Source organism: Qiania dongpingensis (assembly GCF_014337195.1).
Lineage (GTDB): Bacteria > Bacillota > Clostridia > Lachnospirales > Lachnospiraceae > Lientehia > Lientehia dongpingensis.
This window is the reverse complement of the sequence record NZ_CP060634.1, coordinates 2,190,902-2,248,324: the sequence shown is the minus strand read 5'-3', so window position 1 is coordinate 2,248,324 and position 57,423 is coordinate 2,190,902. Positions and strand designations below refer to the sequence as shown.

At 50.1% G+C, this 57,423-nt stretch carries 52 protein-coding genes (1 of these 52 running past the window's edge); 9 read left to right on the top strand and 43 right to left on the bottom strand.

The genetic code is table 11. The annotated features are described in order from the left end of the window. Positions 1-452: 452 nt before the first annotated feature. Entirely contained in the window at positions 453-1,319 is an 867-nt protein-coding gene (locus H9Q78_RS10400; protein WP_249301582.1) for a class I SAM-dependent methyltransferase, read from the top strand. 16 nt (positions 1,320-1,335) lie between these two features. On the opposite strand, the gene H9Q78_RS10395 is transcribed toward H9Q78_RS10400, so the two are convergent. Continuing rightward, entirely contained in the window at positions 1,336-2,430 is a 1,095-nt protein-coding gene (locus H9Q78_RS10395) for a DUF2804 domain-containing protein (RefSeq protein ID WP_249301581.1), read from the bottom strand. Between the two features lie 200 nt (positions 2,431-2,630). Then, complete coding sequence (gene trxB, locus H9Q78_RS10390; RefSeq protein WP_249301580.1) at positions 2,631-3,557, bottom strand: thioredoxin-disulfide reductase; 927 nt, start codon at positions 3,555-3,557, stop codon at positions 2,631-2,633. Positions 3,558-3,680: 123 nt separating this feature from the next. Here trxB and ymfI point away from each other — a divergent pair, with 123 nt between their 5' ends. Next, positions 3,681-4,427 carry an elongation factor P 5-aminopentanone reductase gene (ymfI, locus tag H9Q78_RS10385; protein WP_249301578.1) on the top strand — a complete coding sequence of 249 codons (747 nt, stop codon included), beginning with the start codon at positions 3,681-3,683 and terminating at the stop codon, positions 4,425-4,427. Between the two features lie 32 nt (positions 4,428-4,459). Here the strand turns inward: ymfI and H9Q78_RS10380 are convergent, their stop codons facing one another. Next, a complete protein-coding gene (locus H9Q78_RS10380) occupies positions 4,460-5,116 on the bottom strand; it encodes a YigZ family protein (protein ID WP_249301574.1) in 657 nt (218 codons plus the stop codon). A 192-nt stretch (positions 5,117-5,308) separates the two neighbouring features. Here H9Q78_RS10380 and H9Q78_RS10375 point away from each other — a divergent pair, with 192 nt between their 5' ends. Together H9Q78_RS10375 and H9Q78_RS10370 are read left to right on the top strand one after the other, a co-directional pair. Then, positions 5,309-8,041, top strand: coding sequence for a transglycosylase domain-containing protein (locus tag H9Q78_RS10375; protein ID WP_249301572.1), 2,733 nt, complete (start codon positions 5,309-5,311; stop codon positions 8,039-8,041). Between the two features lie 98 nt (positions 8,042-8,139). Then, positions 8,140-8,496 (top strand): SpoVA/SpoVAEb family sporulation membrane protein, encoded by a 357-nt coding sequence (locus tag H9Q78_RS10370; protein WP_147595194.1) that lies wholly within the window; start codon positions 8,140-8,142, stop codon positions 8,494-8,496. A gap of 77 nt (positions 8,497-8,573) precedes the next feature. Here the strand turns inward: H9Q78_RS10370 and H9Q78_RS10365 are convergent, their stop codons facing one another. The 5 genes from H9Q78_RS10365 to H9Q78_RS10345 all read right to left on the bottom strand — a co-directional run bounded on the left by H9Q78_RS10365 (position 8,574) and on the right by H9Q78_RS10345 (position 12,770). Continuing rightward, a complete protein-coding gene (locus H9Q78_RS10365) occupies positions 8,574-9,122 on the bottom strand; it encodes a DUF6144 family protein (RefSeq protein ID WP_249301569.1) in 549 nt (182 codons plus the stop codon). An 84-nt stretch (positions 9,123-9,206) separates the two neighbouring features. Continuing rightward, entirely contained in the window at positions 9,207-10,040 is an 834-nt protein-coding gene (locus H9Q78_RS10360) for an AraC family transcriptional regulator (protein WP_249301566.1), read from the bottom strand. 14 nt (positions 10,041-10,054) lie between these two features. Continuing rightward, positions 10,055-10,777 carry a DUF5131 family protein gene (locus tag H9Q78_RS10355; protein WP_249301564.1) on the bottom strand — a complete coding sequence of 241 codons (723 nt, stop codon included), beginning with the start codon at positions 10,775-10,777 and terminating at the stop codon, positions 10,055-10,057. Between the two features lie 81 nt (positions 10,778-10,858). Further along, a complete protein-coding gene (locus H9Q78_RS10350) occupies positions 10,859-12,220 on the bottom strand; it encodes a cell wall hydrolase (protein WP_249301562.1) in 1,362 nt (453 codons plus the stop codon). A 211-nt stretch (positions 12,221-12,431) separates the two neighbouring features. After that, positions 12,432-12,770: a DUF6465 family protein gene (locus tag H9Q78_RS10345; protein WP_249301561.1), complete on the bottom strand. Its 339-nt coding sequence runs from the start codon at positions 12,768-12,770 to the stop codon at positions 12,432-12,434. Positions 12,771-13,054: 284 nt separating this feature from the next. On the opposite strand from H9Q78_RS10345, the gene H9Q78_RS10340 reads away from it, so the two are divergent. Beyond that, positions 13,055-13,684, top strand: coding sequence for a sugar O-acetyltransferase (locus H9Q78_RS10340; protein WP_249301560.1), 630 nt, complete (start codon positions 13,055-13,057; stop codon positions 13,682-13,684). Between the two features lie 53 nt (positions 13,685-13,737). On the opposite strand, the gene H9Q78_RS10335 is transcribed toward H9Q78_RS10340, so the two are convergent. The 7 genes from H9Q78_RS10335 to H9Q78_RS10305 all read right to left on the bottom strand — a co-directional run bounded on the left by H9Q78_RS10335 (position 13,738) and on the right by H9Q78_RS10305 (position 18,983). Then, positions 13,738-15,102: an FAD-dependent oxidoreductase gene (locus H9Q78_RS10335; protein WP_249301558.1), complete on the bottom strand. Its 1,365-nt coding sequence runs from the start codon at positions 15,100-15,102 to the stop codon at positions 13,738-13,740. A gap of 25 nt (positions 15,103-15,127) precedes the next feature. Then, entirely contained in the window at positions 15,128-15,550 is a 423-nt protein-coding gene (locus H9Q78_RS10330; protein WP_249301557.1) for an RrF2 family transcriptional regulator, read from the bottom strand. After that, positions 15,540-16,433: a 4Fe-4S binding protein gene (locus tag H9Q78_RS10325; protein ID WP_249304814.1), complete on the bottom strand. Its 894-nt coding sequence runs from the start codon at positions 16,431-16,433 to the stop codon at positions 15,540-15,542. Before H9Q78_RS10325 ends, H9Q78_RS10330 begins: the two co-directional genes overlap by 11 nt. Before the next feature lies 1 nt (position 16,434). Then, positions 16,435-16,581 (bottom strand): CD1871A family CXXC motif-containing protein, encoded by a 147-nt coding sequence (locus H9Q78_RS10320; protein ID WP_249301555.1) that lies wholly within the window; start codon positions 16,579-16,581, stop codon positions 16,435-16,437. After that, a complete protein-coding gene (locus H9Q78_RS10315) occupies positions 16,571-17,197 on the bottom strand; it encodes a TlpA family protein disulfide reductase (protein WP_249301553.1) in 627 nt (208 codons plus the stop codon). Before H9Q78_RS10315 ends, H9Q78_RS10320 begins: the two co-directional genes overlap by 11 nt. A 169-nt stretch (positions 17,198-17,366) precedes the next feature. Further along, a complete protein-coding gene (locus H9Q78_RS10310; protein WP_249301550.1) occupies positions 17,367-18,656 on the bottom strand; it encodes an amidohydrolase family protein in 1,290 nt (429 codons plus the stop codon). 117 nt (positions 18,657-18,773) lie between these two features. Then, complete coding sequence (locus H9Q78_RS10305; protein ID WP_249301548.1) at positions 18,774-18,983, bottom strand: hypothetical protein; 210 nt, start codon at positions 18,981-18,983, stop codon at positions 18,774-18,776. A 683-nt stretch (positions 18,984-19,666) separates the two neighbouring features. Between H9Q78_RS10305 and H9Q78_RS10300 the strand changes: the two genes are divergently transcribed. Both H9Q78_RS10300 and H9Q78_RS10295 read left to right on the top strand, forming a co-directional pair. Then, positions 19,667-20,074 carry a helix-turn-helix transcriptional regulator gene (locus tag H9Q78_RS10300; protein WP_249301546.1) on the top strand — a complete coding sequence of 136 codons (408 nt, stop codon included), beginning with the start codon at positions 19,667-19,669 and terminating at the stop codon, positions 20,072-20,074. A gap of 11 nt (positions 20,075-20,085) precedes the next feature. Further along, positions 20,086-20,415 carry a hypothetical protein gene (locus H9Q78_RS10295; protein ID WP_249301544.1) on the top strand — a complete coding sequence of 110 codons (330 nt, stop codon included), beginning with the start codon at positions 20,086-20,088 and terminating at the stop codon, positions 20,413-20,415. A 19-nt stretch (positions 20,416-20,434) separates the two neighbouring features. On the opposite strand, the gene H9Q78_RS10290 is transcribed toward H9Q78_RS10295, so the two are convergent. From H9Q78_RS10290 to H9Q78_RS10255, 8 genes are all read right to left on the bottom strand, one after another. Further along, complete coding sequence (locus tag H9Q78_RS10290; protein WP_249301542.1) at positions 20,435-21,838, bottom strand: alpha/beta hydrolase; 1,404 nt, start codon at positions 21,836-21,838, stop codon at positions 20,435-20,437. Positions 21,839-22,187: 349 nt separating this feature from the next. Continuing rightward, the gene (ppdK, locus tag H9Q78_RS10285; protein WP_249301539.1) at positions 22,188-24,812 is read right to left on the bottom strand and encodes a pyruvate, phosphate dikinase; all 2,625 of its coding nucleotides are present in this window, start codon (positions 24,810-24,812) and stop codon (positions 22,188-22,190) included. 156 nt (positions 24,813-24,968) lie between these two features. Beyond that, positions 24,969-25,847 (bottom strand): Hsp33 family molecular chaperone HslO, encoded by an 879-nt coding sequence (gene hslO, locus H9Q78_RS10280; protein ID WP_249304813.1) that lies wholly within the window; start codon positions 25,845-25,847, stop codon positions 24,969-24,971. Between the two features lie 83 nt (positions 25,848-25,930). Then, the gene (locus H9Q78_RS10275) at positions 25,931-26,722 is read right to left on the bottom strand and encodes a class I SAM-dependent DNA methyltransferase (protein WP_249301538.1); all 792 of its coding nucleotides are present in this window, start codon (positions 26,720-26,722) and stop codon (positions 25,931-25,933) included. 316 nt (positions 26,723-27,038) lie between these two features. After that, positions 27,039-27,914, bottom strand: coding sequence for an aldo/keto reductase (locus H9Q78_RS10270; RefSeq protein ID WP_249301535.1), 876 nt, complete (start codon positions 27,912-27,914; stop codon positions 27,039-27,041). Then, positions 27,904-28,383, bottom strand: a complete 480-nt coding sequence (locus H9Q78_RS10265) for an RpiB/LacA/LacB family sugar-phosphate isomerase (protein ID WP_249301533.1) — start codon at positions 28,381-28,383, stop codon at positions 27,904-27,906. The genes H9Q78_RS10270 and H9Q78_RS10265 overlap by 11 nt, the downstream gene beginning before the upstream one ends. 16 nt (positions 28,384-28,399) lie before the next feature. Further along, positions 28,400-29,941, bottom strand: a complete 1,542-nt coding sequence (locus H9Q78_RS10260) for an FGGY-family carbohydrate kinase (RefSeq protein WP_249301531.1) — start codon at positions 29,939-29,941, stop codon at positions 28,400-28,402. A gap of 19 nt (positions 29,942-29,960) precedes the next feature. Beyond that, entirely contained in the window at positions 29,961-30,653 is a 693-nt protein-coding gene (locus H9Q78_RS10255) for a class II aldolase/adducin family protein (protein ID WP_330595144.1), read from the bottom strand. A 220-nt stretch (positions 30,654-30,873) separates the two neighbouring features. Between H9Q78_RS10255 and H9Q78_RS10250 the strand changes: the two genes are divergently transcribed. After that, positions 30,874-31,656, top strand: a complete 783-nt coding sequence (locus tag H9Q78_RS10250) for a DeoR/GlpR family DNA-binding transcription regulator (protein WP_249301528.1) — start codon at positions 30,874-30,876, stop codon at positions 31,654-31,656. A 66-nt stretch (positions 31,657-31,722) separates the two neighbouring features. On the opposite strand, the gene H9Q78_RS10245 is transcribed toward H9Q78_RS10250, so the two are convergent. The 14 genes from H9Q78_RS10245 to H9Q78_RS10180 all read right to left on the bottom strand — a co-directional run bounded on the left by H9Q78_RS10245 (position 31,723) and on the right by H9Q78_RS10180 (position 45,334). Beyond that, on the bottom strand, positions 31,723-32,655 hold the full coding sequence (locus H9Q78_RS10245; RefSeq protein WP_249301525.1) for a hypothetical protein: 933 nt from the start codon (positions 32,653-32,655) through the stop codon (positions 31,723-31,725). 88 nt (positions 32,656-32,743) lie between these two features. Beyond that, the gene (locus H9Q78_RS10240) at positions 32,744-33,364 is read right to left on the bottom strand and encodes a DUF3786 domain-containing protein (protein WP_249301524.1); all 621 of its coding nucleotides are present in this window, start codon (positions 33,362-33,364) and stop codon (positions 32,744-32,746) included. Next, entirely contained in the window at positions 33,361-34,233 is an 873-nt protein-coding gene (locus H9Q78_RS10235; protein ID WP_249301523.1) for a deoxyribonuclease IV, read from the bottom strand. The genes H9Q78_RS10240 and H9Q78_RS10235 overlap by 4 nt, the downstream gene beginning before the upstream one ends. Continuing rightward, positions 34,230-35,054 (bottom strand): tyrosine-protein phosphatase, encoded by an 825-nt coding sequence (locus H9Q78_RS10230; protein ID WP_249301520.1) that lies wholly within the window; start codon positions 35,052-35,054, stop codon positions 34,230-34,232. The genes H9Q78_RS10235 and H9Q78_RS10230 overlap by 4 nt, the downstream gene beginning before the upstream one ends. A 61-nt stretch (positions 35,055-35,115) precedes the next feature. Beyond that, positions 35,116-37,125: an FtsX-like permease family protein gene (locus H9Q78_RS10225; protein ID WP_249301518.1), complete on the bottom strand. Its 2,010-nt coding sequence runs from the start codon at positions 37,123-37,125 to the stop codon at positions 35,116-35,118. Beyond that, positions 37,115-37,876: an ABC transporter ATP-binding protein gene (locus tag H9Q78_RS10220; protein ID WP_249301516.1), complete on the bottom strand. Its 762-nt coding sequence runs from the start codon at positions 37,874-37,876 to the stop codon at positions 37,115-37,117. Before H9Q78_RS10220 ends, H9Q78_RS10225 begins: the two co-directional genes overlap by 11 nt. 62 nt (positions 37,877-37,938) lie before the next feature. Then, a complete protein-coding gene (locus H9Q78_RS10215; protein ID WP_249301512.1) occupies positions 37,939-38,985 on the bottom strand; it encodes a sensor histidine kinase in 1,047 nt (348 codons plus the stop codon). Further along, on the bottom strand, positions 38,982-39,719 hold the full coding sequence (locus tag H9Q78_RS10210; protein ID WP_249301510.1) for a response regulator transcription factor: 738 nt from the start codon (positions 39,717-39,719) through the stop codon (positions 38,982-38,984). Before H9Q78_RS10210 ends, H9Q78_RS10215 begins: the two co-directional genes overlap by 4 nt. A 364-nt stretch (positions 39,720-40,083) precedes the next feature. Continuing rightward, positions 40,084-40,278, bottom strand: a complete 195-nt coding sequence (locus H9Q78_RS10205; RefSeq protein ID WP_249301508.1) for a hypothetical protein — start codon at positions 40,276-40,278, stop codon at positions 40,084-40,086. A gap of 552 nt (positions 40,279-40,830) precedes the next feature. Beyond that, entirely contained in the window at positions 40,831-41,475 is a 645-nt protein-coding gene (locus tag H9Q78_RS10200; protein ID WP_249301505.1) for a glycerol-3-phosphate acyltransferase, read from the bottom strand. 12 nt (positions 41,476-41,487) lie between these two features. Continuing rightward, the gene (locus H9Q78_RS10195; protein WP_249301503.1) at positions 41,488-42,606 is read right to left on the bottom strand and encodes an MGDG synthase family glycosyltransferase; all 1,119 of its coding nucleotides are present in this window, start codon (positions 42,604-42,606) and stop codon (positions 41,488-41,490) included. Then, complete coding sequence (locus H9Q78_RS10190) at positions 42,603-43,178, bottom strand: TetR/AcrR family transcriptional regulator C-terminal domain-containing protein (protein WP_249301501.1); 576 nt, start codon at positions 43,176-43,178, stop codon at positions 42,603-42,605. Before H9Q78_RS10190 ends, H9Q78_RS10195 begins: the two co-directional genes overlap by 4 nt. A gap of 127 nt (positions 43,179-43,305) precedes the next feature. Next, on the bottom strand, positions 43,306-44,718 hold the full coding sequence (locus H9Q78_RS10185; RefSeq protein WP_249301499.1) for a radical SAM protein: 1,413 nt from the start codon (positions 44,716-44,718) through the stop codon (positions 43,306-43,308). A 22-nt stretch (positions 44,719-44,740) separates the two neighbouring features. Beyond that, a complete protein-coding gene (locus H9Q78_RS10180) occupies positions 44,741-45,334 on the bottom strand; it encodes a manganese efflux pump MntP (protein WP_249301497.1) in 594 nt (197 codons plus the stop codon). A 215-nt stretch (positions 45,335-45,549) separates the two neighbouring features. Here H9Q78_RS10180 and H9Q78_RS10175 point away from each other — a divergent pair, with 215 nt between their 5' ends. Further along, positions 45,550-45,828, top strand: a complete 279-nt coding sequence (locus H9Q78_RS10175) for a hypothetical protein (protein WP_249301494.1) — start codon at positions 45,550-45,552, stop codon at positions 45,826-45,828. A 61-nt stretch (positions 45,829-45,889) separates the two neighbouring features. On the opposite strand, the gene H9Q78_RS10170 is transcribed toward H9Q78_RS10175, so the two are convergent. The 6 genes from H9Q78_RS10170 to H9Q78_RS10145 form a co-directional block, all read right to left on the bottom strand. Next, the gene (locus H9Q78_RS10170; RefSeq protein ID WP_249301492.1) at positions 45,890-47,020 is read right to left on the bottom strand and encodes a YibE/F family protein; all 1,131 of its coding nucleotides are present in this window, start codon (positions 47,018-47,020) and stop codon (positions 45,890-45,892) included. A gap of 20 nt (positions 47,021-47,040) precedes the next feature. After that, positions 47,041-48,615, bottom strand: a complete 1,575-nt coding sequence (locus H9Q78_RS10165; RefSeq protein ID WP_249301490.1) for an alkaline phosphatase — start codon at positions 48,613-48,615, stop codon at positions 47,041-47,043. Positions 48,616-48,801: 186 nt separating this feature from the next. Beyond that, the gene (locus H9Q78_RS10160; RefSeq protein ID WP_249301488.1) at positions 48,802-51,612 is read right to left on the bottom strand and encodes an ATP-binding protein; all 2,811 of its coding nucleotides are present in this window, start codon (positions 51,610-51,612) and stop codon (positions 48,802-48,804) included. A 59-nt stretch (positions 51,613-51,671) separates the two neighbouring features. After that, the gene (locus H9Q78_RS10155) at positions 51,672-53,072 is read right to left on the bottom strand and encodes a GntR family transcriptional regulator (protein WP_249301485.1); all 1,401 of its coding nucleotides are present in this window, start codon (positions 53,070-53,072) and stop codon (positions 51,672-51,674) included. 6 nt (positions 53,073-53,078) lie between these two features. Then, positions 53,079-56,438 (bottom strand): response regulator, encoded by a 3,360-nt coding sequence (locus tag H9Q78_RS10150; protein WP_249301483.1) that lies wholly within the window; start codon positions 56,436-56,438, stop codon positions 53,079-53,081. Continuing rightward, positions 56,438-57,423, bottom strand: the 3' portion of a protein-coding gene (locus H9Q78_RS10145) for an ABC transporter substrate-binding protein (RefSeq protein ID WP_249301480.1). 292 nt of this gene lie beyond the right edge of the window; only the last 986 of its 1,278 coding nucleotides appear in the window; the start codon falls outside the window, past its right edge; its stop codon occupies positions 56,438-56,440. Before H9Q78_RS10145 ends, H9Q78_RS10150 begins: the two co-directional genes overlap by 1 nt.

Below are 57,423 nucleotides of genomic sequence, written 5' to 3'. Positions count from 1 at the left end.
TTTTCTGTCAGCTTGTTAAGCTCCCCCGGGTCAGTATCAGTTGCTTACTCTATTAAGTCTCAGCTTGTTGCTGCTGCAGAAGTTCTGCTTACAGAAACGAATAATGAATCTCACAAAATCCCGTTGTTTGGATTTTCGTGAAGATTCCCATTGTGTTAAGATTATATAAAAGTTTTGTTAGTCTTGTGTTAAAATAAAGTTTATTTTCTCTAAAACTTTATAAAATTTCTTACTTCATTCTTAAATAATTATATCTTTCAGATTTCATTTCCTCTTCATTTGACATACTAAAGAAAAGTGTAAGTTTTGTGTTGCTGTCACAAATTCCCATTTTGCCGTATTTCGTGAATTTATTTCCGGCCGTTGACTGCCCCGGAAAAACCCGATATAATGGAGGTCAATGTCATATTAAAGAACGTGTTTTATCACGAATGAGAAAGGATCTGTCTTTCATGTGGACTGCCGATAATTGGAACGATTACGAGGTGATCGACACCTCAAAAGGAGAGAAACTAGAACGATGGGGCTGCTATCTGCTCGTCCGCCCGGACCCGCAGGTCATCTGGGACACCCCCCGCACCCACGGCGGCTGGAAACATAAAAACGGCCACTATCACCGCAGCAGCCGCGGAGGCGGGGAATGGGAATTTTTTAACCTGCCGGAGCAGTGGAGCATCCGTTATGAGCCTCTCGGCCTTACCTTCAACCTTAAGCCCTTCAGCTTCAAGCATACGGGGCTTTTTCCGGAGCAGGCTGTGAACTGGGACTGGTTTTCCGGCAAAATAAAAAAGGCCCATAGGCCTGTGAAGGTTCTGAACCTGTTCGCTTATACCGGCGGCGCCACTCTGGCGGCGGCTTCTGCCGGCGCTCAGGTGACCCACGTGGACGCTTCCAAGGGTATGGTGACATGGGCCAGAGAAAACGCAAGATCCTCCGGCCTTTCCGAGGCCCCCATACGATGGATCGTAGATGACTGCGTGAAATTTGTGGAAAGAGAAATCCGGCGCGGCAATGCCTACGACGGGATCATTATGGACCCGCCATCCTATGGAAGAGGGCCTAAAGGTGAGATATGGAAGATTGAAGACGCCATTTATCCTCTGGTAAAGCTGTGTACAAAGCTTTTGTCGGACGCTCCTCTGTTTTTCCTGATAAATTCTTATACCACCGGGCTCGCTCCCTCTGTCCTTTCCTATATGATGGGGATTCAGCTCTCCCGTTTTCAGGGCGCCATAACAGCCGACGAAGTAGGGCTCCCCGTGACAGAAAGCGGCCTTGTGCTTCCCTGCGGCGCTTCCGGACGATGGGAATCTCTCTGACAGCATATACCTGTGCTCACCATTTGTTCCGCACTTTCTCTGCAAATCCCATCAAATGACTTACCTGAATCTCCGTTCCGTCGTCTAAGACCGCGATGCCGTCAAAATGGCCGAATATCTGATGCTGATCACTCAGGATAAGTACTGCCGACGTACACGCGCTCCGGTTTAAAACCGGAGTAAACGTAAGCTTCAGCCGCCCGTCGGACGAAAATACATTCCACGGTTTCATGAACTCCGGCTTCCCCTCTTCTTCTCCCGGAATCTGGAATGTGACCGTTCCAAGCTTATGCGCTCTGCCGTTATAAAAGAGCATATTTTCCGTAGCCGCCGAGGTATCTCCGAACCCATAGCCAAGGTTAAAGCCAAACTCGCCGTCCCCGGCCCGGCCCATGGCGGCGCTCCAGTACCAGGTATTGTGATATGTCCAGACGCCCCTTCCCCAATCCAGGAGCCCGAAGCTGTCCTCCGGACGAAACTCGTAAATCTGTCCGCCAAATTCTGCCTGGCCTCTTGCTTTCATCCCTATGATCTTCTGATTATAATAAAATGCGGTCCTTTTCTCCGGAAACGGCGTGGCAATGACCATGCTGTCTTCCGGCTCCTCCGACAGCTCAAACCGAAGCCGTATCGGCAGACCCTTATGAAATTTATCCATCTCTCCTTCCAGAATCCTTTTCTCTCCCTCATGGCGGAAGGACATCCTTATATTTTTTCTTTCCAATGACACGTCCCCCTTTGCCGAGGAAGCCGGAAATCCAGTCCTTCCCATCGGAAAAGCGGTCATCGGACTGCTGGTATATTCTGTCTGTTTTTCAAAATCCAGAAGGGAAATGCTCGCCAGCCCCATATATGAATTGTCATCCAGCGTAAGGGCGGCTCCATACCTTTCATTGTAGATCAGATAATAATCCCACTCTTTGATCCGCATGGCTCCCGCCTTGATCCTGTTCCTGTCATAGGCTTTCACAAGAGATGTGGCATATCCCGCCTGGCTGAGCTCCCCCCGGCTGTTTAACAGAGGTCCCGGCTCCAGGCGCGCCTGTTTTTCCGGTCTTTCACAACTATCACTGTTCTTTCCCTTCGTCATGTTAATATAAGTTTTTTTCATGGCCGTCCTCCTTGGCCGGTTCATTTTTATATAACACAAAATACTTTTGGGAATCATTCTTAGTAAGCTCCGATCAAGCTCCGGTAAAACACCGGCAGAAGTTCCGGGCTGCCAGCGAGCCGCCTGGATGGAATCGGATTTCCTCCTGCTTTGCAATCGCACAAAGAAAGTTTGATTAAAAGATGTTCGAAGGTATGCTCTCAAACCTTCTGCAGATTCAGATACTGCTCTGCCGCCGTCACCGCATTGGCTCCGTCGGAAGCCGCCGTCACAATCTGGCGCAGTTTTTTCGTACGGATATCTCCCGCCGCGAAAATTCCCGGCACCGACGTAATCCCGTCTTCACCGGCCACAATATAGCCGGCCTTATCCATCTCCACAAGTCCCTTGTATGCTTCCGTCTCCGGCAAAATCCCAACAGCGATGAAAACTCCCTGAACGTCCTTCTCCTCGGTCTCGCCGGTTTTCACATTTTCCAGCACGATGCCGGAAACCGCATCTTCTCCGCGAATCTCTTTTACGACGGTATCCCAGATGACCTCCACATTATCAAGAGAAAACAATTTCTCCTGAAGGCTTTTGGCGCCTCTGAGCTCATCCCTTCTGTGGATCAGATAGACCTTTTCACAGATCCTGGCCAGAAAAATAGCATCTTCAATGGCTACATCGCCGCCGCCGACGACGGCTGTCGTTTTGCCTTTGTAAAAAGCCCCGTCGCAAGTGGCACAGTAGCTGACTCCCATTCCGGACAGCTCTTCTTCTCCCGGCACACCCAGAAGTCTGTGCTTTGCTCCTCCGGAAAGGATTACCGCCCTCGCTTCGTAGCTCCCGTTTTCGCATACCACAGTCTTGTAGGGAGAGCCGTCTTCTACCCGTACTACATTATCTTCTACAAATTTCGCTTCCTGCTTGTCTGCGTGCTCCCGCATCTTCATTCCCAGATCAAAGCCGTTGATTCCAGGCAGTCCCGGATAATTGTCCACCTCGTAGGTATTCAGCACCTGTCCGCCGCTCATCATGGCTTTCTCTATCACAAGTGTATGAAGCCTGGCCCTCTGGGCGTAAATAGCTGCCGCCAGTCCGGCCGGACCTGAACCGATGATGACCAGATCGTATTGTTTTTCCATAAGCAATCCCTCCTGAAACCATAATAGGCGATGAAAATACAGATGTCAAGGCAGAAGCCCTCGCAGAAACCGAAGCGGCATGCTATAATGATCACAAATACCATTTTGAAATCGGGGGTTCTAATGAGATCTATGGAACATAAAAAAGGCAAAACTGTTTTGGTCACCGGCGCTTCCCGCGGCATCGGGAGGTCCATTGCCCTGCGCTTTGCCAAAGCAGGATACCAGACCGCCATATGCGCCAGAGGAGAGCAGGCGCTCCTTCGTATAAAACAGGAGATTGAAGCTGCAGGCGTCCCCTGCCTCGCTGTCGCCGCAGATGTGGGAAAAGCAGGCGGCTGCCGAGAGATATTCGCCGCCGTTGAAAAAACGTTCGGCCATGCGGACATCCTCATAAACAACGCCGGAGTCTCCCATATCGGCCTTTTGCAGGACATGACGGAAGCCCAATGGGATGAGATCATGAGCATCAACCTCTCCTCCGTCTTTTACTGCTGCCGGCTGGCCATTCCTCCCATGGTCGCCGCAAAGCACGGAAAAATCCTAAACATCTCCTCCGTCTGGGGAAACACTGGCGCTTCCTGTGAAGTGGCTTACTCCGCCTCCAAGGGCGCCGTGAATTCTCTCACCAAAGCCCTGGCAAAGGAGCTGGCCCCTTCCGGCATCCAGGTAAACGCTCTGGCCTGCGGGGCCATCGACACGGAAATGAACCGTTTTCTCAGCCCGGAGGACCGGGCCTCCCTCATAGAAGAGATCCCCGCTGACCGGCTGGGCACGCCCGATGAAGCTGCGGAAATGGCTTTCCAGATCATATCTTCTCCTGCTTATCTGACAGGACAGGTCATCACCCTGGACGGCGGCTGGCAGTAACCTTCTCCGCTTTCGCCCCCGCCTTCCATGGCTCACTCCTCAAAAAGAAGGATTTCCCTGTCCTTTTCCGCAAAATAAGGGGTACCAAGAAGTTCCATCACCGCCCGGCCGTTTGTGGCTTCTGTCACCTTTTTCATGAACAGATCCGTCTGTTCCTCAGGTACAAGAATCCGAGACGTCACGATGTCCGTATAGCTGGTATCCAGAGTATGGACTCCCATCTGACCTGCTGTGTACTGGATTTTTCCGATTCCATTGTAATCGCATGTGACCAATATTTCCTGTCCCGGCTTTTTGTCCAGAATGACGCAGTCTGCAAGCCCTTCCTGGACGGCTCTGGAATAGGCCCTGACCAATCCTCCTGTTCCCAGCAGTGTGCCGCCGAAATACCGGGTCACAACAGCGCACACATTATGCACCTGTTCTCCCAGCAGCACATCCAGCATAGGCCTCCCGGCCGTCCCTCCCGGTTCTCCGTCGTCACTGCATCTCACCCGTTCATTCCGGACTCCGATGCTGTACGCCGTGCAGTTATGATTTGCATCCCAATATTTCTTTCTTGTCTCTTCCAAAACGGCGGCAGCCTCCGCCTCTGACTTCACCGGCCGGATTGTCGCAAGAAACCTGGACTTCTTCTCCACGATCTCTCCTTCGCCGCCCTCATATAGTTCCAAATAGCTCTGTCTCATACAGTCCTCCCACACGGTCTTCCGGCTTTTGTTTTCTGTAATATAATTGTAATATAGAAGAGTATTTCAGGCAACCGCCAATTGCGCCGCGGAATTACCCCTTTATTTGTACCTGCTTTTTTGCTATAATGTAGAAGCAAAACTTTATTTGCTTCCATGAAATGTTTATCCGAAACTCAGGAGGGTTTCTTTATGAATTATGGTAAAAATGGCCTGAAGGAACAGATTCGTTCCGCTTCAGCGAAATCCGGCAGGAAAAAGACGAGGGCGGCCGTCATTATGTTCAAGATCCTGCTGGCCGGCATCCTCAGCCTGTTTGTGATAGCTGTCTCCACCGGCGCCGGCATGTTCCGCGGCATACTCAAAAATGCCCCGGATCTGAACACCCTGGACATGTCCCCGGATGCGTCCGCAACTATCATCTATGACGCAGACGGCAAGGAAATTCAAACACTTGTGATGGCCGGCTCAAACCGCCAGCCTGTGGAATATTCAGAGATCCCCCAGAATCTGATCAACGCTTTTGTGGCCATCGAGGATTCCCGCTTCTGGACTCACAACGGCGTGGACGTAAAGGGCATGGCAAGAGCCGTGCTCTCAGGGCTGACCACCGGCGATTTTGACCAGGGGGCCAGCACCATTACCCAGCAGCTGATCAAAAATGTGGCCTTTAACGGCGGCGCGGAAAAATCTTTCGGGGCCAAGGTCAAACGAAAAATACAGGAGCAGTATCTCGCCATCCAGTTGGAGAAAACCATGGATAAAAAGATCATCCTGCAAAATTATCTGAACACGATCAACCTGGGGGCCAATACCCTGGGAGTGGAAGCCGCCTCGGAACGGTATTTCGGGAAAAGTGTCAGTGAGCTGAACTTATCGGAATGTGCCGTCATCGCGGCCATTACCCAGAATCCTACCAGATATAATCCCATCACCAATCCGGATGAAAATGTCAAGCGCCGCAACATCGTCCTGGAGGATATGTTCGAGCAAGGCTACATCACCCAGGAAGAGCTGCGTGCCGCGGAGACCGACGATGTCTATGTCCTGATCCAGGAGGTGGACGCGGCAAAGTCCAATGAATCCTCTGTTTACAGCTATTTTGTAGACGAGACTATCGTACAGGCCTTGTCTGATCTGCAGGAAAAAGCCGGTTATTCGGAAACAGAGGCCAGAAACCTGCTCTACAGCGGCGGGCTCAAGATCTACACCACCCAGGATTCTGATCTCCAGAAAATCGTGGATGAGGAAATCTCCGACCCTTCCAACTACAGCAGCGCCATCCAGTACAGCTTCTCATACCGCCTTTCCATCACGCATAAGGACGGTTCTACGGATAATTACTCCGAGGCGAATATAAAGTCTTACCTGCGGGAAAAGAACGGAGCGGCCGTAAAGCTGATCTTTGATACAGAAGACGAGATCCGGCAGTACGTCCAGGAATTCCGGAGCACAGTCGTAAGCCCGGAAGATATGGTCCAGGGAGAGCGCCTGGACATCACTCTCCAGCCTCAAGGCTCCTGTGTCCTGATGGAACAGAATACAGGCTATGTGAAGGCCATAAGCGGAGGACGGGGAGAAAAGACCACCAGCCTGAGCCTGAACCGAGCTACGGACAGCCTCCGGCAGCCCGGCTCCACCTTTAAAGTCCTGACTGCATTCGCACCGGCTCTTGACAGCTCCGGCGCCACTCTGGGCACGGTCTATTACGATTCTCCTTATACACTGGGAGACAAAACCTTTTCCAACTGGTGGCAGTCGGGCTATGTCGGCTACGCCAACATCCGTGACGGCATCACCTATTCCATGAATATCGTGGCCCTCAGGACCATGATGAACACGGTGACTCCACAGCTCGGATATCAATACGCCCTGGATTTTGGCATCACGTCGTTGGTGGAGAGCGAGAAAAATATAGACACCGGAGAGGTTTCCACCGATATCGGTCCCTCCCTCTGCCTGGGTGGCATCACCCATGGAGTCAGCAACCTTGAACTGACCTCCGCATACGCCGCCATCGCCAACAAGGGAGTGTATACCAAACCGGTTTATTACACGAAAATCCTGGACAGCAACGGAAAGATCCTCGTGGACAATGGACCGGAAACCCACACTGTGATCAAGGAATCCACGGCGTGGCTTCTGACCAGCGCCATGGAAGACGTATGCGAAACCTCCTATCTGTACGGAAGGACCGACATCCGTTCCAGCGCTCCCCAAGCCAAGGTAGAAGGTCTTCCCACCGCTGGAAAGAGCGGTACTACCACAGCAAGCAACGACGTCTGGTTTGTGGGATATACGCCGTATTACACGCTGGGGCTCTGGCAGGGATACGATGAAAACAGCCCCATGTCCACCGGAGAAGACGTGAAATATATGTGGCACAAGATTATGAGCAGAGCCTGCGAAGAGCTTCCCGAGAAATCCTTTCCTGATATGCCGGGAAACATCGAGCAGGTGACCATATGCCGGAAATCCGGCAAGCTGGCTGTGCCTGGTATCTGCGATCAGGATCCTGCGGGAGACATGACTTATACCGAATACTTCGCAAAGGGAACGGCTCCAACCGAGGTCTGCGATCACCATGTAAAGGTAACGGTCTGCTCCCTCAGCGGTTCGCTGGCGACGGAATTCTGCCCGGATTCCCTGAAGCAGACCAGAATCTACCGGGTCCTCACCGGAGACGCATCCGGAGTCACCGATGACAGCGCTTATCTGCTGCCGGACGCGCTGAAAAACAGCACCTGCTACATCCATACCGGACACGCCTTCCCCTTTATGAATGGAGAAAACGGGACGGACAACAGCCTTTTGGATCCAGGAAATGAACTGGACGATACTACTCCGGAAAGCAGCAGTTCCGAAGACAGCAGCGAATCCAATATCGGTCCCCCCGGCGTATTAAACAGTACTCTGGGGAATTGACCAAAGGCAGCCGTCATAAAAATTTAATATTATGTATAAAATAATCCATACTGCACAGACTTTTCCTAAGAAAAAGTTTACCGGAAAGGTCGTGCAGTATGGATTATTTAAAAGCATTCTTAATAGGAGGCGCGATCTGTGCCCTGGTGCAGATCCTCATGGACAAAACAAAGCTGATGCCTGGCCGCATCATGGTGCTTTTGGTGTGCTCCGGCGTAGTCCTTGGCTTTCTTGGCGTTTACGAGCCCTTCATCGAATGGGCCGGGTCAGGCGCTTCCGTTCCTCTCCTCGGCTTTGGCAATACTCTGTTCAAAGGTGTGAAAGAAAGCGTCAGTGAAGAAGGGCCTCTCGGCCTGTTTTTAGGCGGTCTGAAAGCCAGCGCGGCAGGCATCAGCGGCGCACTGATCTTCGGATATATCGGTTCTCTGATCTTCGAGCCTAAAATGAAGGATTGACGGCGCGCTCTCAATCAGGCCGCTGTCCATAAGGAATGGGCGTATCGTTTTAAAACGTACGCCCATTTTTTACTGTTTTATTTCCAATCAGGATCACAGAGGGTGATTTTCATCAGACATACCGAATCGCCCATCTTTATACTTTTAAACAATTCCACATCTGCCTTACATGCAAACGCCTTTTCAAAAAGCACTTTACTGTAGCCGGCCGTACACTGGCACCATGCTTTTGTCTCTAGTCTCTCCACCTCTGCAAGCATAGGGCACGGACAGAAATAAAATCGCAGGAAAAGTTCGCCATTTTCGCAAAAGAGCCCGGCAGCCTTTGCTTTCTCCGAATCCGCAAATTCTTCTATGGATTCTGCATTTGACTTTAATTCCTTTAAAAGCGAAAGTTTCTCTTCCATTCCATAGCCGCATTGACAGTTCATCCGTATTTTCTTTACCGACTCAGGAGCAAATCTGCTTTCTAAACGCCGCATCGCAGACTTCACCCAATCGGCGTCGTTTTCCGCATGATCCGTCCGCTCCTCGCCATACACGACTTCTTTGGCTGTATCCGCGTCACTTTCGGCCTTGACACATTCATAAATTACATTCTCTTGGATCTTCCTTATATCAAACATTACTTCCTCCGGTTCTTGAATTTATCGATGGAACAATTATGATTATAGAAAAAAATCCTCCTGCCGGCTTCTGAATTCTTGCTTTTATTGAATTGGGATGCATAGATCCATTACAACGCTATGGTTATCCCGGTCAATGCTGCGATAGATATTCAGTCCATACTGCCGTGCCATTTTGAAGCCACTCTGAGGCAGCCAGACGCTGAAAACCCCTTGCAGCGTCTCATAAATATCTCTGATCTCTCCACTGAAGTGATATACGATCCATTTGCCGCCTTTCATCCACATTACATTATTCAGTCCGCACTCCAGTTCTGCCGTCATACAAATGTCGCAGATACATTGGGATGAGTCCGTAATGGCCGGATCATTGAAAAATCGTTCTGCCAAGATTGTATTTTCCTTCAAGAATCCCTTATATTTATCCAAAAACTGATACCAGTTCTTTTCAATATCCGCATAGCTTCCTATAAATCTTTCATAGATCAAAAATAAATCATCTATCTTTTGAATCCCAATGTGGGCGGCATATTCCTCCTCGGTTTTAAATGGAACGACCCGTTTCGGAGTAAAAGGAACAGACATGCTGTGACTCATTATGGACTTCTTAAACACAGCCGGAGAAACATTATGGCGCTTTCTAAATACAGTGCTATAGTTGGAAGAGCTGTATCCATAATCCAAACCGATATCTGCAATTGATTTTGTTGGGTTTAACTTTATATCTACCGCACTTTGATCGACTCTGCAGCGCTTGATAAACGCATAAACGCTTTCACCCGTCTCTTCCTTGAATATACGGCTGAAATGAAATCTTGATACGTAGAACTGCGCGGCAACGATATCAAGCGACAGATCTTCATCCAAATGCTGCATAATATAGTCAATGCTTTGATTTACGAGTTTTTTCCTGTCCATATACTCCCATCCTGTTAAAACAGCCGTTTTCCATCTGAAATATCGATGCCAAGCTCTTTCGCCATGCCAGACTGCCTAAATGGATTAATCTTTTCTACGGCTCCGTCACGTTTAAAAAAAGTACCTGTGTTTTTGAACCAGAATGTGACGCCTGCATTTACACATTGCTCACGGATATTAAGTACCCATTCATAATCACATTCGCGGGCTTCCCGCCCCGTTTCGCCGCTAACAGTAACGTGGTCCGTCCCATGAAGATATGGCGTTAGGTCTATCGCCTCTAAAAGCGGCGCGCAGGCGATGAAGCGCCGTTTTATCGGATAGGATAAAAACAGGGGAAGGCGATAATCCGCCGTACTTTGATTTTCGACTGTACATCCAATGTTCACATTGTCATATCCTGCCCCCCAATCAGAAGGAAGCGATACAGGAAAACGGTCGATGCGCTTTGTCAAGATCAAAAAATCGATGTCCGTTCTTTCCTTGATAAAGGTCCAGACTTCTTTCCGCCATTCATCCGCCTCCGGAAGAAAAAAGTCCGTGGCAAAGCAGGTCGCAAGAATCTTGTTTCCTTTAATGTTATATTCCCCTTTTGCGTTTTTCCTTATGGGCCAATCAAATTTATCTGTTTTTTCAATCGTGTTCTGACCATAGCGTTTTGCGTGGGGCCCATAAAAATAGCAGTTCGTGCAGCCGTCACTCACCTTGCAGCATCCTGTCCAAGGTTCCCAGTTCATGGATTTCCTCCTTATAAAATGTAAAAACGGCATAGCAAAAACCATGCCGCTTTTGGAAATAGCTCTATGCCGTTTTAATATTCAATAAAAAACATGGCCGCCAATCTTAATTCCCTCGTATCCGGGGGCTATGGTGCGGAAGTGAAGCAGGTCCCCGATGTAGTTTTCCGTCCCGTTCATGGCCGCCTCCGCCGCCTGCCTGCAGGTTGCGTTCACCCCGTTCTTTAGGGCATTGATATACTTCGGATATCCCCATGGACTGAACTGATAGGGCTGGGACAGCACTCCCAGCATGGTGTTGGGATATCGGCTGCTCCGAATCCGGTTCATGATCACATTCCCCACAGCCACCTTGCCTTCCCAAGGTTCCATATTGGCCTCACGATAAATCATGGCGGCCATCAGCTCCAAGTCGGTATAGGCTGTATAATCGATTTCGTCTTCACCGGGATCAGGCGCCTGAGTCGGTGCTTCCGTCGGGGCTTCTGTCGGCGCCTCTGTCGGTGCTTCCGTCGGGGCCTGGGTGGGAGCTTCTGTCGGCGCCTGGGTGGGCGCCTCCGTGGGGGAATCGGAAGGCTTCACCGGAGTTTCTGTGCTTCCGTCTCCTTCGCTGGGTTTGTCGGCCGCCGCCGTACTCCCCCCGCCGTTCTCGTTTCCTCCCATCCCGTTGTTTCCGCTGCCGGAGCCGCCGTCCGCGACCTGGGTCCCGTCGTCTGTAAGCTCCGCCATCTGATTCTCCGCCTCCAGCTCCTTCTGCTGCAGCTCCGACCGGTACTGCGCCAGCTGTCCCTCGGTATCCTCCAGGTTTCCCGCGCAGGCCTCCATCTTCTCTGCCGTCTCCCCGATGGCCGCGAGCACCTCGTTCCTCTTCTGCTCCGTATCCCGCACAACCTGCTCCAGAGCATCCTGCTCCTCCAAAAGATCATTCTCCTTTTGAGCCACCAGCTCCTTCGTCTCTTTATATTCCGTCAGCATCCTTCTGTCATATCCGGCCATGTCCATGGCATATTCAGCCTTATTCATGATACCGGACAGGCTTTCTTCGGAAAATATCAATCCCACAAAGCCGGCATCGCGGTTTTCATACATATATTGAATCCGCTTTTTCATATCCTCATACTGCCTGGACTCCGTAGCCTTCGCTTCCTCCAGCTCCTCCTCCGTGGCGGACAGACGGCCGTTCAGCTCTTCCTTCTGTCTCGCCAGCTCCTCCATGTCGGAGGTCAGCTGGTCCAGCTGCGTGTTCAGTTCTTCCAGATAGCTTTCCAGGCGTTCTCCAGCTTCTTTCAAATCCTTTGCCTGCTCCTCGGCACTTTCCACCTTATCTCCGGCCCTCTGAAGGTCATCACCGGCTGCCGAAGAAGACAACGCGCCGGCTGCCGCAATCATAACGGAAAGGGATAGACAGATACGGCGAATCCTGTTTCCTGCATTTTTTTTCATATAATATCCTCTCGGTTCTGTGCTTCTCATTTCCTTTTTAGCTGCAGTTTTATCATTATACAACAAAATACGCCTTTTTTCAACACCGGGGAACGTACTTCCCCGGGAACTGAACAGAGCCGTTGGGTGTGTTCTGAAAAAGCCGCACCCATAAAGGAACTTTATATTCCTCCATGAATGCGGCCAATATGCTCTGACTCCCGAACTGAAATCAGATCGCCACGCTTCCGGTCTCTTCACCGTTGATGACATAATATACCATATTTTCTTCAACCTTCACGTACAGCTCCATTGTCTTGATCTCACTGACCTTACGCTTCTTAGCAGTCCAGTCCTTTTTGATCAATGCGATCATTTCCTTGTCAGAAATATCCTTGCCCATGTACTGTACCGAGACGCTCGTCTTCATCTCCGTTCTCTTTACGGGCTTTCTTCCGACAGGCTTTTTTACCTCCGCAGCCGCTTTTTTCTCAGGCGCCGCTGCTTTTTCATATGCCTCTGCCGTTTTTGTTTCCGTCTTCTCCGCTGCCTGAACTTTTTTTCTAGCCATAGCTTTCCTCCTCTTTTCCTCGAATACAAGTGTCAATAAAATATCCGCGCAAGCTTTGTCACTTTATCACTTTATCTTGGCAAAGAAAACCGGTGACGTTTTTATCATACTGCATACTGGAAATATTTTCAAGTTTTTCATAAAGTACAGACGGAAAATCTCTCTCCAGAGGCCTTTACACCTGCCTGTCCTTTTGCTACAATACTCTTCGTGGCAAATATATTCCACTATATTTATATCTCTGAGACCAGGATGTTAGACCATTTTACAAGAAAGGCATTTTCATGACTCCTAAAGAACGCATGTTGTCCGGCAGGCTTTATCATATGACTGCCGATGAAGAGCTTACAAAAGAGTACATCCGGTGCAAACAGCTTCTGACCGTCTTTAACCATATGACCGAATACGATACAGAAAAGCAGGACGCCATCATCCGTGAGCTTTTCGGAAAAATCGGAGCCGGCTTCCACGTGGAGCCGCCCTTCCGCTGTGACTACGGAAAACAGATCTTAGCAGGAGATCATCTGTATATCAACTGTGACTGCATCATCATTGATGTGTGCCCTGTGACCATAGGAAGCCATGTGCTCATCGGGCCCAGGGTGGGTATCTATACCGCCGCCCATCCCGTCGACGCGTCCGTAAGAAATACCGGATTGGAATACGGCCGCCCCATAGCCATCGGGGACAACGTATGGATCGGAGGAGGGGCAGTCCTTAATCCAGGCGTCACCATAGGAGAAAACTCCATAATTGGTTCTGGAAGCATCGTCACAAAAGATATTCCCCCAAATGTGATCGCAGCCGGGAACCCATGCCGGATCCTGCGTCCCGTTACGGAAGAAGACGCCGTTTATTGGAAAACACAGGAGCTTGATTATCTGCAGGATAAAGATGCCCCGCCCATTTCGTGAGCGGGGCATCTCCCTAAACGGCAGACTGCCTTTTTTTCAAGTTATGATGCGCTTTACTGACCGAACAAATCATTAAAGGCTTCACTCATGGTAGGATGTGTATAGATCTGTTTGCCCAAAAACCGATAATCAGCTTCCAGATCCATCGCAAGCTTTACGGTATTGATCATCTCATAGGACTCTTCGCAGAGGAGCATCGCACCCAGGATCCGGTTCGTCTTTTCATCAATCACGGCTTTCAGAAGTCCCTTGGGGTTCTTTAATACCTGGGCTTTCGGAATCGCCGCGGCCGGCATCTTCAGAATCTTGACCTGATATCCTGCCGCTCTTGCTTCTTCCTCGTTCAGTCCCACCCGTGAAAAGGACGGTGTGATAAATACACTGTACGGCACATTTTTTCTGTCTGCTCTTGTGTAATCTCCTCCGTTCATCTGGGACCATATAATTCTGAAGTCATCCAGTGATACATAGGTAAACTGGAGACCGCCGGTTACATCTCCCATCGCCCAGATATTGGGAGCGCTGGTCTTCAGCTCGTCATCTACGATGACCGCGCCGCGGGCGTTTCTTCTGACCCCGGCATTTTCTGCGTCAAGGCCTTCTGTATTGGGCTTCCTTCCGGCCGCCGCCAGCACCGCCTGAGACTGGAGGAGCATCTCTGCCCCTTCCCACAAAATGCGCGTCTCCGCATAACCTTCCTTCGCTTCCACCTTTTGTATCTTAGCTCCCAGCCTGAATTCCACTCCCCGTTCTTCCAGAATGGAACGAATCGCTTCTGCCATATCCCTGTCTTCTCTCTTCAGGAAGGTTTCCCCATCCTGCAGGATCGTGACCTTTGTGCCAAAACCGGAATACATGGACGCGAATTCCAAACCTATGTATCCGCCCCCGATGATGACCAGACGCTCCGGAAGGATATCCAGATCCATCAGCTCAGCGCTGGTATACACATACGGGTTCCCTACAAGTCCCTCAATGGGAGGAATCACCGGTGTCCCGCCGGTATTTATAAATATTTTTTCTCCTTCCAATGAGAAGGTTTCATTCTCTGTCTTTACCGATACAACTGTATTGGAGATAAAGGAGGCGGTTCCATTATATACCGTCACATGTTCCATATCATCCAGCTTTGAAAAATTCTTTCCACGGAGTGCGGCCGTAAGGCGTCTCTTCTCTTCGATCGCCGCCTTATATTCCCGTGCTTTTTCCTCGAAGCTTTTCTCAGGATGGAGCGCGGCGATTCCCGAACTCCTCACCAAAGATTTTGACGGAATACATCCGACATTGATACAGGTCCCGCCATACATGCCCGAATCCTTTTCGATCATGGCAACTCTTTTCCCCTGAGCTCCCAGCTTGGCAGCCAGTGTTTTTCCCCCTTTTCCAAATCCGATGATTATCGCATCATATCGTTCCATCCTGTTTGCCCCTTTCCGACTCTTATTATTTTTTATTCCCTTTAAAAATCTGATCGTCAATATCCTGGATGGTCATGTTTTCCAGCCTTTTTTTGCAGAGCTCATTCAGCTCCCCGTATATTCCATCCATGACCCCGGCCATGCCGGATGCAACCAGGCAGTCCATGTCCAGACTCCCTGACCGCCAGGACGCTTTCACCATATCCACCTCCAGAGCCTCGCATATCTGGCGGAGATTCACCTCCTCCGCTTTCCATACCATGTAATAGCCCCCGTTCAGCCCCTCTTTTGTCCCCACCAGACCTTTTTTCTTCATTTTTGCCATGACCTTCCTGATGCGCGCCGGATTGGTGCACACATTCTCTGCCAGGGCCTCGCTGGCCAGAGTAGTCCCCTTATGGTTTAGATATACAAGAGCATGTACCGCGATTGAAAATTCACTTGTCATTCTGTTGTCCGTCCTTTACTATGATAGTCTCCTTCTTCTTTCCCATGCTGCTGCAGATTGCTCCATGGGGGCAGCTTTTCAGGCAGTCCCCGCACCGGATACATTCCCGGCTGTTCGGTGTTTCCCACACTCGAATATCCATCTTACAGGCTTTTTGACATTTGCCGCATTTTGTGCATTTTTCCGCGTCCACCTGATACCGGTACAGTGCAATTGGATTAAACAAGCTGTATACAGCGCCCAGAGGACATACATATTTGCAGAAGGGCCTGTATACGATGACAGACAAGAAAATCATGAGAAGCAGTATGGCCATTTTCCATTGGAACAGCCAGCCGATGGCGCCCCGGAGCGGTTCATTGAGCAACACCAGTGGTATTCCTCCCGTAAGTGTCCCGCTGGGACAGATATACTGGCAAAACCAGGGGCTTCCCTGTCCAACGATATCCACAGCGAACAGGGGAAGGATTATAACAAATACCGCCAGTATCACATACTTCATCCAGACCAGCACCTTGTGCCCGGGCAGGTTTTTCCGTTTCTTAATAAAAGGAATTTTATAAAGCAGATCCTGGATGAGTCCAAACGGACAAAGCCATCCGCATACAAACCGTCCTGCCAGAGATCCGATCAGCATGAGAAACCCAATCACATAAAAGGAAAATTTGTAATTCCTGCTGCCCAGCACCGCCTGCAGAGAACCGATGGGGCAGGAGCCCAGAGCTCCGGGACAGGAGTAACAGTTAAGCCCTGGAACACATACAGCTTTTGTCGGCCCCGTAAAAATCTTTCCCTTTACAAAGCCCAGCAGATATCCATTGGTAAGGGCAGAAAATCCAACCTGTACCCAGAGCCTCGCCCTTTTTTTCATACGTTTTAAAATTTCAGCCAATTCCTATACACTCCAGACATATATTCACTGCTTTTTTTAGTACGGTTCCCGCTTCGCCTCTGCTGATTCCAAATATCAGGAAGCCCAACGCCGCCGCTATCAGAGCCCTTCTGATCCAGATAACCTTTTTATCCTTCATTTTTCACCTGCTCCAGCAATTCGTCTATGGCCTTTTCCCATTTTTCCTTGCTCTTCGCCCCATAAAACGCGCTTCCGACCTGTTTCCCTTCCTTATCCACAAATACGGTAGTAGGCACCACCTGAACTTCCTTCAGATAGCCGAGGTACAAGTCCTTTGATACGATGATGTGCGTATAATCCGCTCCCGTGGTATCCACGATTTCCAGAGCTGTCTCATCCTTTGCCTCTACTACGTCGCTGACTATCCCGATCACCTGGACCCCTTTGTCCTTATACTCATGGCTTATCTCGCCAAGATCGGGCATCTCACTGATACAAGGGCCGCAGAATGTACCCCAGATATTCACCATAGTCAGATCCGCCCCGGAAAATATCTCCTGATCTACTGCTTCTCCGTCCAGCGTCTCTGATGTAAAGCTTCCGAATAACGGAGATGCTTCTGCCGTCTCTTCTTCTGAAGAAGATGAAGCTTCTGTCCCCTTTTCTTCGGCAGATCGTGTTTCTTCTTTCGTCGTCTCCGGTTCTGCGTGCTTCGCACCGCAGCCGGCAAACATTCCTGAGCTGGTGATCATGAGGATCACTGCCGCGCCGCTGATAAGTCGTTTCAGTTTCATATACACCTCCGGTTATAAACTGTTCTATTTTTCATCTCAGTTATTACTGTAATTATAAACATAACAGTTTTATTTGTCAAGGAGTTATTTTAAATTTACCTCCTCAATCTCATCGAAACAAAATAGCCGCGCCATCCTATCACCAATGGCGCGGTTATTTTGCTTCGCTTTATAAATTCTGCAGGCATTTATCAAGCTCCCGCTCACAAATGGGATATTTCTTGACGACTGGCTTTTTAAATGCTTTTCCGCGAGCGACTACCATATACGGAGTGCGGAGAACAGTCAGATCTTCCAATGGATTTTTCTCTGTGATTAGAAAATCCGCGCTTTTCCCCGGTTCTATACTGCCGGTCTCTTGTCCAATACCCGCAATCTCCGCGTTTCTTCTCGTAGCTGTGTAAAGAGCAAAGGCCCGGCTCACTCCGACATATTTATGGAAGTACTGCAGCTCCCTCCACATGTCATAATGAGTGACAAACGGACAGGCCGTATCGGTGCCTAGTCCCACCGGTATGCCATGCTCAAGCGCTGCCTTGGCACAGTTTATAATACCCTCCAGCACAATGTTTCCGTTATACCGCATCATCTCTGTACTGTCCATGATATCTTTCCCAAACTTCGCCAAAGGAACGGCGGGCGAGATCGTACAGATGTCACAGGCTTTCTTTTCTTTGAACAGAGAGATGATCTCTTCATCGGGAGAAGCCCCGTGTTCAATCGTATCCACTCCATTTTCCAGCGCTGTCCGCACTCCCTCCGGGCTTTCTGTGTGGGCGGCCACGCGGTATCCCGCCTTGTGTGCTTCCTCGCAGCAGGCTTTTACGTAAGAAGGAGGCATCTTCAGCACTCCCGGCTCTCCCTTCACCTTCGCGTCCAGTACGCCTCCGGTGATCATAAGCTTTATCCAATCCGGTTTCTCACCGGCGATTTTTCTCACCAACGCACGGCATTCCTCTTCACTCCCCGCGGAATATGCCACGGAACCGGTCATATGGCCTCCCGGCACGGAAACCGCCATATTGGATGCCAGGATTCTCGGGCCGTCCAGCTTTCCGGCGTTGATACGGTCGCGAATCAAAGTATCAAAATTGCCGAGGCCGCCGACTGTACGGATCGTAGTCACACCGGATAAAAGCTCCGTCTTAGCGTAATTTTCGCACATCTTTAAGCCAATAAAACGGGTAAATCTATTTTTCATCACCAGTTTAGCCGCCGCCGTGCTGTCCTGCTGCTTTTTCTTCGGCGCGCCGTTTCCCGGCAGATGAACGTGCAGATTGATAAGACCCGGCATCAGATACCGGCCCTCCAGATCTATGACTTCTCCTTCCCCGGAAAACGCCTCCTCCTTTGTGACTGATATGATCCTGCCGTCTTCTGCAACGACCGTCATGTCCGGCCGCGGCTCCATTTCTTCTGTTCCGTCAAGTACTGTACAGCGGCGATAGATAGTTTTCATTTTATCCACATCCTTTCCCTTTTCACTTCATGATCTGTTAAGCACATCATACTTTTGAAAATCATTAAAATATATTTGTCTTTATCACTATAATACAAAATATTTTTTGGAATCATTTTAGTAAATTCCGATTACGCTACAGTTAGGCACCGGCAGAAGTTCCGGGCCGTCACGATTTCGGTTCGCTGGCGATGCAGGGGCCGCTTTATCCCCGCTCCAGGAGTACCGCTCACATGTCGACGGAAAATCCGGATGATTTTTCGTCTCCGGTTCGCTCAGAAACGGAATCGGTATTTCCGTTTCTGTCTTCTTCCGCCTGGAGAACACCGGCCGCTGCCCTGCGGCGCTCGCCTTTAGGCCGGCCCGGAATCTTTCTGCCGGTGCTCTGCCTGCCGCACCATACTGGATAATTTCCGTTCCATTGATTCCAAAAAGGATTGGATATCCACACGGCCCGCGCGCATAAAGCAGCGGGCCGCGGTGTCCGCTTCAATATCTTTCGGAACAAACAGAAGCTTATTTTGGTGCGGGAAGAGGAGCAGGAGGAACGATCCGATCCCATCGTAAGGCGAGCGCCGCAAAGCCGTTAGCAGAATCTTCCCGGCCGCAGGGAGGTAAAAACCGAATCTCATGCAGGTTTTTATTGGAATCTGACATGGAAAAATATCGATTTATCCATGTCAGTTGGAAAGGACCGACTGGAGGCCGTAAAGATGCTGGTTACGGCTGCCAGCGAGCCGCCTGGATGGAATCGGATTTCCTCCTGCCTCATTTGGTTTTAAAGATACGTTTGTTTCAAAGATATTTAAAGGTATGCCCTCCGGGCAGGCGCACTTCGTGCGGTAAGGTATACCCAAGGGCATCCCTTAATTCATACCCTCCGGGCAGGCGCACTTCGTGCGGTAAGGTATGTAAAAGAATTTTGACACGGTTTTTTTCTGTGTCAAAGAGATTTGATAGACATTTTCCCACCAATATGGCAGGATAGTCTTGAAAGGAGCAGTCTTAATATGGAAATCGGCAAAAAGTTAAAAGACGCTCGTGTACGTTCTGGGCTAACCCAGGAAAACGCAGCTGAAAAAATCAATGTGTCAAGACAGACTATTTCAAATTGGGAAAATGAAAAATCATATCCAGATATAATCAGCGTTATCAAATTAAGCGACTTGTATTCCATTAGCCTCGATGGTCTGCTGAAAGGAGACAGCAAAATGATACAGCATCTGGAAGAAAGCACAAATGTCGTAAAAAGCAATCAAAAGCTGATAGGAGCTGTCATAATCAACATCGTAACGGCGGCCCTGCTGATCATCCTTCATATGTTCATACCAGAAAACATGTATTTCCTGGCCGGCGTTTTCTGTCTCATGGTCATCAGCTCATCCGTTTTACTCTATCAGATAATCAAAAAATTTTAGGAGGAACCATCATGGAAAACAGCGCCATATTTGCAGTGATCTTCGGAGCAATAACCTTTGTGGGGGCAATTGAAATCGTATATCAAATCTACCGGCTGACCATAATCGACGCGGAGGCCCGCGGCTTGAAGCATCCAAAACTGTGGGGACTATTTGCCATAAACGGCAATAACTCCAGCGGCCTGCTCATGTATCTGATCGGCAGAAGGAAATATCCAATCACTCATTTGTCGGAAAGCAGCAGAAAGGATATGGAACAGCGAAAAAAGTCAGCGGGGATAGGACTGGCCTTTCTCTCTGTCGGAGCAATCGGTATGATTTTTACCATGCTTTTTGGATAAATCCAATCCTATGCCGTTTTTAATGGTTTCCCCGGACGTTCATCCAGTCGGCGATATCGTCGATGACATATTGGGGCACAGGCGTATTTTGACGATATTCTACACTCAGCAGTTCCAGGAAAGGAACCGCCTCTCCCTGGTAATCCCCCATAATATGGTTCAGATCATCATAAAGCTTATAAGTCGCGTCCGGATGGCCGGCTAATGCAGTCTGCCATGCCGTGATGCCGTTTTCCGGCGTCACCTGGCGGTCCTTTCCTCCCTGAAGAATCAAAATCGGCTTTTTATCCGCAAGATGCAGTTCCGCAGTCTTTATGCTGAAAAGATGCCTGGAATAAATACCTGGAAGCCCGAAAACAGTCATGTCTGCCAGCTCTTCTTCCGTATAGTCCGAAATATTCTCGGCCTTCTGCACCTCTTCGTCGATTATGACCTGCCCGGCCGCCCTCTGCGCTTCATTCTGCTCCTCCAGCGACATCTCATTCTGCTGCAGGGAAATTTTCCACAGCGGAAGCGGCGTACCGCTCATGCTGATATATCCTGCCACATCAGGACATTCTTTTCCTATGGATGACAGCAATGAACCGCCTAAGCTCATTCCCAGCACATAGATGGAGTCTCCGGGGATAGAGTCCTTCTGCTTCAGCCAATTCACAGCGCTTACGGCATCCAGAATAGATTCCTCTTCCACCGTAAAAGCAGATCCATATTTTTCTGTTAATTTTTCCCCATAGGTGTATGTCACTTTATCATAGCGGAGAACGGCGATTCCCTGGGCGGCGAGTCCATACGCCAGATCGCGGAACGGTTTATTAAAGCCGATTGTAGAATCCCGGTCTTGAGGCCCCGAACCATGAACGAGGACCAGAGCCGCCTTCGGCGCCTCCTTTGGCATCGTCAAGGTACCATGTATCGGAAATCCCGGCTGCGAATCAAAGGTAATCTCCTGCTCAGTAATCCCCTCCGGCAAGTCGGACTTGATCGGCCCGGCTTTCATAAAAAATCCGGCAACAAGCCCCTGAGAATCAAACACGGTGCGCTGAACGGCCGTCCCGTTTTCACAGATGAGTTCAAGTTCTACCACATCATAACCATCCGTTTCAAATTGGATGAATTCGCCCGTTTTTTGAAAAGCCCCGAATCCACTTTCCGTCTCGTCCCATATTTTTTCCCAGTCCTTTGCAGAAAGGGATTTCATTTGATCTCCCATAAATCCGGCGATCTCATCATATTCCGAATCACTGAGCTTTTCCGTGATTTGTTTTGAAATCTGCACCAAATCTTTTTCGCCTTCTGGCTGCTGCGCCCCCGGCTTTTGTGCTTCTGACTGCTGTGTTTCTGAATGCTGCGTCTTTGGCACCCCACACGCGGCCAAAACCGCCGTTATAATGACTGCCAGCATAATACAAACTACTTTTTTCATAATGCCCCTCCTCCTGTACTCACCATATAATAAATGTATTTCGCTGTCAAGGCAAAAGCCCCCTTGCCTAGTATAACACTATCTCTTTTTATCCAAAACTTTGTGGAATTTTCGGACGGCTGCCCTATAGCTACATGAATATAACAGTCGTTATGCAGTTTTCTTCAGGAAAACCTTCTTTTACAAAATGTAAAAAAAGACCTCAAAGCTCAGGATTCCTCCCAAGTTTCAAGGTCTACTCTTTGTTTCGTCTTTATTTATTGCTCACGTTCTATTCTGCTTAGAGGATAGCCACTCTCTCGCACTGGACGATAATGGGGCACCCTGTGACAAATAAGCCCGTTTTCGATTATTTTTGTTTAATAGCTGCCTGTGCCGCCGCCAGTCTTGCGATAGGTACGCGGTAAGGGGAACAGGATACATAGTTCAGCCCGATCTTATGGCAGAATTCTACGGAGCTGGGATCGCCGCCGTGCTCGCCGCAGATACCAAGCTTCAGATTCGGATTGGTCTTGCGTCCCTTCTTCGCCGCCATGGCCACCAGCTGGCCTACGCCCTCCTGATCCAGCTTTGCAAAAGGATCGGATTCGTAAATCTTGTTGCTGTAGTAGGACTGCAGGAACTTTCCGGCGTCATCACGGGAGAAGCCGAAAGTCATCTGAGTCAGGTCATTGGTACCGAATGAAAAGAACTCCGCCTCTTCTGCAATCTTATCGGCAGTCAGAGCCGCGCGGGGAATCTCGATCATGGTCCCTACATGGTAATTGATGTATTCGCCTTTTTCTTTCATGACTTCTTCTGCCGTGGCGATTACCACATCTTTTACAAACTTAAGCTCTTTCTTCTCTCCGACTAAAGGAATCATGATTTCGGGAACGATGTCATATCCCATCTCTTCCTTCACTTCAATAGCAGCTTCAATGATCGCCCTCGTCTGCATCTTCGCGATTTCCGGATAGGTAACCGCAAGGCGGCATCCACGATGGCCCATCATCGGGTTGAACTCATGAAGGTCGTCGCACTTTGCCTTTACCTGTTCAGGAGTCAGGCCCATGTCATCTGCCAGTGCTTTAATATCCGCAGGATCGGTGGGAACGAACTCATGAAGCGGCGGATCCAGATAACGAACGGTCATCGGGCGGCCTCTAAGAGCCTTATACATCGCCTTGAAATCTGCTTTCTGGAAAGGAATCAGCTCGTTCAGAGCAGCCTCACGCACTTCTACAGAATCGGAAAGAATCATCTTCCGAATCTTCGGAATCCTGTCAGGGTCAAAGAACATATGCTCAGTACGGCAGAGGCCGATGCCCTCCGCGCCCAATTTAACGGCATTTTCCGTATCAATGGGGGTATCCGCATTGGTACGTACCTGCAGCTTGCGGAACTGATCCGCCCAGCGCATGATACGGCCGAAGTTTCCGCCCACGGAAGCCTCCATTGTTTTGATATCGCCTTTATAAATCTTGCCTGTCGTGCCGTCCAGGGAAATATAGTCCCCTTCTGTGAAGGCATGTCCGCCCAGCTCAAATTTCTTGGCGGCTTCGTCTATCTTGATTTCTCCGCAGCCGGATACACAGCAGGTGCCCATGCCGCGCGCCACTACTGCCGCATGAGAAGTCATGCCGCCGCGCACTGTCAGGATTCCCTCTGCCGCGTGCATACCCTCGATATCCTCGGGCGATGTCTCCAGACGGACCAGGATGACTCTTTCGCCTTTTTCGTGAGCTTCCTTTGCATCCTCGGCTGTGAAATAAACCTTACCTGCCGCAGCTCCGGGAGATGCGGGAAGCGCGCTCCCAATGACCTCGCCGGCTTTCAGCGCAGCTGTATCAAAGGTAGGATGAAGCAGCTGATCAAGGGACTTTGCCTCGATACGGCATACCGCTTCCTCAGGAGTGATCTTGCCCTCGTCCACCAGGTCGCAGGCAATCTGGATAGCCGCGGGAGCAGTCCTCTTGCCGTTACGGGTCTGGAGGAAGTAAAGTTTCCCTTCCTGAATCGTGAATTCCATATCCTGCATATCGCGGTAGTGGTCTTCCAGCTTATTCGCGATCGCCATGAATTCCTTGTAGCATTCCGGCAGATCCTCCGCCAGTTTGGTGATGGGCTGAGGCGTACGCACGCCTGCCACAACGTCCTCACCCTGCGCGTTGATCAGGTATTCGCCATAAATACCTCTTGCGCCGGTGGACGGATTTCGGGTGAACGCAACGCCTGTTCCGGAAGTATCGCCCATATTTCCGAATACCATGGTCTGTACGTTTACGGCAGTGCCCCAGTCACCGGGAATATCATTCATTCTTCTGTATACGATGGCGCGGGGGTTGTCCCAGGAACGGAATACAGCCTTTACTGCATCCATAAGCTGGACCTTCGGATCCTGAGGGAATTCCTCACCGTTCATCGCATCTTTATAAACTTGCTTGAATCTCGCGATCAGCTCCTTCAGATCATCGGCCGTCAGCTCCGTATCATAATGAACGCCCTTTGCCGTCTTTACTTCATCAATGATCTTTTCAAAGAAGGATTTGGGAACCTCCATAACAACATCGGAAAACATCTGAATAAATCTTCTGTAGGAATCGTATGCAAACCTGGGGTTCCCTGTCTTCTTTGCAAATCCCTCAACAGAAACATCGTTTAAGCCTAAGTTTAAGATTGTGTCCATCATACCAGGCATGGAAGCCCTGGCACCAGAACGTACGGATACTAGGAGAGGATTCTCTGTATCGCCAAATTTTCTGCCGTTCTCAGCTTCAAGCCATGCTAACGCGTCGAAAATCTGTCCCTGAATTTCTTCTGTAATCTTCTTTCCACTGTTGTAATAATCGGTGCAAGCCTCTGTAGTTACAGTAAAGCCCTGGGGAATCGGAAGGCCAAGATTGGTCATTTCTGCCAGGTTGGCGCCCTTTCCGCCAAGAAGGTTACGCATGTCCGCATTTCCTTCTTTAAACAAATATACCCATTTCGCCATGTTTTAAATCCCTCCTGTGTTGAATTTAGACGTTAAAGAGCAGGTTGGCCGCCTGCTCCTCATATTATAGCATATAACAGCTTGTCCGCAAACCATTTTTTTGCCATTTTCTCTAATTTTTGTATATTTTTCCAAACAATATTTGGTGATTATTTATTAATCCATCTGATTTCTGATATTTTCGAGCTCTTTTACTCCGAATCGATACCGTTCACTGCAGAAATGGCAGGAAACCTCCACTGGCTCGCCGGCAGCGATCATCTCATCCAGCTCTGTCTTCCCCACGCTGACAAGCGCCTTTTCCACCTTTTGCTTTGAACAGTCACAGTAAAACCTTGTGGGTATCTTATCCAGAATCTCCAGACCAAAGTCTCCTAAGATATCCTGCAGGATCTGTTCCGGTGACTTTCCGGCATCCAGAAACGAGGTGATGGAGGTGATCCCCGAAAGATGCTCCTCCAGTGCCGTTATCAGTTCTTCCTCCGCGTCCGGCATGAGCTGGATGATAAAGCCTCCCGCCTGCCGCACTGTATTTTCCCGGTTCATCAGCACTCCAAGAGCCACACAGGACGGAACCTGCTCCGACACCGCATAGTAATACGTGATATCCTCCGCGATTTCTCCGCTGACCAGATCAATCTGTCCGGAATATGGCTCTTTGAGGCCGATATCACGTATGATTGTAAGCGTACCCCGTCCCACTGCTCCGGCCACATCCAATTTGCCTTTTTTGTTGGCGTGTAGGAGGACCTCCGGATTGACCACGCACCCCTTCACATCCGCCCTGGAATCCGCGGTGACCGTGATGCCTCCGATGGGGCCGTCTCCCTGGATCCTCAGCGTAAGGATATCCTTATCCCCTTTCATCATGCTTCCCATCATCGCGCCTGCCGTCATCAGACGTCCCAGCGCCGCTGTCGCCACCGGACTGGTATTATGTCTTTTCCTGGCCTCTTCCACCAGATTCCTGGAGGTCGCCGCAAACGCCCTGATCTTGGCATCCGCCGCCGTAGCGCGGACAATGTAATCTTCCATGACTCCGTCTGCTCTTTTTTCCATATTCCCATTTTCCTTTTCAGTTATTCCGTTCCCCACTGTCATTCCCTCTTCTATTATTCTCAGACGCCGATGTTCTTTCCCCGTTCTCTGGCAACCACATAAATCCGCTCGCTCTCTTCCTTCGGCGCTTCCCTCGTAAACGCGTCATACGCGGCCACAAACTCCATGCCCGCCTCCAGAAGGGCCCTCTGAAACTCCGCCAGTTCATACGCTCTCTGATAATGAATCTCTTCATATTTATGATAAAGATCGTTTTCCCTGCCGGAAACGCAGTCCGCTTTCACAAATATGGTCAGCTGATATTCATTGATGCCGGTCTCCTCGTCAAAATAATTGTCCCAGATAAAGCTTTCATTCTCCCGGCTCTCCGCTATCGTACCGTCGCCTAAAAGCTCCCGGTATTTATACCAGGTATTGAAATCAAAAATAAAGATGCCGCCCGGATCCAGATAATTGTTCACCAGCCGGAATACCTGCACTAACTCTTCATAGGAAGTGATATAATTCATGGAATCGCAGATACTTACGATGCCTCCCACGGTGCCGAATAGTTCAAATTCTCTCATATCCTGTAAGAGATACAAAATGTCCCTGCCTGACTCCACCCGTTTTCCCATGGCTATTTCCAGCATCTCTTCCGATTGATCGATTCCTATCATATCGTAGCCGGCCTGGGACAGCAGTTCCGTAAGGCTGCCTGTGCCGCAGCCCAGATCTGCCAGCAGGCAGTCTCTGCATCCATATTCCCTCAAAAGCCCGGTCAGATAAACACACCATTCTTCATATGGAACGTTGTCCATGAATTTATCATAGACAGCCGCAAAGCTGGTATAAGCCGATCCACACTCCATGTCATTCTGCCTCCGTCCTCATCCATGATTCCTTTTATCTGGTCTGTTCAGCGAATGTATCATACCACAGAAGAGCAAAGTGAGCAAGCCCGCGGAAGCTCTGCCGGATAATATTATACTACACCTTGCCGCGCGAAGTGCGCCCGCCCGGCAAGGTAAAATAAAAAAATTAAAAAGAGGTGTATAAGTCTTCTCTTCCCGGGCATACTTAAGATAGTACCAAAGAAAAGAGAAATACTTATCCTCCCCTTTTGATTTCCCCCTCACTGCATTGGATGCGGTGGGGGGGATTTTTTATTATATTATCGATTCTTCTTTAGTCCACCGCCGCAACCCTGAGTCTGTCCGGATGCTCTCCCGACCAGCCGGCCAGCGGCATATTCCGAATCGCCTCCATATCCTCTTCTGAAATCTGGAAGCGGAAGACGTCCTGATTTTCCTTCATCCGTTCCAGGCTGGAGGTCTTGATCAGAGGCAGGATGTTGCTCTGGAGCAGGAATCTGAGACAAATCTGCGCCACCGATACCTCATATTTCGCAGCCAGCCCCTTCAGGAATTCATTTTCCAGGAGCACTCCGCGGCCTGTGGGGCTCCATCCCTCCACTACGATCCCGTGTTTCCGGCAGAATTCCACCGCCTCTTCCTGCATATAGCCGGGATGCAGCTCCAGCTGATCCACCGCAGGCATCACGATGCTGTTTTCCATGATGTTCAGCAGATGGTGAGGCATGCAGTTGCACACTCCCAATACCCGTATTTTCCCGTCAAAGTACAGCTCTTCCATGGCTCTCCAGGTATCCAGATTCAGCTTTCTCCAATCCGTATAGTTCACATAGGGAAGGGGCCAATGAATCATATACATATCGAGATAGGTAGTCTGCAGCTTATCCAGGCTTCTCTGGAAAGCTTCCTTGGTCTTCTCATATCCCATATCCGTCTTGTAGACCTTAGAAGTCAGGAAGAACTCTTCTCTCGGAATCCGGCTCTTCTGAATGGCTTCGCCCACCTCCGGCTCCGTTCCATACAGCGATGCCGTATCGATATGACGGTAGCCCGCCCGGATCGCCTGCCCGATCACATCCGGGTTTTTCCCTCTGGTTGCCAGGTAGGTCCCAAACCCCAGGCACGGTATGGTCCTCGTATTCAACAGCTTAAAAGAATCGTTCATACTGGTCATGATCTTATTTGCCATAAATGCTCTCCTCTATCTCTTTTACACCCTTCAGGCCGTCTTGGAGCGCTTCCGGCGCGGCCTCGGAAAAACCAATGGAAAATTCCGCGTCCAAAAATGCCTCGACCATCTGTACCGCCTTGTAGCCTCCGTTGAACAGACCGCCGATCGACAATACGTTGCAGTTATTGATGATCTTGCAAAGACGGGCAGACAGCACGCTCTCGCATAATCCGCAGTAAACTCCTTTATACTTGTTGGCTACAATATTCACACCCATTCCCGTGCCGCAGAAAATAATCCCCTGGGGATATTCTCCGGCCGATATCCGCTTACCCACTTCAGAGCCCACTTTGTAATAGTCCACGGGATGCTCTTCATCAAGAGTTCCCACATCCAGAACCTCGTAGCCTCTGCCTTCCAGGTATTTCTTTACCTCTTCCTTCACCGTGAATCCAAAAGGGTCCGCACCGACAACGATTTTTTTCATATGACCTTCCTCCTTTTTATTTATATCCGGTGATATCCGCAAGGTCCATATAGCAGCCTTTAAGCTGCTCATACAGCTTCAGATACAGCGGATACATCTTATCATAAACGGCTTTATTCTCCATATTGGGCGTATGGGACGCGCCAACCTTCGCCCAGTCCTTGGCCACCTGATAATCCTTAAATACGCCCGTACCCACACCGGCGGAAATTGCGTCTCCAAAGGGCGCTCCCTTCGCCTCCTTCATATAGCTGGTGGGCACGCCGATCACATCGCTGACCATCTGTCTCCAGAACGGACTTTTTGCTCCTCCTTCACAGAGAACAAGAGGAGGCGTCATCTTGCATCCGCTGGCCTTTACAAGCTCATAGTTATGGCGGAGCGCCATCACCGCGCCCTCCATAAAGGACCTCAGAAGGTGTTCCTTCGTATGGGAGAGCGACATTCCGAATACGTTTGCTCTCGCGAGCGGGTCCCAGATGGGAGTCCTTTCACCCATGAAATAGGGGAGCGTGATCAGGCCGTCGGCTCCTACCGGAGTCTTCTCCGCTTTGTCGCTGAGCATCTGGTATACATCCAGACCTTTTTCCTCCGCTTCTTTCACTTCCTCGGCGCCAAAGGTGTCTTTAAAGTAGCGCATCACTGAGCTGCAGGCGCAGATGGCCACGCAAGTCGTATAGGTGGTCTTGGACTTTACCGTATGAGGAATCGTAATCATATTAGGAGTAAACCGCGGCTCATTATGTACAAATCCCATACAGCCCGCAGTTCCCATGGCCAGAGACATATCTCCGTCCTCAATTGCGCCGCCGGCCACCCATGCCGCCGTAGCGTCGGTCGTACCGGCAATGACCGGTGTCCCGGCCGCCAGGCCTGTCCGCTTTGCCGCTTCCTTTGTGACCTCTCCTATGATCTCATCACAGGCATAAGAATCCGGCAGTTTTTCAATGTCCAGCCCAATCTCGTCCATGGTCTTTTCATCCCAGCGCTTATTGATGATATCGTAGCCAATACCGATCAGGCTCGCATTGGAATAGTCGGTGACCGCCTTTCCCGTCAGCTTCATGACCGGATAATCCGCCGCTGTCTGAAGCTTATAGGTTTTCTTGTAAAGCTCCGGCCGGTTGTTTTTTTCCCACATCATTTTTATGGCCGCATAATAGGGATCGATGGGGTTTCCGCTCAGCTTTCTCACCCGTTCTTCTCCAATATGCTCCTTGACCCAGGCAGTCTCCTTGGTCCCTCTTCGGTCCATCCAGATATGCCCCATCTGCAGCGGCCTCAGATCCTTATCCACCAGGATACACGCTGGAGCCAGGGCGCTGATTCCCACGCCGCGAATCTCCTTCGGATCGATCCCAGCCTGTTTTATGGATACCTGAATGGTATCTGCCACCGCGTTCCAGTAGTCCTCCGGATCCTGCTCGGCCCACCCCGGCCTTGCCGTCAAAAGCTTATATCCGATGGAATGAGAGCCCAGGATATTCCCTTCCTCATCGATCACTACCGCTTTTGTTCCGCTTGTCCCCACATCGCAGCCAACTAAATAATTCGCCATAAGAATTTCTCCTCCTTTATCATGCTCCCGACGGTACTCCTCCCGTCATGATCCCCATGGATTCTCTGATCGTCACAAGCCGTTCGATCTGTTCCTTCGTCAGCTCCCGGCTCTCTCCCAATACCTTTTCTGTGATCATCATAATAGACGCGTAATATTCCACCGATTCCATCCGCCTCCAGGCTTCCAAGATATCCTTGCCCCAGGTCAGAGCGCCGTGATTCGCCAAAAGAACAGCATTGTAGTCTTTGCAGTACGGCGCGATGGAATCCGGAACCTCTTCTGTGCTTGGCGTCGCGTAAGGCGCCAGCGGGACTACGCCCAGCTGCAGGACACCCTCCGTAATGATCGGCTTGTCAAGCGGCCGGCCGGCAATGGCATACGCCGTGGCCATCATCGGATGGGCGTGGACGACCGCGGTCACAGACGGGTTCTCCCGGAAGACTCTCAGATGCATCTTGATCTCACAGGACGGCCGGCAGTCCCCCTCCAGAACCGTTCCGTCCATATCCAGCCTGACCAGCATCTCCGGCGTCATAAATCCTTTGGAGACACCCGTGGGTGTGGCCCAAAGCTCATTTTCGCCTACCTTGACGCTGATATTCCCGTCATTGGACGCTACAAACCCTTTATTGTATATCCTTCTGCCGATTTCCACAATTGCTTCTTTTGCTTCCTGGTCCGACATCAGGGTACCCTCATTTTTACTCATTTCACCGTCCCCTCTCTTCAGCGTTGACGTACAAAAATCAACACTGCTGTTTATAATGTAATTTTATGTTTTTATGTTGTTTTTGTCAAGATTTTACGTGGTTTTTTATTTGTATTTTATTGTTTTTCTTTTGATTCTCACAAAAAATATTGTTTTTTGTGTGTTTATACGATATAGTTAAGAAAAACCACTTTCCATAGTTTAAATGAAGGAGGGCCCTATGCTCGCGGTTACCAGAAGGAACTTGATCAAAGCCCAGATACAGGAAAAGAAAAGTGTCACCGTGCCTGCCCTGGCAAAAAAATTTGAGGTCACAGAAGAAACCATCCGCCGTGATCTAAAGATTTTGGAAGGTGAGGGAGTACTCTCCCGCACCTATGGAGGCGCCTTCATTCAGAACGGCGTCCAAAATGAAGTGGATTTTACAGTCCGGATGGATGCCTACGTTGACAGCAAGACTATCATTGCGGAATCCTGCCGGAAGCTTGTCAGCCACGGCGATTCCATCTATCTGGACAACTCCACAACCGCCCTGTTCGTTGCAGAAAGCCTGATGCAGTTCCGCATTACCGTCGTAACCAATTCTCTTGCCATCATCAATCGGCTGTGTGGTCAAAGCAATATTCATCTGATCGCGGTCGGCGGTTCCTTCGATTCTGACACCAATTCCTTCATGGGAGCCGGTACTCTGAACGCCCTTTCCGCTTATCATGTGGACAAGGCTTTTCTCTCCTGCCGTTCTCTCTCCATGGAACACGGCGTCACCGATTCCTATGAGGAGCTGGCCCATCTGCGCCGGGTCATCTTAAACCGTGCGAACGAGTCTTATCTCATCGCCGACCATTCCAAGTTCAATTATGCCTCTTTTGTAAAAATCAGCGGCTTTGAACCGATCAGTGGTATTGTCACCGACAAAGCACTGTCCCCGGAATGGCGGAGCTTCCTGGCTGAAAAAGGCATCGCCTGCTATGACGGCCCGACGCTCCCGCCCGGAGACTGCTGATTTTTCCTTATTGTAAAAAGAGCGTTCGGAATCTGTTCCGATACGCTCTTTTTTGTCACGGCGGTTTCAATACCGCCCAGTCTTATAGTTCCCAGTGCTGTTCTGGAACATGTTCCGGACCGTGGCAAAGCTGGCAATGGCAGTCAGGCCATAACCGACTATCAGATCTTTATAGAACATGCCGCTGATCTCCGGATATGTCATAAAATCCGGAATGGAACGGTACGCGTCAAAAAAGGTGATGTCGTACTCCTTGAATTCCCTGTAAATCTCCAGCGCCAGACCCACGTTCTGGGCGAAGTAGATCACAACTGCCACGATCGCCAAAGAAATCACGATGCCGGCCACATTGATCTTTCCGCCGAACTTCTCATATCCTTTCAGGGCGCAGACCGCCGCCACCAGGCCTGCGATTCCCGCTATGTATCCCAGCTGATAGATGATAACCCAGAGTACGCCTCCCAGCAGAGCTCCCAGTAAAGCTCCTACGATGCCAGTCACGATATTGCCTTTCCGCTCCTTCATCTGCTGTTTGTTGATCTCCAGATTATTGCAGAGTCCATTATAGCAATTGTCACACATGAAATCCATATAACCGTTTATGCTGGAAAGCGTCGCGGGCGCCTCTTCTCCGCAGCAGCCGCAGCAGGGCACGTAGCCATTCTGCGTCAGATACACTGCGATATGATCCAGTATATCCCGTATCTGGAGGCCGGCTTTTCCAGAAGACCGCATAAGTATCTCGATCCGCTTTCCGTCATAGGATGCCCTTGTCACCTTCTTCACACCGGAGCGCATCTCCGCCAGAAAACTGTCCATCGGATACCCGGGAGGATTCTGGCCCTGTTTCGCGTCCACCACGATACGCCAGAACGCACCGCCGTTCACTCCAAACATGGCATTGACCGGATATCCCGATACGGTTCCTTGAATCACATTTTTGGGTTTTTCGATCATCGGGTCATTCCCTTTGATCTGTTCCACAAAAGACTGCTTCATCTCACTACTCCTTTTCCTCGATCTTGTCTTTTTCTCTCCGAGATGGTACTTGCCAATCCTCTTCTATCTTAGCACCGGCTAATAAAATTCACAACATCTTTAGAAAAAGCCTCATACACTCCTCTGCCAGGAGCACCACCGTCTCAGGATGGGTGAACTGTGTGATATTTTTGTCAAAAAGCATCGTTAGCTTCGCCGGGAATTCCTCATCACCGTCCCAGAACATCACCCGTATGGGAATACATGAGAACACAGACACCTCAAACGCCGCATCCCCATACGGAATCGGAACAAAGCCCAGCTTCCTCCCCGCTTCTTCAAATGCTTCTGTCCTTCCGGCAAACGCCTGCGCAAAGGGCCGGAGCACGATTTTTTCAAACGCCTTTTCAAACACGCCGGCTTTTTTTACCTCCCGGAAATTCACCCACTCTCCCGAATTATGAGGGTGCTCTGACGAATAGTAAAGCAAATGATAGATTGCCATCTGCGTATTGAAGGAAGGCACATATTCCGGTTCATCTGGACGGCTTATGAGCCCTGTTTTCCTGTCGATCCTATAGAGTATGCCAAAATAGGACAGCCTGATGCTGTCCTCGTCATAATCTGTTATTCCCAGCTTCCTGCACATTGCTTCCTGGTCCCATCCCAGGAAATCCCTGCGCCACTGTTCGCTCAGCTTCTCATAGTTGGAACTTATTTCCTCTTTCATTGTCTCGCCTCCTGTTCCGATGTTCCGCTCCGCCCTCGCTGTATGCAGGCATCCTTCATAAAAGCGATCTCTTCCGTCCATCCCGCGTCGTCGTTGGGCGTTTCCATGATACAGGGCAGTCCCTGTACGGCCGGATGGTTCACCAGCCGGGCGAAAGCATCCCTGCCTATGGTGCCGTTCCCCAGAGTAGCGTGACGGTCCTTATGGCTTCCCCTCGGATTCTGACTGTCATTGGTATGAAGAGCCTTCAGCCTGCTCAGGCCGATCACCCGGTCAAATTCTCCGAGCACTCCATCCAGATCGTCCACAATATCGTAGCCGGCATCCCATACGTGACAAGTATCCAGACATACTCCAATCTTATCCGAAAGATCCACTCTGTCCAGTATTTCGCGAAGCTCCTCGAACCGGCCGCCGATTTCGCTTCCTTTTCCTGCCATGGTTTCCAAGAGTACTACTGTATGCTGTTCCGGTGTGATGATCTCATTTAAGATTTCGGCAATCAGTTCTATACCTTTTTCCGTCCCCTGCCCCACATGGCATCCCGGATGGAAATTGTAATAATTCCCCGGCGTATACTCCAGCCGTTTCAAATCGTCTCTCATGACGTCTCTCGCAAAATCCCTCAGATTTTCTTTGGCGGCGCATGCGTTAAGGGTATAAGGGGCATGGGCTACCAGAGGACCGAATTTCAGTCTGGCTGATATCTCCAGAAATCCCTCCACGTCCTCCGGCTTTATTTCCTTCGCTTTTCCTCCTCTGGGATTCCTCGTGAAAAAGCCGAAGGTATTTCCTCCCAGCTTTTCGATCTGTTTTCCCATCGCCGTATATCCCTTAGCAGAAGAGATATGGCTGCCTGCAAATATCATAAGCTTCCCTCCAGATACAGCTCCCGAAGCCTTTCGAGCTTCTCCTCTGTCAATCCCAAGGGGCCCTCCAAAAATGCTTCCATGGATCCATAGACGGTTTTCATGGTCTCAAATTCCTTTTCCAGATATCTCCGGTCCACTGAATTCAGAATACGGATTTCCTCCAGCAATTCAGCCCCCGCTCCCAGAGCCCGTGCTTCTTCCAGCAAACCTGTGGTCTCCTCTTCAAGACAGTCGTTGGTATAAAGATAATTCTCTATGATAGCATCCTCGTCCACTCCCAGGGCACACAGGACCAGAGCCGCGCCTGTGCCGGCCCGATCCTTCCCGGCCGTACAGTGCCACAGGACCGCCCCCTCCTCATTGGAAAGAAGCAGCTCAAAAAAGCTTTTATAATGGGTCACACAATGCTCGTCGGTCACCAGGACCGGATACAGGGAAGTCATATAATCCAGGGCCTTTCCTCCCAGCCTTTCAGCCAGCCACATCATCATTTCTACCGGTCTCTCATACTCCGGCATGCTGTCCGTCTGCCTGGTGAGGCCGCCCTCCAGCTTTTTTAAGATCGGATCATGAATCATGCGCACGCCGGGAATTTCCGGATCCGGTTCACTTTCATATTCGGTCAGCGTCCGGAAGTCCACGATGGTGTGCACGCCATATTCCTCTGTCAAAATCCGGATATCCTCCTTCGTGGCGCGGGTCAAAGCGCCGCTGCGAATCAGCCTGTGCTCCCTTAAAAGACGTCCGTCCTTTGTCCTGTGGCCGCCTAAGTCCCTCGCATTCCTGATTCCCGTGAACGGAATTCTCTTCTGTATCATGCTGTCCTCCTTATTTCCGGCGCCGGTGCGCCGGGAACCTTCTCTCCTTCTGTTCCGTTTCTTATTCTAGCACACTTTTCCTATAACTGATATAGGCCGCGGCGAAATACAGCAGATACACCAGAAAGAACAGGCCCAGAGCTCCCAGCACAGAGGGCAGGAACAACGCCATCCCCACAAACATCCGGCACAGTTCATTCACGCAGAACGTAATAAACGCGCTTAAGAACACCGGGAGAATCAGGGGAGCCCCAAAATAGAAGATCATCTGTTTAAATATCAGCCGCTCCATCCGGCTTTTCGTCATTCCCAGGTTGGAGAGCACCTGATACCGGAACTTGTATCTGGAGGCCTCGCTCAGCTGCTGAACCACCAGGATAGTAGCCACCACACAACTGAAGATCAGGGACAGATAAAACAAAGCGAAGGAAAATACGGTGAAAAACGAGTATTTTTCATTCAAGGTCTTTCCCTTTACTTCTATCCAGGCGTCACTTTTCAATATCACCGATTCATGAATCTCCCCGTTCTCATCTGTAAACACGCTTTTCTCAGGTATCTTATTTCTGATTTGATCCAGGTTTTCATAATCCTGCTCCGTCGTCTCCTTGGCCGTATCCACAGCGAGCACCCTTTCGCTTACAGAAAGCTCTATCGCTATGTCGTCCGGCACCACCAGAAAGTAATAATAGCCGTTAATGCCGTTCTGCGCGAAATTCTCCAGCCGACATTCCTGCATGGTCAACTCCTTTCCGCCGATCTCCAGAGGGATTTTCTGAGAACCGATACATTCCTTAATATTCCCCAAAGAGGAGATCAGATACGAATCCTTTTCCAAAAAGACAGGCTCATATCCCTGGATATCCCGAAGCGCCTGATAGTCACTGTAAGCGATGACCGGATCGTAGTCGTACCAGTTCACGGCCAGCCTTGAGGAATGTTCCTCTATCCAGTTCCATATCGTCCTGTTTCCGCTCATCCGGACAGCATATTCCAGCTTCTTATGAATACCCAGGTTTTCTTCCAGGTATTTTACATAGGAAGAAAAATCAAAGTCTTTGTCTTCCTTTTCCTCCACATCACTCGCCACCAATACGTCAAAGCCGGTGGATATGGCCGACTGGGACTCAAAAAATCCATTGAACAATAGAGCCACCTGAGAAGCTACCAGCGTGAGCGTGATCAGCATAGCCAGCGTTCCCAGCGTTATACTCATGGTATTCATTTTGGCCGTCAGGCTCCGGAACAGGAACATATTATCCTTTTTATATTTCCTTTTCTCTTTCTTTAAGAACAGTCTGGAGAGAAAAGCAGAAAGGAAGATATAGCAGCCATACAGGCACAAGATAACACAGGCGATGCCGGTCATAAGCGCGGTCCCTATTTCACCTCCTGGATCGGTAAACGCCTGATACAGTCTGAAGCATCCATAGAAACCGACTGCTGCCGAGAACACCAGGAGTATCCAATGCCCCTTTGTCTTTCCGATGGCGGTGTTCTCGTTTTTCTTCTCTGCGTACAGAAGGTCGCAGATCTTCATCTTTTTCAGACGCCTTCTGGTAAAAAACAAAGCAAACAGATAGATGAGAGCAATGTATATCCCAGTCAGGACGAGAGCCTGCACAGAAAATGCCAGCCGAATCTCATAATGGGAATGGAAGATATTCATGATGATAGAGACCAGTATCTGATATAAAAAGCTGCCCAGAAGAATGCCGCAAAGAGCGGCTATGGCTCCCATAAAAACCTGTTCCAGCAGAAACATCCGGGCGATGGTACGGTTGGCGATCCCGAGCATCATATACGTCCCCAGCTCCTTGCTCCTCTTTTGAAGCATGAATCTTGTCATATAGGAGACCAGCCAGCCCACCACCAAGACCACTATGACCGACACCATGACGATTGCCATGGTCATACTGTCCATGGACGAGCTCAGCTCTTTGATGTCATCGGAATAAATCAGCATATTATACGCATATATCAGGGCAAAGGCAATGGTCACCGTGACCATATAAATCCCGTAATCCTTCACAGACCGCCTGGCATTGCGGAAAGCCACCTTACCTAGCATCGGCTTCACCTCCCAGGAAGGTCACTACGTCCATGATCTCACCGAAAAATTCTTTTCTGGTGCGTCCTCCCCTCCAGATTTCATTGAATATCTTTCCGTCCTGCAGAAATAAGATCCGGCTGCAGTAGCTGGCGGAAAACAGATCGTGAGTCACCATCAAAATGGTCGCGTCCATGTTCTGGTTCATATCGGTAAAGCTTTCCAGGAGCATCCCGGCCGCTTTCGAGTCCAGAGCTCCCGTGGGCTCATCGGCCAATACAAGGGCCGGTTTTCCTATCAGCGCCCGCGCACAGGCACATCTTTGTTTCTGCCCTCCCGATACTTCATATGGAAATTTTTTCAGGATATCCCCGATGCCAAGCCGTTCCGCGATCTCTTTTACATGGCTTCCTATATTCTCTTCTTTTCCGCTGACAAGCGGGGCCAGCGCGATATTTTCCTCAATGGTCAGGGTATCCAGCAGATTGAAATCCTGGAATACAAAACCCAAATTTTCCATACGGAATCTGGCCAGCTCCTTGTCTCGGAGTTCCGTGATATCCGTATCTCTCAGATGGATATGCCCCGCGGTCACACTGTCAATGGTGGATATGCAGTTTAAAAGGGTCGTCTTCCCGCTCCCAGACGCTCCCATGATGCCTAAAAACTCTCCCTTTTCCACCTGGAAAGATATATTGTCCAGGGCTTTTGTCATAAAGGCCTTTGAGCCATAATATTTCTCTACGTTTGATATTTTCAGCAATGCTTCCATGCGCCGTTCTCCTTTTCGGTTTTATTTGCTACGTACACTATAGCAGGCATTGCTTCCTTTGTTTACTTACAGTTTTGTAATGTTTTTTCCGGACTTCTGGCCGGATCCACATAATCTCCCACAGGGAAGCCGATGACCGCCCTGGTATAGCTTCCCTGGACCGAATCGATATCCAGCGACAGCCCCAGACGCCCGCACAGCTTTTTGCTAAGATAAAGTCCCATCCCGGTGGCTTTCTGATTGCCCCTGACCCCTCCGGTAAATCCCTTTTCAAATACTCTCGGAAGATCCTTTTCACTTATCCCGCAGCCATTGTCCTCTACAAAAAGCCGTACACTGCCGTCCGTTTTCTCCGCGCGCAGAGAAATCTGAGGATCTTTCTTGCCGGCATATTTCACGGCATTCGAAAGGAGCTGATTCAAAATAAAAGTCATCCATTTCTCATCAGTCCAGACCGTCTCCGGAAGCTCCTCTACAATAAGGCGGATCCCCTTCTCCAGAATCGCGGTCCGCTGGGAGCGGACGGCCGGATTCACCACGTCAGACAGCTGCAGCTCTCTGATGAAATAATCCTTTTCCACGTTCTCGCTCCGGGCATAATAGAGCACCTGCTCCACCAGGCCGTCTACATTCCTCAGCTCTTCCCGGATCCGTCCTGTTTCTTCTGTCTCATGATTTTTACAGATCAAATCTATAGCCGTGATAGGCGTCTTTATCTCGTGGATCCATTCTTCAATATACTCTTTATAGGCCGCCGTAGTCTCCCTTGCCGCGTGGATCTCATCCGCCATGGATTTGCAGGCGCTCTTAAGAATCTGATGGTACATCCTGCCCTCCGCCTGATCCGGCTCCTCCAAAATCTCCGCGATCAGGTATTTTCGGTCCAGTCTTTCAAGCTTCTCAAAGGTCTCCTTCTGTTTCCTTTTCCATTTCCAATAGCCGGATAAAAGGACCGCCAAAAGAATCAAGATCCAGATAAGATCAATCCACAGGATATTTCCAAGCTGATTTCCAAGCAGAGCCATATAAATGGACAGGGCCACCGCCAAGAGCAGATTTCCCACCAGCATCATGGCCTTTTCAATACAGTAAGTCATGAAATCCGTCATTTTTCCACTGCCTCCACTTTATATCCCTTTCTTGGGACCGTCTTCACAAGTTCGGAAAGCCCTGCGTCGGCCAGCCGTTTTCTCAATCGGGACAAATTCACATTCAGAATGTTCTCATCCACATACATCTTGTTCTCCCAGAGATATTCCATCAATGAATCCCTCGATACCACCTTTCCCTGGTTCAGGCATAAAAAATAAAGCATACGCAGCTCCTTAGGTGAAAGCTCCAGACAGATCTCGCCGCAGGTCAGCTGTCCCATGACCAGGCTGAGCGTCGCTCCCCCCACCCGTATCTCCCCCGCTCCCGCCCGGTTCCTTTCCAGCATGCGGCCAACCCTGGCGAGGAGGACCGGAAGACTGTAAGGCTTCCGGATAAAATCGTCTCCGCCCAGACGGATTCCTTTCAGCTCGTCCCATTCCCCTTCTCTCCCCGTGACAAAGATGATGGGGACCTTCGATTCCTTTCTGATATTCCGGCAGAGGGCAAAACCATCCGTCTCGTTCAGATTGATGTCCAAGAGAATCATATCCGGTCTTTCCTCCAGAATCTCTCCGGCCATCCAAGACGCGGCGTTTTCCCACGCTTCCGCTTCCGATGTCCTGTACTCTTCCGCTCCGCCAGCCGGCCGCTTTTCTCCGAAGCAGGCCGTTTCATAACCATGTTCTTTAAAATAGGCGGCCAGTTCCAAACGGATATTGTCGTTGTCCTCAATGATCGCAATCTTGTACATACAGTCCTCCTGTACTGAGAAATATACCTTACCGCACGGAGTGCGCCTGCCCGCAGGGCATGAATTAAGGGATGCCCTTGGGTATGATATAAAATACTTATTGGAACCATTTTAGTAAATTCCGATTACGCTCCAGTTAGGCACCGGCAGAAGTTCCGGGCCGTCACGATTTCGGTTCGCTGGCGATGCAGGGGCCGCTTTATCCCCGCTCCAGGAGTACCGCTCACATGTCGGCGGGAAATCCGGATGATTTCCCGTCTCCGGTTCGCTCAGAAACGGAATCGGTATTTTTCGTTTCTGCCTCCCTTCGCCTGGGGAACACCGGCCGCTGCCCTGCGGCGCTCACCTTTAGGCCGGCCCGGAATCATTCTGCCGGTATTCTTTCTGCCGCACCGTTTCGGATGATTTCCGTTTCCTTGATTCCAGAAAAGGATCGGATATCCACACGGCCCGCGCGCCTTATGGCAGCGGGCTGCGGCAGACCGCCCCAATAGCTTTTGAGGCAGACGGAAGATACTCTGGTGCGGGAGGAGGAGCAGGAGGAACGATCCGATCCCATCGTAAGGTGAGCGCCGCAGAGCCGTTAGCAGGATCTTCCCGGCCGCAGGGAGGTAAAAACCGAATTTCATGCAGGTTTTTATTGGAATCTGACATGGAAAAATATCGATTTATCCATGTCAGTTGAAAAGGACCGACTGGAGGCCGTAAAGATCGTGGTTACGACTGCCAGCGAGCCGCCTGGATGGAAGCGGATTTCCTCCTGCCTCATCTGGTTGTAAAGATACGCTTGTTTTAAAAGATATTTAAAGGTATACCCAAGGGCATCCCTTAATTCATGCCCTGCGGGCAAGCGCACTTCGTGCGGTAAGGTATATCCACTGGAACTCCCTGTTTTAACTGCGGGCCATCGGCCCGCCCTGTTCTTGGCGGACCGAGGACAGCAATTTTAAATAAACAAAAAAGCCGGCTTCGCGCGCCGGAATTATGAGGACAAAGCGTCTCATGTAAAAAGACCAATTTCTAAGGACTGAAAGCCCTTGTGCGAGGAAATTGGTCTTTCATTCTCTGGTATTCCCTCCATTCTCTGCTACTCTTCCTGAGCGCCGGGGCCTTATTCCCCCGCCTGCTTCAAACGGCGCTTTATTCTTCCGGTCTCTTCACTGCCGAAGGCTGCTCCTTCCCAGTTTTTGCAGACCACCACGGCGGCTATCAAAATATTGCCCACACAGATTCCCGGCAGGCTGCCGCAAAACAGCGCTACGCCTGAAACCGTCCCGAACAGCAAAAAGGTGTAGACGCTTCGCCGTTCATTTGGTCGTATTACCACGACCAGAGACAAGAACAGATAAATCAGCGCCAGCAGCCAGACACTATGGCTGTACCGCTGTACACCCAGGAGCACGCCGAAGCTGACCGCTATCGCCTTTCCTCCGCGCATGTTCCGCCAGAGCGGGAACGCATGCCCCAGAACCGGCGCAACCATGACACCCGCAAACCAGAGACTGACCGGAGCCATGAACCGCCCCGCCCATATGAGTGGAAGATATCCCTTTCCGATGTCCAGTACAAGGCACAGAATCCCAAGGGGCAGCCCCGCATATTTCATCACATTGGCCGTCCCTGGATTATGATCCTCGCTCAGCTGCTCTATGTCCATATTCTTCCGGTATTTTGGCAGGAGATACCCGAACAGCACGCTTCCCGCCAGGTATCCTGCCGTCATAAACAACAAGCTTTCCAACAAACCCCGACTCATTCTGTCACCGCCTTATCTGCTGCGGCAATATGCTTCCATATAGTCGCAGATATCAGAAGCGGCCTTCGCATTGATATAGTGCTTCTGCGCCTCTGTCATATTTCTCCTGGCCGCTTCATTCTTTAAAAGTTCCAGAACCCGATTCCCCACTTCTTTCTCATTTTTCCCGAGGACTGACATCCCATGTCTGGAAAAAAAGTCCGCATTTTTCGTTTCACATCCGGGTATTGGCTCGGAATGTACCAGTGGTATCCCTTTCACAGCCGCCTCGGTGCTGGTGAGACCGCCCGGCTTCGTCACCAATACGTCGCACATATCCATGTACAGATCTGCCTGCTTCGTATAGTCCAGCACTATGACCTTTTTGTTTCCCTTGAAATCCCTTCTCAGTTTTTCCTTCAGCTTTTCATTATTTCCGCCGAGCACGATGATCCTGCCGTCCTCCGGAAGGCCCCTGCCGATCCGTTCAACCATTCCGGAAACATTTCCGAAGCCCATGCTTCCCGTCATGATCAGCACAACCGGCCCTTCCGTTCCCAAGCCCAGGCCGAGTCTCGTCTCCATTTTATCCCGTCTGTCCATAAATTTCCGAAAAACCGGAATTCCGGTTGGCACCAGTTTTTCTCTTGGAATCCCTCTGTCAGCAAACTCAGGAATCAGCTCGTCGCTGGGAATGAAATAGGCTTCCGCGTCTGTCTCCTCCATAAACGGAATACAGGTATAATCGGTGGCCACCGCAAAGCAGGATGCTTTCATCGGATAATGCTTCTTAATATAAGTGATTGCTTCCGCCGGGAACAGGTGAGGAAGGACGACACAGTCAAAGCCCTCTTTTTTTATGTAATAATACAAGGCCTTTCCGTAAAAAGTGTTTGCAAAATAAACCGGTGACTTGCGTCTCGCAGAGCTGATTGCGCCGCCCGCTTTGTACGCCAACCCAAAAGCACCCGGAAATGAAGTAGTGGTAGTCACATAAACCTTTGTAGTCCGCCTGGAAGTCTTCGGCTTCGCAAATCTCAGGGCGTCCAGCATCTGGCACTCAACGCCTCTCCGATTCAGCTCTTCCTTTACCGCTCTTCCGGCGGTATTATGCCCCTGCCCTGTATTGCAGGAGAGAATCAAAACTTTCATAGGTGCTCCTTTTTGTCTATCAGGTCAAATATCGAATGGGTGAGCAGCAGATAGTACCCTTTGGTGACCTCGTCCGCGGACATCTCCATCTTGTCCTCCGTGATCCATCCCTTTATCACGCTGGCAAGGCTTATGGAATAATATTTGGCAATAACCTCCTCTTTCCATATCTTTATGCCCGGCTGAGTCTTAAGAGGATATTTCAACAGACATTCCATAAACATCTGATATAGGTACTGCTCCAGGATCTCCTCAAAGGAATTCTGTCCGGTGATCTCAAATGCCTTTTTATAAAAGGCCCGGTCCCGCTCCAGCCGCAGAAACAGAACCCTTATGGCATCTTCTTCCATGCCGTCCTGAATCAGTTCTTCCATCCGCTCGCCGATATCGCCCTGAAATACGCCCTCCAAAAGCTCATATTTGTCACGGTAATAGTTATAAAATGTGGGGCGGAGAACTCCTGCCTCATCTGTGATCATCTTTACCGTGATCTTGTCAAAGGAACGGGTCCTCATAAGCTCTTTCAGCCCTTCCTCTAAGAGAATTCTCGTCGCTTCTCTTTTCCGTTCCATGTCAACCGCCCTTTCGCCAGTCACAAAACAACCCGGCCGCCTTCTGTTCTGTTCAGCGCCAGACCGGCGTAATCCGTTTCTTCTCGTATATTATAGCATAAATTCTCTCCGGCATAAAGTATATGTCCTATTTTCTTCCCTCTGACTTATTTTTATAATTGCAGTATCCCTTTTGTTCAAAATGATGCTTCTCCCAGAGCGCTTCTGCTTCCGGCTTCCATTCCGCGGCATATTCTCTGCATTTTTCGCACAAATGCTCCACCGGCTCTTCTGATTGAAGATCTGTGGAATGTGCTCCCGTCTCTCTCACCATCTGTTCCAGGATCTCCGGATTCTCCAGCATGGGGCAGGGGCGCAGATGGTTTCCGTTAAACGGCTGGTTATCACGATAGGCCATAAAAAGCGGCTGTTTCAAAGCCTCCAGGAGCGTGGTCTCCCGGATATTCGCGCCGGAATAATGGATGAACACACACGGCTCCACATCACCGTTGGGGTTGATATGGCAGTAATTCCTTCCTCCGGCGATACAGCCTCCCACAAACTCACCGTCATTCTGAAAGTCCATGGTATATATCTGCTTGCCCCCGGTATTCCCCCGGATTTCGCGGATCCTGTGATACATATAGGTCCGCTGCTCTTTTGTGGGCAGAAGCTCCGGCGCCGCCTCATTTCCAACGGGCATATAGTGAAAATACCAGGAAAAACGGCATCCCTTTTCTATGATCATATCCAGAAATTCATCCGAGGTTACAGTCTCCACATTTTTACTCGTATAGCAGATGGATGTGCCGAACAGCTGTCCGTTCCGCTTCAGAATATCCATGGCTTCCATGACCCGGCCGAATACGCCGTCTCCCCTCCGCAGGTCATTGACCTCCTCAAACCCTTCCAGACTGATGGAAAGTGACAAATTCCCGGCCTCTTTCATTTCCCTGCAAAAAGCCTCGTCCACCAATGTCCCGTTGGTAAACGCATGGAAAGCGCAGTCATGATGCTTCCTGCAAAGCCTGATGATGTCTTTCTTTCTCATCAAAGGTTCCCCGCCGGTCAGCATATAGAAATAAATACCCAGCTCTTTGCCCTGGGTGATGATACTGTCCATCTCTTCATAGGTCAGGTTCAGCTTATGGCCATACTCCGCGGCCCAGCAGCCGGTACAGTGGAGATTGCATGCGCTGGTGGGATCCATGAGAATCAGCCATGGGATATTGCATCCGTGGATTTCCCTCATTCGGCGGATGGTCTTTGTTCCATGGAAAGCAGCCTCATATCCCAGGTTAAGAGCCGACATTTTAATGACGTTGGGATCAATCTCGTCCATTAGCCGGTTGACATACTGCATCCATTTGGAGTCCGGATCCTGAATCATCCTCCTGGCCCCTTCGTAAGATTCTGGGAGGAACTGCCCTCCCATGAATTTCTCCGTCAGATCCACCAGCTGCAGCAGTCCTTTCTCCCGGTCTTTATTTACGTGCTTTAGCGCCGCGTCAATGGCCGATCCAAAACTGGCCCTCGCAGCTTTATGCGATAATGTACTCATAACAATTCCCTTCCTTTCTTCTTTATAAAAGATAACTGATGAAAATCTCCAAACTGACCAGAGTGAGCAAAAGGCCTCCGATGAAATGGGCTTTGTATTTCTGCTCATATCCCAGGCGGTATCCGGTATAAACGCCCAATACCACGGCGGCAGCGGTCAGAATCCCCACTGCCAGAGTCTCCTTCGCAAGCCCCGTCTCCATAAATGCAAATCCAACGCCTGTCAAAAACGCGTCTACACTGGTGGCGAGCCCCAGCAGACACATTTCCTTTACGCTCCCCCAGGCCTCAAGCTGTTCAAAAATCGGTTTCTTTCGTACCCCCTTCTGAAGCATATAGACGCCAACTCCCAAAAGTATCGCCGCGGCAATCCCATACCAGACCAAGGTGATGTGCCGGGACTGTTCCGCAAATGCCGGAACCAGCATGACCAGGTTCCCGGTCAGAAGCGCGCCCACCTGCCACGCGGAAAAGATCACGCACATCTGGACCAGCTTTTTTTTATCAATCTGCCCTACTACCGCTCCCTTGCAGATCGCGACTGCATACACATCCAGAGAAAGACCTGCGGAGGTGAGAAGCGTCTCCCAAATATTCACTTTTCTACCATCCCCCATCCATTTTGTTTCCTTCCGCGCCTTTTGTCAGCGCCTTTCCCGATCATAATTATATTATAAAATCTTTCTTCTCCCATTCCCAGATACAGACCTCATTTGATGTCACATAAAATACTACACTTTTTCCAATGTGTAACATTTGCTTTCTGGCCGGAACCAGGATATAATAATTGAAACATATATGGCTCAGCCAAAGACGAAAGAGGTAAATCGCCATGAAGAAACTTAAACAGATCGTCTGTATAATCTGCGCGGCCCTGCTGGCCGGCATTTATATCGTCACTTTAATTTTTTCCATATCAGACAGCTCTCAGGCCAAGTCCTGGCTGAGTGCTTCTCTATATGCTACCGTTGCTGTCCCGATTGTTCTGTACGCGTTTCTGCTGATCACTAAACAGATGAGAAACAGGAATCCCGCGGGGTCGGAAAGCATGCCGGACAAACCGGAGGAAAAAGACGGGCAGGCAGAACCTGAAAAAGAATCTCATGAATAGTCCTTCTGAACAAAGGAAAAGCCCGCGGCAGCACGCCGCGGGCTTTTTATACTTTCTTCTGTCAATTTTCCGCCCTCTTTTTCCTGGTCAGCATCATCCCTCCTACCATCGCCGTGAATGGAGCGACTGTGACCAGTCCGATACTCCCTACGACAGTATGCAGGATTTCCGATGCCACATGTTTATAATTCAGGATATTATAGATGGGAGTTCCCTGAGCCATGAACACCATGAGAAGTGCCAGATATCCCCCGGAATAAGCCAAAAGAAGCGTAGTGGTCATGGTCCCCATTGCCGCACGTCCCACATGGACGCCCGATTTCACAGCCTCCCACCTGGAGATGTCCGGTCGTTTTTCCACTACTTCATGGATAGCCGAGGTGATATCCACCGCCAGATCCATCACGGCTCCGGAAGCCCCGATAAAGATACTGCTCATGAATATCTGGGTCAAATTCAGATTTTCAAATCCGCTGTAAATAAGGCTCTCTGAGTAGGGCATGACCGCCCCGTGTATCTGAAATGCATCCGTGAGGAGAATCCCCAGGATACAGGTGGCCGCTATCCCCAAAAGAGAGCCGCACACGGCTGTCAGAAATCGTCTGTCAAACCCATATACCAGAGCAAAAATCACCGCCGTCAGGATACTGACGACTAAAAGGCTGATGAGGATGGCGTTCATCCCGTTCAGACAGGACGGCACAATAATCTTCCATATGGAAAGAATCGTAATGCCAAAGGACAGGAGGGACTGAAAGCCTTTCTTTCCAGCAAAGCAGACAAGGAGAAGCGCAAAGGCGATTCCCAGCCACAGCTCTTTGTCCATCCGGTAAATGTCGATCATATTGACTGACAGAATCGTGTCATCCTTGTAGCTGATGACCACCATAGCCCTGTCTCCCTCCTGAAATATCTTATCTTGTTCTAAAGAGCCTGTCAGCATATTAATACCAGAGGTTTCCTGTCCTTTAAAGCGGCCGCCGTCCAGCCGTATGGTGCATTTCTGCTCACCGGAACGAATCAGCCCTGTGTCGATGATCGTACTATTATCCACTGAAACCACAGTTGCCGCACATCTGTCAGTACCCTTATAAATCACAGCATCCTCATAGCCCGTAGGAAGGGCTATGAGGATGCTCAGGAGTACGATTCCAATGAAGAGCGGCATCTGACTCCAAATCTTCTGCCTCATTCATTCCTCCGTATTCTGCTTCACTCAATTCCGGTGAGAGATGCGATCTTATTATAAATATCGGTATTGTCGTAGTAACCTTCAAACAGTTCGCAGCCGGCACCCTGGGCAAATACCGGCACAGGAAGTCCTGTGTGAGAATAAGAGGTAAACGCAATGCCGGACTTATTATTGAGAATATGAGTAATCGTCACAGAGAGCGGCTCATAGGTACCGTAAAGAACATATTCCTCCTGGCTCATCTCGTCCTGTTTTGCGGCGCCCACCTCCAGTGTCCTGTTATATGCCGTCTCCAGTCTCTGAAGCTCGTAATCTGTCAGCACAAGAGCAGAATCCTCCGACGCATCAGGATCACCCGCCTTCATCAGACCGAACAGCTCCTTCACATCTGCAAGGACTGTATCAAAATCTGTCTTCTCTTCTTTATACTTCGCGACATATTCCTCGTCAAATTTCGCGTAGGAAATCTTCTGATTGCCCAGGTTCGTCATATAGGTATCATAATTGGTGCCCGCAAATCCAATAGTCAGACCGCCTGTCTCATGATCCCCCGTTACCAGAATCAGAGTTTCATCGGGATGTTCCTCATAAAACTCAATGGCTTTCTCCACCGCCGCGTCCAGAGCAGTCACATCCCCAATGCTGGATCCGGCATCATTGGCATGACAGGCCCAGTCAATCTTTCCGCCTTCCACCATCATGAAAAACCCGTTGTCATTATCCAGAACTTCAATTCCTTTCTCCACATAGTCAGCCAGAACCATCTGATCGTCTTTCACGTCAACCTGATAATTCATGGCATCCGCGTCTGCCAACTGTTCCGCGATGACAATTGCTTTGCCATCTTCACTGGTCAGCGCCTCCGCCTCTGCTTCTGTCTTAATCACTTTATACCCGGCTTCCGCTGCCAGATCATAAATGCTGGTCTTGTCTTTGTCAGCGCCTGTGTCCTTCAGCAGAGCGCCGCCTGCAAAATAATCAAACCCACTGTCGATAAGTTCCTGGCCAATCTCATAGTAGTTGTTCCTGGAATCCTGATGAGCATAAAAAGCGGCGGGAGTCGCATGATTTAAGTTCACGGTAGAAAGAATGCCAATCTTATATCCCATCTGCTCCTTCAGTTTTTCTGCCATCGTTTCATAGGGAACAGTCAGTGACGTGTCCATATTAATGACTCCGCTGTATGTCTTGTTTCCTGTGGCGATCGAGGTCGCTGTTGAAGCGGAATCAGGGCAGAACGAAGTGCTGTCAAAGGTCTGTGCGGAGCCTGCCACCGGAAAATCCATAAAGGAGAGTTCGTCCGTTTCCACCCCTCCTGAACTTCCCGCGGTTCCCATATAATATGCGGCAGACTGTATCTGAGGATAGCTCATCCCGTCTCCGATAAACAAAAAGATATATTTAGGTATTCCGGACTCTGTCTGCTGTTTCTGAGTATTTACTGTTTCCGCAGTGCTCTCCGCGGCTGTAGTCACTTGAGCCGCCCCGGTCGCGCCCGATGCGGCCGCATCAGACGGTCCGCAGCCTATCAGGGATGTCATGGCCATCCCCACAGCCATTGTCATGGCGGCAATCTTTGTCAATTTCTTTTTCATAGTTTCTCTCCTCTTTTATTTATTACTTTCCCACTGATAGAAAGTTACATGACTACTATAAACGCTCCATGTAAACTATGCCTGCGACAGTTGGTAAAATCAAAGTAATTTTTTGACGAATTCTTTAATGGTAAAAAGCTGCCCACGGCGGTATCCCCGCCGTGGGCAGCTTTCCCACAGACTACTTCAATATCCTTCTTTTCCGTCCGTTCCCTTTTTCAGCACTTGATGCAGCTCCCGGTACAGAACATTTACATCAATGGGCTTCGGGATGAATCCGGTCATTCCTGCCTCTATTGCAGAATCCTTGTCCTCCTTAAAGGCATTTGCCGTCATTGCGATGATCGGGATGGTTCCCGCGTCCGGCCGCTGCAGCCTGCGGACAGCCGCCGCTGCCTCCAGCCCGTTCATCTCCGGCATCTGGATGTCCATAAGAATCACAAGATATTCTCCTGGGCGGCTCTTCTCAAACACCTCCAGTGCTTCTTTTCCGTTCTCTGCCCGTCTTACCTCTGCTCCTTTGGCACGGAGCAGCTCTTCCGCAATCTCCGCGTTCAGGTCGTTATCCTCTGCCAGCAGGATCTTGATTCCCCCGAGTGTCTCTGTTCCGGCCTCCAGCCCTGCTGTCTGTTCTTCCGACAAGCACCCTTTCTGAAGTGTAAACGTAAAATAGAATTCGCTTCCCTTCCCGGGCTCGCTCTTGAGACAAAGCTCGCTCCCCATCAGCTGGACGATGCTTTTGCTGATGGCCAGGCCGAGTCCGGTCCCCTGACTCATGGAATAATTTGAACCAAGCTGTTCAAAGCTCTTGAAAATACGCTGCTGCTCCTCTGCGGCAATCCCAATCCCTGTATCGATGACCCGTATGGTAAAAGCAGCCTCTTGATCCGTTGAAACATTTTCTGTGATCCGAAGCAAGACTGTGCCTCCGGCCGGGGTAAATTTAAACGCGTTGGAAAGCAGGTTGAGCATCACCTGACGCAGGCGGATGGCATCACCCACCAGCGCATCGTCCTGTATCTCTTTTTGCAGACAAAATCTGAGCCCTTTTCCGGAGGCCTCCTGTTTCATCATGTCCTCTATCTCATCCAATATGGCATGAAGTGAGAAGGATTCCCTGGCTATTGACATCTTCCCGCTTTCAATCCGGCTCATGTCCAGGATATCATTGATCAGGCGAAGGAGATATCGGGTAGAGGATTTTATTTTTACAAGATTATCTTTCGCCTTTTCCGGCAGTCCTTCTGTCATCCCCATCAAATCCGTAAGCCCTACAATGGCGTTCATCGGCGTCCGGATCTCGTGGCTCATTCGGGACAGAAATTCACTCTTTGCCCGGTTATCCGCCTCTGCCTTTGCCAATTCAGCCCGCATGGTGGCGGCATGAAGGCGGGACCGGCTGATGATGATCACCACAATCAGCAGAAGGATAAGGACCGTGGCAACCACTCCCACTGCCAGCGCCGGATTGGCATACACGATGTTGAGAAGCGTCATATGAGATTCCCCGATCGATATCAAATTCCGGCTGCCGATCGCTGCCTTCTCTTCGCTGGAAATAGTGTTGATGGACTTGTTCAGGATGGAGAGCAGCTCCGGCTCCGCCGGGCTTTTCAGCGCAAAGCAGATATCCTGAATATCGTTGATTAGGTTCACCTGCATCAGGTTTGTGAAATTATTTGCCTGGATGATGCTCTCGAGGCGGCTTGAGACGCCATAGAAAAAGTCCACCTTTCCCCGATTGACGTCCGACAACGCCTCTGTCATATTCGAATACTCTATCACATTGTCCGCCACGATATTCTGCGGCATTTTCTGTCCTTTTAAAATGGCTCCTGTCAGGCCTTCCGCCGGATAACTGGATTCTTTGTTCCTCACTAAAATAGAATCCAGCTCCACATAGGATGCCGTCAGCGCCAGGTCCTCTTCTATGGCGTCTTCATCGGAGCCCAGGAAAAATGCCTGAATGTCGGCTTCTCCCCGCTGCAGCATTTCAAGAGCCTTATCATAACTGTCGCAGTACAGATAGGTGAACTGCAGCCCGGAATAATCGGATATCTTCTCCAGAATATCCGGAACGAAACCATTATGGCTGTCATCGTTATTAAGGCAGAAAAGCGGATGCCATTCTTTCGGGACCGCAACCGTCACCGTTCCTTTTTGGGAGATATATTCCTTTTCCTCTTTGCTGATACCCGCATTGAGATTTGCGGCTTCTGGAAAATTCGCTTCGTAAATTTTTTTTGCAAAATTTGGATCCGCCTCATAAATCTTTTCCAGGGCCATGTTCAATCCGTCCAAAATCTCCTGGTTGCCCGGCGCAGTGACGATATAATGAGGCTGAGAATCGAAAGAAGCAGCTATATAGAACGGGTCACCGGAATCTGCGCTGTTGCCCAACAAAAGGTCCACCTCACCGTTTTCCAAAAATTGCTTCAGGCTTCCCGTCTCCATCAGCTGGTCATAATTATAGTATTTAAGCGTACAGTCCAGATCATTGAGATCCAGGTATATCTGAAGCCTGCGGATATTCTCCGTGGCCCGTTCAAATACCCCAATGGTCTTGCCGTTAAAGGAGCTGAAATCATAGCTTTTGATCCTGTCATCATCTTTTCTCGCCAGCAGGATCAATTTACTATATCCGCAGTTATACTCTGGATATCCGAAATATTCTTCAAATCCGTCCATATAGTACTGGCCGCCCATCAGATCAAATTCACCGGCTTCAAAACGCTCCAGCAGATCCTCACTATTTGCGTCAATATACTCATATTTCCATCCGGTATACTTGGCTATCTCGTCAAGGGCATCGACCACAATCCCATAGTGTTCCCCATCCTCCGTGGTCATGGAATACCCCTTAGTCTGCGGAAATGCCACACGCAGCACCTTGGATTCTTCCGACGCCATGCTGGGGAAGGCTGCCGCCGCCAGAAGCAGCACTATGAACAATAAGACCATGATACCTTTTGCCGTCCGATTCCATATATGTTTCATAAGACCACCTTCCTCGCTGTCCAAATAATCCGCTTGCTGATTTTCCATATGGGCAGTTCCTATCCTGCAGATGGCGGACACCGTTTCTCCTCCCGCTCCAAAAGCTCTCTCCATTCTTCGGAGAAAGCTTCGAGATCCCGGTCTTCTAAATACCCGGCCATCCGTACTGCCGATTCTGAATATATCGTATCGAGATTTTCCGTCCTCAGCTGCAAGAGCGTAAAAGGACATCCCCATACCACCAGTTCCGCCAATTTTTTATAACATTCCCGGACCATTGCCAAAGGACATTCCTTTATAAGAAACGTCAGATATACGTCAAAACATAAATAACTTCGCTTTTTCCGAAAGATCCGGGACATGCCTGCCTGCAGTTCCGTCAATTTTTCCTCTGTCGTGTGTCCCAAGGTATACAGCGATACGTCCCGGACCGTCATTGCCAGAAGCTGCAGGCTTTCTCGATACAGCTTCAGGCTTTCCCTGATTTCTGTCCTGGAAAGATCCAGCTCGCGGGGCTCCATACAGACCTGTGTCCCCTTCCCTTGAAAGGATTTCGTGACGCCAAAGGTCTCCAAAAGGCTTAGTACCCGCCGGACCGTGGTCAGGGACACCCCATACCTCTCCTTCATCCGAGGCAGAGACGGAAGATAGCTGCCGACAGGATACGTTCCGCCCATGATCTCCCGGATGATCTGTGAAGCAAGAATATGCCGTATCTGTGGCTGCCTATGGATATTCCAGCGGAACGGAACCGGCTCCACGTCCATCAGTTGATATCTCACAGAAGCCTGTTCTATAAAAGAGAACAGGCCCTGTACCATCTCATTATAAGATCTTTCAAACTCCTGTTTCAAAAACGATACAGAATCTTTCCTCAGAACTCCTTCCAGCTCCTGAACGGTAATTCTCGGTTCGTCTCTGCCGGATAAGTAAGGAAAACGCAGATATCGGATACCCTCCCAAAAAAGGCTGAGAATCAGCTGGTTATCCCATGTGCTTAGTACGTTCATATAAAATTTTACTGTAAGAGGCACATCATCAGATATGACCGCATCCAGATCCTGCAGGATCTGCCTCCATCTTTCTTCTCCCCAGCTTTGCAGTGCCCTTTCCCATAACGGTACGATCAGCAGTCTCCCGGACTCGTTAAAATCCAGAATACCTTCTTTCCGCGGCACATAATATTTCGCGGCATTCTCCCCGAACAGGCTGAAATCCGCCTGGAATATCACTGCAGCCGCTTTTCTCTCCTCGTTCCGGATATACCCTTCCTTTTCCAGCATGGCCAGGGCAGACCGGACTGTCGCGCGTCCCAGATGAAAAACCGTACAGATCTGAGAAATGGGCGGCAGGCTGTCACCGAACTTATAAAATCCAAAACGGATCCGCGTCTCATAATAGTCGTAGACAAGTCTGCACAGACCATTGCTTTTATTGATTTTTTCACTCTGTCGCCCCATTCTCTGTCATGCCTTCTTTCTGTCACAGCTCTTCAGATACTGATCCAGCAATTTTTTCAGTTCCTCTATATCGATTGGTTTTGCAAAATGAGCATCCATACCAGCATGCAGAGCCGCTCTCACATCCTCTTCAAACGCATTGGCCGTCATCGCAATGATAGGGATCTTTCCCGCATCCGTCCGTTTCAGCCTGCGGATGGCCTTTGCCGCTTCGTATCCGTCCATGACCGGCATCTGGATATCCATGAAAATCAGATCATAATAACCTTCTTCCGAATCAGACATCTTCCTCACCGCCTCCGCTCCATCGAAGGCTTCCTCCACCTCAGGGCCCATCTCTCCGATCAGTTCATGAGCAATCTCCCGGTTCATGGCGTTATCCTCCACCAGCAGGACCCGTCTTCCAGTATAATCTTTTTTGTCGGAAAAGACTATCTGCTTTCCCTCTTTCTTTTCTCCGCTTAATTCATTCAACAGATAGCAGATTTTAGAACGATAGAACGGTTTTGATAAAAATGCCGTCACACCGGCCTCCCTTGCCTCGTTTTCAATCTCCGTCCAGTCATAAGCTGTTAAGATGATAACGGGAACTTCATCCCCCACCTCATGCCGGATGCGCCGGGTGGCTTCCACCCCGTTCATGTCCGGCATCTTCCAATCCATGATGACCAGCTCATACGGGTCCGGCGAATCTTTCGCCTCCACGATCCGGCTGACAGCGGTCTCTGCCTCTGTAACAAAGTGTGCCCGAAGCCCCATATCTTCCAAAAGGATGGCTGCGCTCTCACAGCTCTGCCTGTCGTCATCCACTATGAGACTGCGTACCCCCTCCCACTCGCCGGGGACCTCCTCCGGCTGTACATCCTGCACCCGCAGAGGCATCACAACGGTTACAGCAGATCCCTCGCCCAGCTTACTATCCACATGAATAACTCCACCCATCAGATCCACGATATTCTTGGTGATCGCCATTCCAAGGCCTGTTCCGACCGTCTTGCTGCTTGTGGAGTCCTGCGCCCGTTCAAAAGGCTGAAACAGCTTATCTAAAAACTCTTCACTCATTCCAATCCCACTGTCCGTACAGCGGAACACATAGCTTTCATATCCCGGCTGTCTGGCCGCTTCCTGTTCCAGTTCAATATTAATATTTCCTCCAGGCAGCGTATATTTAACGGCATTGCTCAGGATATTTAAGCATACCTGTCGAATGCGGAGCGGATCCCCGATCACCGCTTCATTTTTAAGCACCGCGAGGTGGAGCTTCATCCGGAGCTGTCCCGCATCCGCCTGTGTCCGGACCAGTTCTGTGACATCGGAGACCAGCTCCGCAAGGTTGAACGGTTCTTCCCGCAGAGAGAGCTTCCCACTTTCAATTTTGGACATATCCAATATATCGTTGATGAGACTCAGCAAATGCTGACTGGATAAGCCTATCTTCTTCAGGCACTCCATCGTTCGTTCCCGCTCGTCCAGATGGGCGGCGGCAATCGCCGTCATGCCGACAATGGCATTCATAGGAGTCCTGATGTCGTGACTCATATTGGATAAAAAACGGCTCTTGGCCAGACTTGCCGCTTTCGCGTTCTCCAGGGCGCTCTCAAGCGCATGGCGCTGCTGTTCCTCCTCATAGCGCTGTTCGTCAATGCGGCGGGAAATCAGAATTGCCAGTTTATCCTCGGAATAAGGATTTTCCACCGAAATGATCTGTGTCGATGTCCAGTGGTACCGTCCATCCTTAAGCATCTGCCTGAGCTCCATGAATATCTCGTTTCTTTCCCTGCCTAATGTGCGAAGGAGATATCCCGGCTCAAAACGTCTCTTAAACTCTTCCAGATTATCCGGATGTACCGTAGGGATAAAATCTTGATATAGTTCGCTGTACGTTTCCTGCTCCCCCATCTTGACCAGAAGTCCAGGCTGTGTGTAAATAAATTTAAGTGTATCCTGGCTCAGATTCAGGCTGATGATCACCGGATAGACATTGGAAACTGCTCCGACCAACATCATCCGTTCCTGCAGCTTTTCTCTTTCTTCTTCCTCTTCTGCCAGCTTCTCCGCTGTGATATCATGGAACATCATGATCAGAATCGGCCTGCCGTCTTCATCCAGCGTCTTTTCCACGAGTCCGGCCGCCCAGAAGGAACTGCCATCCGCCTTCAATATCAGGTTCTCAAACGTATTCTTATGCTTCCCCGCCGCCGTATCCCGGAAAATCTCCGCAAGTGCCTCATAATCCTCCGGAAAAACGATCTCTTCGAGGTACTTTTCTTTAAGAATACCTAAAAGCGCATTTTCCCCGCAGCCCAGAAGACGCATTCCTTCCTGATTGAGCTGGAGAAACTGATAGGGCCGTTCCACGGTCACCAGGGCGATTCCTTCCGGCACCGCATTATACAGATGACTGATGTAATCCGCCTGACTTCTCAGCTTCCGGTTCGTACGGCTGATATATCGGAAATAAAGCGCCACCAGCAGAGTGATCCCTAATATGATCGCCGCGATCAGAGTGAGGGTGCGAAGCACGATCTGGTTGGTCTGCGCGCTTACGACGCTCTTTGGAATGATGGAGATCAAATACCAGTCGGACTGCAGCTTCAGAGGAATATAGCAGAATACAGTGTCCTCCCCCTGGTAAGTAAAAGTAGCCCATCCTGTCCTGGCTTCCAGCAGGGACTGTTTAAACTGCCCCAGGCTGGCCTGATCGTTCTCCCCTTCCGACAGCATATCAAACAGGTTCTGCACCGTTTTATTGCTTTTTGGATGGGGCGGACGAATCAGCACATTTCCCCCGGAATCAACCACATAGGAAAACCCGGAATCATTATAAAAAGAAAGGGTAAAGCTGTCTACAATACTCTCTACCTCATACTCCTTCAGAAGAAATCCTTCCGTCCCGTCCTGAAGTGTGACATGAGTGTACAAGTTGAATACATTGGCGCCTGTGACGCTGCTGATATGCGGATCGATTATTCCACTATTCTGACCTGTCTCAGCAAGCGCCTCCGCCGCCTTTTCATCTTCCCGCGCTTCCGCCGGATAGCAGGAGCCATCTTCCAGATACAGGCTGATGCCGCTGTCCACTTGACTATAGCCTCCTACGAACTGCTCCAGCTCACTGCTCTGATCTGCCGTGAACTGGTCTATATAGCCCGCGACCGTATTCATTACCTTAAATTCTTCCTGAAGCTGTACCCGCAGTGTACTGCAGCCCTGCTGGGTGCTCTCCAGAATCGTGCCGATGGACTGCTGCCACAGCTGCTTTTGGACTGCGCTGACAAAGAAGAAAGTCATACATCCCAGAATGATGCCGACGAGCACAGCCGCCAGGGTGATTTTAAGTTTTATATTGCCTGCCTCTCGCTTCATCAAGGCTCATTCCTTTCTATTTCCGCCTGCCGGTCCATCCACTCCATTACATTCTCCAGCGTTTCCCCCGACAGAAGCCTTTTCGAAGCTTCCGCGGTCAAATCCCAAATTGGCAGTTCCAGATGGCTGTCCGTCCCAATAACAGTCCGGCCGGCTTCATAGCAGGACACCAGCGGACGGATCTCTTTCACCGCGGAGGCGCTTCCTCCGGCCAATGGGCTGAAAGAGGACTGTTCATCCGCAAATTTCTGTATATTTCCCGCCTTTGTGAAATATTCCACAAACCGCATCGCCGCATCGGGATGCTCACTTCCGGCGTTCACGCTCAGACGCGTATCCGCATTGATGACAAGCAGCGCGCCATCCTCCAGGACAGGAAGAGGCGCTACTTCAAAGGTAAGCTTCTGGTTCATCCCTTTCACTCGTCCGGCGGCCCAGGCCCCCGTGAGCATGAACGGCGACTCCCCTTCGGCAAATTCCTGAAGATCGTCGGAAGTCTTCTCAGTGTCCAAGGCCTTCTCCGCATCAATATATCCACAAAGCAAAAGTTCCTCCGCGACAGAGAATCCTTCTGTCAGGTATCCGCTCAGCTTTTCCTGCCCGCCGTTCAGCCGCTCAAACACCTCCGCCTGACGGCCCTCCCGGTAAACCGGATAGAACCCCCGGCCTATGGCCAGAGTCTTTATGGAAATGTCATTATTGGCAATGACCGGCGTGATCCCCTGCTTCACAAAATACTCACAGGCCGCTTCCCATTCCCCCAGGTTTCCGGGGACCTTCTGGCCATGTTCCTTTAACAGATCCAGATTGCAGTATAGTCCAAAAGCCGAAACAGTGGTCGGTACCCAGGTGACCTTTCCGTTTTCATCCATCTGGCTTCTCATGAGGTCTGTGTATTCCTCCAGGGTACTCAGGCCGGACAGATCTGCCACCTGGCCCTTTCCTTCCAGCTCCAGAAGAACGTCATGATTTACCATGAAGACAT

Excerpts from the sequence above, each read along its gene's own strand:
- H9Q78_RS10230 (WP_249301520.1), bottom strand. The coding sequence starts at position 35,054 with ATGATACAGAAGAGAATTCCGTTCACGGGAATCAGGAATGCGAGGGAC.
- H9Q78_RS10275 (WP_249301538.1), bottom strand. The coding sequence starts at position 26,722 with ATGGAGTGTGGATCGGCTTATACCAGCTTTGCGGCTGTCTATGATAAA.
- H9Q78_RS10395 (WP_249301581.1), bottom strand. The coding sequence starts at position 2,430 with ATGAAAAAAACTTATATTAACATGACGAAGGGAAAGAACAGTGATAGT.
- H9Q78_RS10330 (WP_249301557.1), bottom strand. The coding sequence starts at position 15,550 with ATGACAAGTGAATTTTCAATCGCGGTACATGCTCTTGTATATCTAAAC.
- H9Q78_RS10245 (WP_249301525.1), bottom strand. The coding sequence starts at position 32,655 with ATGAAGCAGTCTTTTGTGGAACAGATCAAAGGGAATGACCCGATGATC.
- H9Q78_RS10165 (WP_249301490.1), bottom strand. The coding sequence starts at position 48,615 with ATGAAAAAGAAATTGACAAAGATTGCCGCCATGACAATGGCTGTGGGG.
- H9Q78_RS10350 (WP_249301562.1), bottom strand. The coding sequence starts at position 12,220 with ATGAAAAAAAATGCAGGAAACAGGATTCGCCGTATCTGTCTATCCCTT.
- H9Q78_RS10255 (WP_330595144.1), bottom strand. The coding sequence starts at position 30,653 with ATGAGTAAAAATGAGGGTACCCTGATGTCGGACCAGGAAGCAAAAGAA.
- H9Q78_RS10170 (WP_249301492.1), bottom strand. The coding sequence starts at position 47,020 with ATGAGGCAGAAGATTTGGAGTCAGATGCCGCTCTTCATTGGAATCGTA.
- H9Q78_RS10365 (WP_249301569.1), bottom strand. The coding sequence starts at position 9,122 with ATGTTTGATATAAGGAAGATCCAAGAGAATGTAATTTATGAATGTGTC.
- H9Q78_RS10335 (WP_249301558.1), bottom strand. The coding sequence starts at position 15,102 with ATGGAACGATATGATGCGATAATCATCGGATTTGGAAAAGGGGGAAAA.
- ymfI (WP_249301578.1), top strand. The coding sequence starts at position 3,681 with ATGAGATCTATGGAACATAAAAAAGGCAAAACTGTTTTGGTCACCGGC.
- H9Q78_RS10265 (WP_249301533.1), bottom strand. The coding sequence starts at position 28,383 with ATGAAAAAAATCGTTGTCGGTGCGGACCCTTTTGGATTCACGGTGAAG.
- H9Q78_RS10190 (WP_249301501.1), bottom strand. The coding sequence starts at position 43,178 with ATGGAACGGAAAAGAGAAGCGACGAGAATTCTCTTAGAGGAAGGGCTG.
- trxB (WP_249301580.1), bottom strand. The coding sequence starts at position 3,557 with ATGGAAAAACAATACGATCTGGTCATCATCGGTTCAGGTCCGGCCGGA.
- H9Q78_RS10215 (WP_249301512.1), bottom strand. The coding sequence starts at position 38,985 with ATGACGGATTTCATGACTTACTGTATTGAAAAGGCCATGATGCTGGTG.
- H9Q78_RS10220 (WP_249301516.1), bottom strand. The coding sequence starts at position 37,876 with ATGGAAGCATTGCTGAAAATATCAAACGTAGAGAAATATTATGGCTCA.
- H9Q78_RS10270 (WP_249301535.1), bottom strand. The coding sequence starts at position 27,914 with ATGGCAAATAAGATCATGACCAGTATGAACGATTCTTTTAAGCTGTTG.
- H9Q78_RS10400 (WP_249301582.1), top strand. The coding sequence starts at position 453 with ATGTGGACTGCCGATAATTGGAACGATTACGAGGTGATCGACACCTCA.
- H9Q78_RS10240 (WP_249301524.1), bottom strand. The coding sequence starts at position 33,364 with ATGAAAGAGGAAATAAGTTCCAACTATGAGAAGCTGAGCGAACAGTGG.
- H9Q78_RS10235 (WP_249301523.1), bottom strand. The coding sequence starts at position 34,233 with ATGATATTTGCAGGCAGCCATATCTCTTCTGCTAAGGGATATACGGCG.
- H9Q78_RS10180 (WP_249301497.1), bottom strand. The coding sequence starts at position 45,334 with ATGGGGGATGGTAGAAAAGTGAATATTTGGGAGACGCTTCTCACCTCC.
- H9Q78_RS10290 (WP_249301542.1), bottom strand. The coding sequence starts at position 21,838 with ATGAAAAAAGTAGTTTGTATTATGCTGGCAGTCATTATAACGGCGGTT.
- H9Q78_RS10160 (WP_249301488.1), bottom strand. The coding sequence starts at position 51,612 with ATGAAACATATATGGAATCGGACGGCAAAAGGTATCATGGTCTTATTG.
- H9Q78_RS10360 (WP_249301566.1), bottom strand. The coding sequence starts at position 10,040 with ATGGACAGGAAAAAACTCGTAAATCAAAGCATTGACTATATTATGCAG.
- H9Q78_RS10195 (WP_249301503.1), bottom strand. The coding sequence starts at position 42,606 with ATGAAAGTTTTGATTCTCTCCTGCAATACAGGGCAGGGGCATAATACC.
- hslO (WP_249304813.1), bottom strand. The coding sequence starts at position 25,847 with ATGGAAGATTACATTGTCCGCGCTACGGCGGCGGATGCCAAGATCAGG.
- H9Q78_RS10320 (WP_249301555.1), bottom strand. The coding sequence starts at position 16,581 with ATGAAGGATAAAAAGGTTATCTGGATCAGAAGGGCTCTGATAGCGGCG.
- H9Q78_RS10155 (WP_249301485.1), bottom strand. The coding sequence starts at position 53,072 with ATGGGGCGACAGAGTGAAAAAATCAATAAAAGCAATGGTCTGTGCAGA.
- H9Q78_RS10355 (WP_249301564.1), bottom strand. The coding sequence starts at position 10,777 with ATGAACTGGGAACCTTGGACAGGATGCTGCAAGGTGAGTGACGGCTGC.
- H9Q78_RS10315 (WP_249301553.1), bottom strand. The coding sequence starts at position 17,197 with ATGAAACTGAAACGACTTATCAGCGGCGCGGCAGTGATCCTCATGATC.
- H9Q78_RS10175 (WP_249301494.1), top strand. The coding sequence starts at position 45,550 with ATGAAGAAACTTAAACAGATCGTCTGTATAATCTGCGCGGCCCTGCTG.
- H9Q78_RS10295 (WP_249301544.1), top strand. The coding sequence starts at position 20,086 with ATGGAAAACAGCGCCATATTTGCAGTGATCTTCGGAGCAATAACCTTT.
- H9Q78_RS10380 (WP_249301574.1), bottom strand. The coding sequence starts at position 5,116 with ATGAGACAGAGCTATTTGGAACTATATGAGGGCGGCGAAGGAGAGATC.
- H9Q78_RS10260 (WP_249301531.1), bottom strand. The coding sequence starts at position 29,941 with ATGGCGAATTATTTAGTTGGCTGCGATGTGGGGACAAGCGGAACAAAA.
- H9Q78_RS10200 (WP_249301505.1), bottom strand. The coding sequence starts at position 41,475 with ATGAGTCGGGGTTTGTTGGAAAGCTTGTTGTTTATGACGGCAGGATAC.
- H9Q78_RS10150 (WP_249301483.1), bottom strand. The coding sequence starts at position 56,438 with ATGAAGCGAGAGGCAGGCAATATAAAACTTAAAATCACCCTGGCGGCT.
- ppdK (WP_249301539.1), bottom strand. The coding sequence starts at position 24,812 with ATGGCGAAATGGGTATATTTGTTTAAAGAAGGAAATGCGGACATGCGT.
- H9Q78_RS10375 (WP_249301572.1), top strand. The coding sequence starts at position 5,309 with ATGAATTATGGTAAAAATGGCCTGAAGGAACAGATTCGTTCCGCTTCA.
- H9Q78_RS10225 (WP_249301518.1), bottom strand. The coding sequence starts at position 37,125 with ATGCTAGGTAAGGTGGCTTTCCGCAATGCCAGGCGGTCTGTGAAGGAT.
- H9Q78_RS10205 (WP_249301508.1), bottom strand. The coding sequence starts at position 40,278 with ATGGGATCGGATCGTTCCTCCTGCTCCTCCTCCCGCACCAGAGTATCT.
- H9Q78_RS10370 (WP_147595194.1), top strand. The coding sequence starts at position 8,140 with ATGGATTATTTAAAAGCATTCTTAATAGGAGGCGCGATCTGTGCCCTG.
- H9Q78_RS10340 (WP_249301560.1), top strand. The coding sequence starts at position 13,055 with ATGACTCCTAAAGAACGCATGTTGTCCGGCAGGCTTTATCATATGACT.
- H9Q78_RS10210 (WP_249301510.1), bottom strand. The coding sequence starts at position 39,719 with ATGTACAAGATTGCGATCATTGAGGACAACGACAATATCCGTTTGGAA.
- H9Q78_RS10185 (WP_249301499.1), bottom strand. The coding sequence starts at position 44,718 with ATGAGTACATTATCGCATAAAGCTGCGAGGGCCAGTTTTGGATCGGCC.
- H9Q78_RS10310 (WP_249301550.1), bottom strand. The coding sequence starts at position 18,656 with ATGAAAACTATCTATCGCCGCTGTACAGTACTTGACGGAACAGAAGAA.
- H9Q78_RS10345 (WP_249301561.1), bottom strand. The coding sequence starts at position 12,770 with ATGGCTAGAAAAAAAGTTCAGGCAGCGGAGAAGACGGAAACAAAAACG.
- H9Q78_RS10250 (WP_249301528.1), top strand. The coding sequence starts at position 30,874 with ATGCTCGCGGTTACCAGAAGGAACTTGATCAAAGCCCAGATACAGGAA.
- H9Q78_RS10300 (WP_249301546.1), top strand. The coding sequence starts at position 19,667 with ATGGAAATCGGCAAAAAGTTAAAAGACGCTCGTGTACGTTCTGGGCTA.